The following is a 57,671-nucleotide window of genomic DNA, read 5'->3' on the forward strand; positions in this document are numbered from 1 at the left end:
CTTATTGATGGAGCGAATGAGTTTAACCAGCGGATTGTAAAACGTCGAAATCGTCGTGAACAAATCTGGCGGCGACGTCATTTTTCGTGGATCACGTGCATCCAAATCTTGCCCCGCGCAAAAGCCACGACCAGACCCTGTGAACAAAATGGCGCGAATTGCATTATCAGCTTTTGCGTCATTGAGCGCCACTTGCAGCGCACCGTGCATTTCATCATTAAACGCATTCAACCGATCCGGTCTATTCAGCGTAATTTCTACCCAACCATCGGTTTTGGTGACAATAATCGTGTCGCTCACCTGGTTCTCCCTGAAATATCTCGAGTAATTTTCGAGACTTACTTCCCATGTGAATTTTAGCTTTACATAAACCGACTGGTTGGTCAATATATGATGAGAATTTGATGTTTCGACTTTTGGGGGAATGATATTGTCGAGTGTTGTTAGTGTTGAATTGCGGGGCGATATTGCCCTAGTGGAAATCAACAACCCACCCGTAAATGCAACTGGCATTGCTGTGCGCAAGGGATTGCTGGACGCCGTTGCAATGGCAGAATCAGCAAATGCGAAGGCTGCGATTGTTTATTGCGCGGGCCGCACGTTCGTTGCGGGTGGGGACATATCCGAGTTCGGCAAACCACCGCAAAAACCAGACTTGCCTGATGTCTATCAGATCATTGAGGATAGCTCTGTTCCTTGGATCGCCGCGACCCATGGCACCACGCTCGGTGGCGGCTTTGAATTGGCGATGGCTTGTGATTTCCGCTTGGCGCAAAAGGGCACATTGTTTGGATTACCTGAAGTCAATCTTGGCCTCGTTCCGGGTGCTGGCGGCTCACAACGCTTGCCGCGCCTCATTGGCGTTGAAGCTGCGGTTGAGCTGGCCACAACAGGACAGTTGATTGACGCGCAAAAGCTGTATGAGCTTGGCGGTCTTGATTTGGTTTTCGAAGGCAATCCTGTTGAGGCCGCATTGGCGTTTGCCCAAAACCTGCCAACACCGCTTGCTGGTCTGAGCAAAAGAACACCCGCTGCCGTTGCTGAAGATTTCTTTGCTACAAAGCGTCAAGAAATCACCAAACGTGCCAAAGGCCAAACTTCACCTATCGACAATTTAAACGCAACTGAATGGGCCGCGACGTTGCCTTTCATTGAAGGACAACAAAAAGAACGCGCGCTGCATCTTGAATTACGCGACAGTGCACAATCCAAAGCGCTGCGGCATGCCTTTTTCTCTGAACGGGCTGTGAGCAAACCCAAAGCCATAAAGGGCGGCACCCCGCTTGAGATCAAAAACATCGCCGTTGTGGGCGGTGGCTTGATGGGCGCAGGCATTGCCTTTGCATGTTTAATGGCCGGATATGATGTGACCCTGATCGAGCGCGACCAAGATGCCACTGATGCAGGACGCGACCGGGTTGAAGACCTGATTACCGGCGGTGTGAAGCGCGGGAAAATCTCGGACGACAAGGCGGTCAAACTTAGAAACGCTCTGGTTGCGTCTGCCGATTACGCTGCGTCCGCAAATGCTGATTTGGCGATTGAAGCGGTATTTGAAGATTTGGGCGTGAAACAGCAAGTCTTCCAATCGCTTGCCGCCAATATGAGCGAAAATGCGATTTTGGCGACCAACACCTCCTACATCGATCCAACGCAGATTTTTAAGGGCATAGCCAATCCATCTCGGTTCATCGGTCTGCATTTCTTTTCCCCAGCACACATCATGAAGCTCTTGGAAATTGTACAGCTCCCAAGCACGTCAAAAGACGTGTTGGCCACTGGTTTTGATTTGGGCAAACGCTTGCGCAAGGTTGGTGTTTTATCGGGTATTTGCGACGGGTTCATCGGCAATCGCATCCTCTCCGCCTATCGCCGCCAAGCCGACTATTTGCTGATGGATGGCTGCACGCCAAAACAGATTGATGAGGCGATGCGCGGCTTTGGCATGCCAATGGGCCCCTATGAACTGCAAGACCTCACGGGCTTGCAAATTTCTTGGGCCAACCGCAAGCGCCAAGCCCCAACCCGCGCGCCAGATGAGCGCTATGTGCGGATTGGCGATTTGCTGTGCGAGGCTGAGCGTTTTGGCCAGCGCAGCCAAAAAGGTTGGTACGCCTATGTTGAAGGCGACCGCAAACCGCACGAAGATGCATTCGTCACTGACTTAATCACGCAACAATCCAAAGATGCTGGCATTGAACGCCGGTCGTTTACCGATCAAGAAATCGTGGACCGATTGCTCGCAGTGATGATCAATGAAGGGGCGCTGATTGTTGAGGAAGGCATCGCCGAACGTGATCTCGACGTCGACTTGGTCAAAATTCACGGCTACGGCTTCCCGCGCTGGCGCGGCGGGCCGATGCACTATGCTACTGAAATCGGCATGGATCGCGTAAAGATAATCATGGCTGATGTTGCCACACAAAGCCCGAACAGCTGGCGTTTGGCAGAGCGGTTGAAATGAGCGAACTTGAGCGCAAAATGATTGAAGGGTTCGACCTCACAAATCCTCCAGCAGGATTTGTTGAGGACCCGTTTCCTTATTACCAAGCGCTGTTAAAACATGCGCCGGTTTGTTCGCAACCAGATGGCTCCTTCATTCTGACACGATATGCGGACTTGGACCGAATTTACCGCGACACGACCCTATATTCTTCGGACAAAAAACAAGCATTTTTGCCAAAATTTGGTGACGATGCACCGCTTTACGAACATCACACCACCTCGCTTGTGTTTAACGATCCGCCATTGCACACGCGGGTGCGCAAGATCATGGTTGGCGCGCTGAATGCACGTGCAATTGCCAACATGGAACCGGGGCTGGTCGATACTATCGACATCCTCTTGGAAGATATGGCGGACAAATCTGAGGTCGACTTGATTGAAGATTTTGCCAGCAAAATTCCCATTCAAATTATCGGCAATATGTTTGATATGCCGATGGCCGATCGGGAACCATTGCGTGATTGGTCGCTGGCGATTTTGGGGGCATTGGAACCGACGTTGACGCCTGAACAATTGGCAGTTGGCAACAAGGCAGTGGTGGATTTCAAAGCCTATTTGAAAGACCTCGCGGATCACCGTCGCAAGCATCCGGGCAATCCCGAAACTGATGTTTTGACCCGCCTGATCGAGAGTGAAGAAGGTGAACTGTCCGAAACCGAATTGTTGCAAAACTGCATTTTCATTCTCAACGCTGGACACGAAACCACCACAAATTTGATCGGCAATTCGTTGGCCGCGTTGCATGAGTTTCCGGGCCAAAAGTACGCGCTCAAGTCCAATCCAGACATCATCAAAACTGGGGTCGATGAGTTTTTGCGCTATTTGTCGCCCAACCAATTGGGCAATCGCGAAACAACTGCTGACATTGAAATTGATGGCATCAAGATTCCAAAAGGCAGCAATTTGCATTTGGTGATAGGCGCTGCAAACCGAGACCCAGCGCAGTTTGAAGATCCGGACGAATTAAAACTCATGCGCAAACCCAATCGACATTTGGCTTTTGCGGGCGGCCCACATTTGTGCGTCGGGTTTTCGCTTGCCCGCATGGAGGGTCGCATTGCGGTCAACAGCTTCCTCAAACGATATCCAAATTACAAATTGATCGGCAAGGCAGAAATCGGCGGGCGTTTGCGCTTCCGTGGATATGCAAAATTGCCGGCGACACTAGACTAGGGGTTTATAACAATGACATTGATGCAACTGGAAAGCTTTACTGCTGGCCAATGGGTGGGACCATCTGGCAAGACACGCAAAATCTGTTCTGCCGTAACCGGCGAAGAAATTGCAGTGGCCGGATCAGACGGTTTGGACTTTCAAGCAATGGTCGACTACGCCAAGCAAAAAGGTGGCCCTGTACTGCGGGCTATGACGTTCCACGATCGGGCGCGGATGCTTAAGGCGGTGGCGACATATCTGAACGAACGCCGTGAACCGCTATACGAACTTTCTTATAAAACAGGCGCTACCTTAGCCGACAGCAAAGTCGACATTGATGGTGGCATCGGTACCATGTTCGTTTACGCTTCCAAAGGGCGTCGTGAAATGCCGGATGGGCATATTTATCCTGACGGTGACCTTGAAGTTTTGTCGCGCAACGGCACCTTTTTGGGTCAGCATTATTGCACGCCTTTGCTTGGCGTGGCGGTGCACATTAATGCGTTCAACTTTCCCATGTGGGGTATGTTGGAAAAACTCGCGCCGACTTTGCTTGCGGGTGTTCCGGCCATCGTGAAACCCGCAACTTCCACATCATACCTCACCGAGGCATGTGTGAAATTGATGGTGGAAAGCGGCATTTTGCCGGACGGCGCAATTCAACTGATCATGGGCGGCACGGGCGATTTATTGGATCGGCTCGAGTGCCAAGACGTCGTGAGCTTTACCGGCTCCGCCAAAACGGCGTCTTATCTGAAATCTAATGACAATATTTTGAAAAACGGCGTGCGTTTTGTCGCTGAACAAGACAGCCTTAACGCCTCAGTGCTTGGCCCGGACGCGTCACCTGATACACCAGAGTTTGATCTGTTTATCAAAGAAGCGTCGCGCGAAATCACCGCCAAAGCGGGGCAAAAATGCACCGCCATTCGTCGGATGATGGTGCCGAATGAGCGGGTGAAAGACGTGATTGCCGCCATGAGTGCGCGGTTCGACAAAACTGTTATTGGTGACCCTGCGGCTGAAGGTACCCGCATGGGCGCCCTCGCCTCGCTGGATCAAAAACGGGACGTGCTGGAAAAGGCAGCTGAAATTGCCACCGAGTGCGAACTTGCCTATGGCGACCAAGATGCCGTGCAACTAAATGGCGAAGGTTTGGCCAATGGCGCATTTGTTTCACCGATGTTGTTCCATTGCAAGAACCCAGATACCGCAACTATCGTGCATTCAACAGAGGCCTTTGGTCCCGTTGCGACCGTGATGGGTTATCGTGACCTGAGCCACGCAATTGAGTTGATGAACAAAGGCGGCGGTTCGCTTGTGGCATCGGTGATCACTTATGACCCAAGCGTTGCGCAACAACTGACCATGGGCGCTGCCGCGTTTCATGGGCGGCTGTATTTCAACAACCGCGACAGCATGAAAGAATCTACGGGCCACGGCTCACCGCTGCCCCACATGGTGCATGGTGGCCCAGGTCGCGCAGGTGGCGGCGAAGAACTCGGTGGCGTGCGCGGCGTAACGCATTATATGCAACGTACTGCAATCCAAGGCAGCCCGGATTTGCTCACCGCAATTGGTGGTACATATGTGAAAGGCGCGAAATTTATCGAACCGCCAGCGCATCCGTTCACCCGCACATTCAACGAGTTGCAAATTGGTGAAACGGTGCACACCGCTTCGCGTAAGGTGACGTTGGAAGACATTGAGCATTTCGCCCATTTCACTGGCGACACCTTTTATGCGCACATGGATGAAGAAGCGGCGGCGGCCAACCCGTTCTTTCCGGGTCGCGTGGCCCACGGTTATTTGCTCTTGAGCTTTGCAGCGGGTCTATTTGTTGAGCCAAATCCGGGCCCAGTTTTGGCCAATACGGGCCTTAACGATCTGAGCTTTCAAAAACCGGTTAGTGCAGGTGATGAAGTGCGGGTAAGCCTGACCGTCAAACGCAAAACCATCCGAACAGACGAGTATGGCGAAGTGCGTTGGCACGTGAATATGTTCAACCAAGATGATGAACAAGTTGCCGAATACGAGCTTTTGACGATGGTGGCTTTTGAGCGTACATAGGAGTTTATGAACGCATCAAATACCCTTATTCAACCATTGATCGACCATCTGCATTCAGATGGTCGATTGCGCGTTTGGTCGGTGGTAATCACGATATTTGGCGACACGATACAACCGCATGGCGGCACCGTCGCCATGTCGGACTTGCAGACCATTCTGAGCGCAATGAATGTCGAAAACGGCGCACTGCGCACTGCAATGTCACGCCTGGCGAAAGAAGGCTGGGTCACCCGCGACAAGCAGGGTCGGCACAGCTTTTACAAACTTTCAAAAGCTGGGCTGAAGAGCTTTATCCCGGCAACGGAAAAAATCTACCGTGCCACCTATTCTCCTGATCCTAAGTCTCTGGTGATCGCGGTGGGACCGGATGTGATTGGGCATGCCCGCGAAGCCCAAAACGCATTGCTGGGTGCATTTGGTGGGTTGCAACTGCGCAACGGCGTCGGCTTTTTTGCCGACCCCAGCGCAAAAGTATTGAAGCAAATTGAAGATGCCGAGTTGCTGACAATTGAGAGCGATATCCAGAAACTACCCGATTGGGTGATTGATCGATTTGAACTGCATGAGCTGGCCGCAGACTATTTGGCGCTTATGGACCGCTTTGCAAAACTGGCAGCGGCAGGCAGTTCGTTGCAAACCCTGTCGCCGTTGGAAGCTTTGGCGGCACGCACCCTGTTGATCCACGAATGGCGGCGGCTCATTCTCAAACAACCGCCTTTACCAAAGCATCTATTGCCCAAGAACTGGCCTGGCGCTGAATGCCACAAAGTCGTCAGCGAAACCTATTTGGCGTTGTTGGCGCGCTCCGAAGATTGGTGGGAAGCCGAGCCCAAAAAAGCGGCACAAACCGAGTTGACGCGCCGCTTTCGCGCTTAGGCCAAAACCACGCACTCCCATTTTGTTCACAAGGATTCCGCAGGTTCACACTGAGCGGTGCTGCCGTTTGGTGATTTCACAAAGCTAGAGACGTTGGTCGGGTTTGGGCCCCACCCCACCCTTAATCCCTCCCCATCAAGGGGAGGGAAATTGAGCCTGGATTAGCGTTCTAGCATTTAACATGGTGATGTTTTTGGTTGGTTCACGATGGTGGCCCCACCACATACTCATCTCCAATAATAAACTGACCGAGCTGGCCAAACAAGTTTCCCTCCCCTTGATGGGGAGGGATTAAGGGTGGGGTGGGCGTCACACTCGGCGCCAAAAAACCATCAGTCTTCGATGTAGGCAAAAACGCCGGAAGAAGACGTCGCGACCTTCTCGCTGCCCTCCGCAAAAATGTCCACGCGAGTTGTTGCCATGCGCTTGCCGTTTGAGAGCACGCTGACTTTGTAAACAACATTGCCTTCGGGCAAAGGCCGCATAAAATTGGTGGCCATATTAACGGTCACACAGTTGCGAAAACGCCCGTTCAAATAGCTAAGCGCCAAAAAGCTTACTGTGTCAGATCCTGCCATCAACGCCTGCCCGCTGACCAAACCGCCATCCGGGCCACGGTGCCGCAAGATTTTCTCAGTCGCTGGCATGATGAATTGCGTTGTCGCTTCATCTAGCGCCAACACTTTGATTCCCAACTCCTGCACCCAAGGGGCGCAGATCTCGACAATCAAATCCTCCAGCTGAGCCGCATTCAAGCGATTTTCCATCCCCAAAACTCCGATATGTTACAAAATTTACTTGATATGTGAATTTTCGTCACTTATTGTTAGCAGCAAGAGAGGGGAATGCCAATATGTATTCACAAGGATTGATCGGCGCAGATGGCGCCACAGCGGAAACTGAAGAGTTTCTGGCAGCCTTTCAGGCGCGCATAGATCGGGAAGAAAAAATCGAACCGAACGATCCGATGCCTGAGGGTTATCGCAAAACGTTGGTTCGCCAGATCGGCCAACATGCGCATTCTGAAATTGTCGGCATGTTACCTGAGGGTAACTGGATTACCCGCGCCCCATCATTGCGCCGCAAGGCTGCATTGCTGGCAAAAGTGCAAGATGAAGGTGGTCACGGATTGTACCTCTACTCCGCTGCTGAAACGCTTGGCGTTACGCGGGAACAAATGACTGAGGAACTGCTTTCCGGCAAAGCCAAATACTCGTCGATCTTCAATTATCCGACCCCAACTTGGGCGGATATGGGCACCATCGGGTGGTTGGTCGATGGCGCAGCCATTATGAACCAAATTCCCTTGTGTCGTTGTTCTTACGGCCCTTATGCACGGGCGATGATCCGCGTATGCAAAGAAGAGAGTTTCCACCAACGTCAAGGCTATGAGCTTTTGATTTCCTTGTGCAATGGCACCAAGGAGCAAAAAGACATGGCACAAGATTCGATCAACCGCTGGTGGTGGCCATCCTTAATGATGTTTGGCCCGCACGACGCAGAATCTAGCCATTCTGAGCAATCGATGAAATGGAAAATCAAACGGTTCTCCAACGATGAGCTGCGCCAGAAATTCATCGATGCGACCATTCCGCAGGCAAAATACCTTGGCCTGACGGTGCCGGATCCTGACCTTAAATGGAACCCAGAGAAAAACGGCGGCAAAGGCGGCTATGACCACGGCGAAATCAACTGGGATGAGTTTTGGCATGTTGTAAAAGGCCACGGCCAAATGAACCGCGATCGCATTAAAGCGCGCAAAAAAGCATGGGACGACGGGGAATGGGTGCGCGACGCAGCGCTTGCCCACGCCGAAAAACGTGCCGCACGCAAAACCCAACAAGCCGCTGAATAGGGAGAATTTTAATGTCAAAAGAAACACCACTTTGGGAAGTCTTCGTTCGCCCCCGCAACGGTTTGTCCCACAAACATTGTGGTTCGCTACACGCGGCCGATGAAGTAATGGCGTTACAAGCTGCTCGCGATACATATACGCGGCGCGGCGAAGGTCTATCTATTTGGGTTGTGCCGTCAAAATCCATTTTTGCGTCTGACCCTGATCAGACCGCTGAAAACTTTGACCCAAGCGTTGATAAAGTCTATCGCCACCCGACATTTTACGACATTCCTGACGAAGTGGGGCACATGTAATGTCACAGGCTTTGTTCAATGCCCTGCTCGAACTTGGGGATGATCACTTGATCCTTGGGCATCGGGTTTCTGAGTGGTGTGGCCATGCGCCATTGCTCGAGGAAGATTTGGCGATGCCCAATATGGCGCTCGACAATATCGGCGCGTCACGCAACCTTTACACCTATGCTGGTGTTGTTGAAGGCAAAGGGCGTGATGAAGATCAGATCGCCTATTTGCGCCTCGACCGTGAATACAAGAACTGCTTGTTGGTGGAACGTCCAAACGAGGATTTTGCGCACACCATGCTCAAGCAGCTATTTTTCGCAGCCTTCATGGAGCCCTATTGGCAAGCAGCACTCTCATCGAGCGATGAAACAGTTCGCGGCATCGCGGGCAAGGCCGTCAAAGAGATGGCTTATCATATTCGCCACGCTGGCGAGTGGGTGATTCGGCTTGGCGACGGGACTGACGAAAGTGCTGAGCGCATGCGCGCGGCTGTTGAAGAAATGACGCCTTACGTGGAAGAGCTTTTCACCATGTCAGAGGATGCCCAAGCCTGTGCCGAGAATGGCATATTGCCAGATCGCAAAGCAATTCGCCTGCATTGGAACCAAACGATTTCCAACATCTTTGATCAAGCGTTGCTTGAATTGCCAGAGGTGAAATTTCCACAGTTGGGTGGTCGCACAGGACATCACGGTGAAGAAATGGGTTTCCTCTTGTCGCAGCTGCAATACGTGCAACGCGCCTATCCGGGCATGAGCTGGTAGATAATGGAGCAACTTCATCCCTCTGACTTGAAACGTGATCCAGAATCTCAAAAGGCGTGGGACGCTGCATCAGTTGTGCCTGACCCTGAATTGCCATGTGTCAATGTGGCCGAGTTGGGGATATTGCGCGATGTGCAAATGATCGCCGGGCAGGCAGTGGCTTATGTCACCCCCACATATACGGGATGCCCAGCGGTTTTGGCCATTGAGTTGGAGATTGAAGTTGCCTTACGCAATGCAGGATTTGATCCCAAAATTGAGCGGGTGATTTCGCCCGCTTGGACAACCGACTGGATCAGCGATGTGGGCCGCGAAAAACTGCGCACCTATGGCATTGCCCCGCCGGTCAATGGATCAAATTCTAAACTCGCTCTGTTCGGCGAGACCATTGTTGCTTGTCCACAATGCGGCAGTGAAAACACCGAAAAACTATCCGAATTTGGGTCGACAGCCTGCAAAGCACAATATCGCTGCAAAGACTGTCTTGAACCCTTTGATTATTTCAAATGTATCTAAGGTCGAAAAAAGCATGGCACCCAAATTTCACGAACTTGCGATTTGCAAAATTGAAGCGCTGACTGATGACGCCAAAACGATCAGCTTTCAAATCCCCAAAGGTTTGAAAAGTGATTATGCGTTCACGCCCGGCCAATATTTGACTTTGCGGGCAGATGTTGATGGCAAAGATGTGCGCCGGTCCTATTCCATTTCCTCGCCACTCGGGGGGCGCGAACTAACCGTCGGCATTAGAAAAGTCGACGACGGAGTGTTCTCTAGCTTTGCGACCAACAGTTTGCAAGTTGGGCAGTCATTACAGGTGATGACACCTGAAGGTCGTTTCACCGCCAAAGTTGGTGCAAGCAAACAAGCATTGTTGATTGCCGCCGGATCGGGCATCACACCTATGATGTCGATCGCCCAATCCTTGCTGGAAGGCGACGACGAAGCGAATGTGACTTTGGTTTATGGCAACCGCGAAACCAAATCGATCATGTTCCGCGAACAGCTTGAGTTCTTGAAAGATCGGTTCATGGACCGCTTCACGATCATCCATATCCTGAGCCGTGAAGACCAAGACATTCCGATTTTGAACGGCCGTATTGATGGCAACAAGATCAAAGCGCTTAACAATGCGTCGGCAATCGACTTGGCCGCAGCAGATGGCATCTACATTTGCGGACCCGGCGAAATGATAGAAGCGATCCGCGCCACCTGCGAAGAAATGGGCGTTGCAAAGTCCAACGTTCACTTTGAACTGTTCACCCCCGCTGATGGACAAGAACCACGCAAAGCACCGACCAAGGAAATGCTGGAAGCCGCAGAGCAAGGCGTCTCGGTTGAAATCATATTGGATGGGTCTAGGCGCAGCTTCAAACTCACCGACGCGAATGAAACCGTGTTGGAAGCAGCCAACAGACACGGGCTTGAACTGCCATTCTCATGCAAGGGCGGCATGTGCTGCACTTGCCGTTGCAAAGTGGCAAACGGTAGCGCCGAGATGGCGGTCAATTATTCGCTAGAGCCTTGGGAAATTGAAGCCGGATTTACGCTCGCCTGTCAGGCACGACCAACCAGTGACAATCTCACTTTGGATTTTGACGAGCTTTAAACTCGGGCTAGTTTTGGCTGTTCCACATGGCGCATAACGGTTAATTTCTCGTTATGTTGCCCACCCCTCCCCGGCCCTCCCCATCAAGGGGAGGGAGAAGGTAGTGCACCAAGAATGAGCTAGCCTGGCAAGCATGCCCGCCATACTCTGCCGAATGGGGACACCAGCAAAACCCACAAATTGCGTCGCCAAATTCTGCTTCGTTTCCCGCCCCTTGATGGGGAGGGAGAAGGTAGTGCACCAAGAATGAGCTAGCCTGGCAAGCATGCCCGCCATACTCTGCCGAATGGGGACACCGGCAAAACCCACAAATTGCATCGCCAAATTCTGCTTCGTTTCCCTCCCCTTGATGGGGAGGGATTAAGGGTGGGGTGCTTTAGCCAAAACTTACGCCTCAAGCCGCTTCTGCGAGCGCCTTCTTGTACTTTTCAAGCGCTGCTTCTTTCACCAGACCATACCCCTTGACCATATCAACCAGCGCAGCTTTTTCCAGCGCAGCAGCATGGTTGTCAGCGTTTAAATTGTCAGCCAGCATGGTGACAAGATGAATGTAGTCGTTGCGCAATTGGCGTTCATCGCGACGATCTTTCGCCCAACCAAACACATCCAGTGCAGATCCCCGCAAGGGGCGCATGGCGTTGAGCATTTTCAATGTCGGCAAGGCAATAGCGCCCGGAATTGCAAACTTCTTTGGGCGACCGTTTGGCTCTTTGACCCAGTTGAGCATCGGTGGGGCCATATGAAAAGTCAGCTTGCCGCCTTGTTTGAAACGGGTTTGAGCTTTGCTCAGGTGCGTTGTTTCAAGGTGCAAGCGGGCAACCTCATACTCGTCCTTATACGCCATCACGCGCGACAGTTGATGCGCGACCACCTCGCTAAGGCCAACTTTGCCGATCGCATGCTCCGCTTCCATCACCTGCGCCATGACCGCTTGATACTGGCGTGCATAATCAGTGTTCTGGTATGCTGTCAAAAAGGCGGAGCGTTCTGCGATCAATTCTTCAAGCGTTTGTTCCAACTCAGCTGTGAAATCCTGCGCAAACAATTCTGGCTGGTCCGCAATTAGTCGGCCCAATTCGAATGCTTGCAAATTGGCTGCAATCGCTTTGCCATTCAGATGTACCGCGCGGCGGATGGCTTCCCCATCAAGCGGTATCCGACCCTTTTGCCAAGCCATACCGGTGAGCATCATGTTGGAAAACACGCTGTCACCGAACAATTGTACTGATAAGTCTGTGACATCAAACGCATCAATTTTTGCCGCATATTCTTTAAGCTTTTTAAGCCGAATCTCTTCTTGGAAATCTGCAAGTCCGCGCAACACAAAGTCAGCAGTTGGCAGAATCTTTGTGTTGGCGATGACGTGGGTTTTTTCAGTGGTCAACGTCGCCATCGGCTCAGCCATATTAGCGACCACCAGATCACAAGCGATCAGTGTATCCGCACACGCTTCATCGATCCGCACGGGTGTTTCGAGACCTGGCTTTTCCAGAATTTTGAGGTGTGAGATCACCGCGCCGCCTTTTTGCGCGAAACCCATAAAATCAAGAACCGAAGCGCCTTTGCCTTGCAAATGCGCGGCCATCGCCAACACGGCGCCAACGGTGACAACGCCAGTCCCGCCAATTCCGGTGATCAATATCTCGCCGGTTTTACCAAATTTTGGCTCTGGCAATGACGTGACATGTGACAATAAATGGTTGCGACGGTTCGTATCGCCTGTTGCTTTTTCTTCTTCACCTTCAATGGTGACAAAGCTTGGGCAAAACCCTTCAACACAAGAAAAGTCTTTGTTGCAAGACGACTGATCGATTGTCCGTTTGACGCCCCATTTGGTCTTTACCGGGCTAACTGAAATACAATTAGATTGTACCGAGCAATCACCACAGCCTTCGCAAACAGAGGGGTTGATGAACACCCGTTTTTTCGGATCCTCAATAAGTCCGCGTTTGCGTTTGCGGCGTTTTTCCGTGGCACAGCCTTGGTCAAACACCAGCGCTGTTACGCCTTTGATGCCCTTCAATTCTTCTTGCACGGCATCAAGGTTTTTACGGTGATCAATGCTCAAACCTTCGCCGCGCATCAAATCCCAGTGGAAGCGTTTGGGATCATCACTAACCAGCGCGATGCGTTTTATGCCTTCGGCACGGATTTGTGCGATGAGTGTTTCAACGCTGAGCTCACCATCCACATCCTGCCCGCCAGTCATAGCCACCGCATGGTTGTATAGAATTTTGTAAGTGACATTTGTTTGCGCGGCAATTGATTGGCGTATGGCCAACAGCCCAGAGTGGAAATAGGTGCCATCACCCAAATTCTGAAAGATGTGCTCGCGGCCCGTATAGGGCGACATGCCGATCCAATTGACCCCTTCACCGCCCATTTGCACAATGCCATTTGTCTCGCGCCCCATCCATGACGCCATGAAATGACAGCCGATGCCGGGCAGCGCTTTGCTGCCCTCGGGCAGCTTGGTTGAGCGGTTGTGTGGGCAACCTGAGCAAAAATAGGGTGTGCGGCGTGCCACGTCTAAGTCTTCAAGGTTTGCTGCAGGCAGGGCGGTAGGAGGTGTGCCCTTTAGGCCCAAAAATCTAAGGACGACCTGCACCAAAATCGAAGGTCGAAGCTCCCCAGCTTCGGGCAACAAAGGCGCACCATCAAGATCGCGCTTGCCGATGATCGAGAAGCGCTTGGCGTTCTGTTTGTTGAAGAAAAGTTCTTTGAGTTGGGTTTCAACGACCGAGCGTTTTTCCTCAACCACCAACAGCTTATCGGCGTCTTGTAGGAACGTCTCATACCCCGTTGGCTCAATCGGCCAAACAAGACCGACCTTATAAACGCCAATCCCTGCACGCTTGGCAGCGGCTTCGGTCAGACCAAGTCTTTTCAACGTTTCGATTAGATCGGCATAAGCTTTTCCCACCGCGACAATTGCAGTTTTTGGCTTTTTCGCACCAAACGCCGCTTTGTCGATGGGGTTGGCTTTTGCGAAAGCGCGCATCGCATCGAGCCGTGCGAGCAGTTTTTGCTCGAGCACCGGGCCAAAGCTGGTGGCTGGATCATGGTTCAAATCAAATGGTGGCGTATAGTCTTTTGGTTTTTTGAATGCACGTGGCGCAGGTACTTCAATCGCTGCACTAGCTTCAAGCACTTCGGAGACTGTTTTGAAGCCAATCCATGCGCCAGTGAAACGGGACGCCGCAAAACCATAAAGCCCAAATGGGATATAGTCCGCCACCCCTGCAGGGTGCAAAACTGGCATCATGAAATGCTCGGCCGCTTGGTCGGACTGGTGTGGCATGGATGAGGAAACGCAACCATGATCATCACCCAAGAACGCGATCACGCCGCCATGCTTTGACGTGCCCAGCGCATTGCCGTGCTTTAGCGCATCGCCAGATCGGTCGACTCCGGGGCCTTTACCGTACCAAATGCCAAACACACCATCCACGTTCACATCTGGGTCACTGGCGACCTCTTGGGTGCCTATGATTGCGGTTGCGGCCAAGTCTTCATTGATCGCAGGTTTGACCGTGATCTTATAATCGTCCAGCGCAGTTTTGGCTTTAAACATTGCTTGGTCGTAAGCGCCAAGCGGGGAACCGCGATAACCAGAAACAAACCCCGCTGTGTTCAACCCTGCGGCCAAATCGACCTTTGCTTGCTCAATGGGGATACGCACCAATACATCAGTGCCCGACAGAAAAACCCGCTGATTGGTTAAGCCATCGCGCAACTCATAATCTGGATATGCGAACACATTCGCATTCACCGGTGAAATATCCATAATATTCCCCTATTCCTTGGAGACCATTATCGCTCATTTTTCTTGACATATCTGATCAGATTGAGGCCATATGAACTTCAATAACGGTAAATTCGTTCACAACAGGCAGATAATTTGGTAGAACAGTTCAAGATTGATCAAATTGACGGCAAAATCTTAGATTTGCTGCAACAAAACAGCAGAATCTCCAACCAAGAGATTGCCAACCAAGTCGGCGCATCGGTCTCCTCTGTTTGGCGGCGCATAAATGCGCTTGAGGAAGCCAAGGTTATTCAGGGTTATGGGCTCACCGTTTCGCCCGAAAAAATGGGGTATAGCGAAACTATTTTGCTGCAGGTCAGCCTTGAGCAACACAATGACACGTACTTGGAAGAGTTCACGGAAATGGTGAACACGATCCCTGAAATATTGGAGTGTTACGCAACAACAGGTGAATATGATTATGTCATGAAAGTTCTGGCGACCGACATGCGGTCCTATCATCGGTTTTTGCGCAACAGTTTGATGAGTATGCCGTTTATTTCAAAGACTTTTTCGCAAGTTGTGATGGACAAAATCAAGTTTCAAAAAGTGATCCCGACAACAGCAGCGCAGAAGAAATAGATCAGCTAGTCTTTTGGCGGCGGGTCAATCGGCGCGCCAGCTTTACGCCAAGCGCCAAACCCGCCCTCGATATGCGCAACATTGTCAAAGCCCATATCTTTTGCAGTTTTTGTCGAGAGGGCTGATCGCCAACCCGCAGCACAAAAGAACAACAGTTTTTTGTCGGTTGCCAGTTCGGGCTTGTGATAGGGGCTTTGTGGATCAATCCAAAACTCGAGCATGCCGCGCGGCACATGAACTGCGCCGTGGATTTTGCCTTCGCGCTTACACTCACGCACATCACGCAGATCGACCAACAAAACATCGCCTGCTGCCACAACTTGCTGGGCCTGAGCCACCGTCAAAGTCTCTATGTCCGCCATTGCGGTTTCAACCAACTGCATTGCTGTTTTCATCAATAAATTTCCTATGCTGCTAGCACATCTGCCCACTCTTTGTGGCGCTTGAACTGAACCACAACATAGGGGCAAACCGGCCGAATTTTGCGCCCAATCTCGCGGGCAAACTCCACGCCGGCAACCACCAATTTTGCGGCGATGCCGCGCCCTTCAAAAGGTTTAGGCACGCCGGTGTGGTCGACAACCATAATGTCACCATGGCGAATGAAAGTCATTTCCGCTTGTTGCCCATCACCAAGGTCGGCGAAAAATCGTCCACGTTGATCATTTTCTTCAAATTGGATGTTAAGTTCTGGCGTCATTCTTTTTGTTTCCAAAGTGTATTCTTCGATCCATCTTAATATGGGATTGTGAGAGGCGACTATGGATAATTTGTGAAGTTCACTGATTGAAACAAAACGCAGTTCGAGGGATTCTTCGGAGATGCGCAGCTGCGGTTCATGATCAAGTTGCGCTGTGAACAATGAAAAATGGGTTTGCACCACATTGCCATCATCATATGCGCCAATGCTGCCCGGATTATCGAACAGTTTTACAAACTTGAGGTCCAACCCAATAAGACCGGTTTCCTCCTCCAACTCCCGCGCTGCGCACTCGAGCGGCGTTTCGCCATCGTCGGCCTTGCCACCGAGAAACGACCATTGGCCATTGTCACTGCGCCGCTCCAGTAAAACATGGTCTTTCAGAAAAACAGCGCACACAGAGCCAAGCGCTAGCGGCTGATTAATTGGCGGCGCATCTTCTAGCCGTTCAAAGAATTCCGCCATCTGTACCCCTAAAACTCTATTCCAACTTGCGCCTTTACGCCCGAACGGAACGGATGTTTAATTTGGGTCATATCGGTGACCAAATCCGCGAATTCTACCAACTCGTCTTTGGCGTTACGGCCGGTGATGATCACGTGCTTCATTTCTGGCTTTTGCTCCAATACTTCGAGAATTTCTTCAATCGGTAAATAATCGTAACGCAAAACGATGTTCAATTCGTCGCACAAAACCATGTCGTGCTTGTCATCAAGGATAAACTCTTTGGCTTGCTCCCATGCTGCGCGGGCAGCATCGATGTCGCGTTGGCGGTCTTGAGTTTCCCAGGTGAAGCCTTCGCCCATGGTGGCGAGCGTGACTTGATCTGGAAACTTATCGAGCACATTGCGCTCGCCAGTACCCCATTTGCCTTTTACGAACTGCACCACGGCAACCTTCATGCCATTGCCCAGAGCGCGAAATGCCATGCCGAAGGCGGCGGTGGATTTGCCCTTTCCTTTGCCCGTATGCACAATGGTCAGGCCCTTTTCGATGGTTTTGGTGGCGATGATTTTGTCGCGGGCCACCTTTTTCTTTTTCATCTTATCAGCGTGCCGGGCGTTGAGTTCTTCTTCACTCATATTGTCGGTTATCTTGCTCATATCTGATCATCGCTTTCATCTGAAAAGGCAAAGGTTGCATCTAAAAAGGCATAGGTTGAATTGCGTTTCGGCGTCCAAAAACCACGTTCGCGCGCTTCATTGAATTTCTCTATGAGTTCATCATAACCGTATTTATTATTTTGTTGAATAAACTCGCGCACGTCATCGTTCAGCACAAATGCATCGAACGCAATGTCAAAATGGTGCGACTTAACCGCGCCTGTGGTTGCGGCGAAGGCAAACATATAGTCGGTGGTGGCGATAATCTCGAACGCGCCTTTATAGCCGTGCCGCATCACCCCAGCAATCCATTTGGGGTTGACCACCCGCGAGCGCATCACCTTGGCGATTTCTTCTTCCAACGTTTTGATCACGGGCCGTTCTGGTCGCGAATGATCATTGTGATAATTGATCGGCTGATGACCCGATAGCGAGGTTGCTGTGGCGGTTAGACCGCCCTCAAATTGATAATAGTCGTCACTGTCCAAGAGATCATGTTCACGATTATCTTGGTTGTGCACAATCGCTTCAACAGACTTCAGACGCGATATCAATTGATCCCGCGCTTTGGTGCCTTGGGATTTAGCGCCGTAAGCATATTGTCCCCAATTCAGGAACGCGGTGGCAATGTCGTCGATATCTTGCCAGTCACCACTGTCCATGATGCCCTGCAGGCCTGCGCCATATGCGCCGGGCTTTGAACCAAAAATTCGGTAGCCCGCCTGCATACCCGCATCGTCTTCGGACACACCATTGTTTATCAGGGCCAATGCATCTGTGCGCATGCGTTCAGCGATCGGGTTCTCGCTTGAAGGTTCATCCAGTGATCCGATGGCGCGAATGGCTTTATCGAACAGTTCGATTTGAGCGGGAAATGCATCGCGGAAAAAGCCGGAGATGCGCAAAGTCACGTCCACACGCGGGCGGCCCAGTTTGGCTAAGGGGATAATCTCATATCCCGATACGCGGTGCGATCCCACATCCCATTTCGGCTTCACGCCAATTAGGGCCATAGCTTGGGCAATATCGTCGCCCCCAGTGCGCATGTTCGATGTGCCCCAGACCGATAAAGCAATGGCAGAAAGGTAGGTTCCATGATCTTGAAAATGTCGGGTAATCAGGTTTTCAGCGGACTTTTTACCCAACTCCCAAGCTGTTGGGGTTGGCACCGCGCGATTGTCGAGTGAATAAAAATTGCGCCCCGTAGGCAAAACATCCAAGCGCCCGCGCGTTGGGGCACCAGAAGAGCCGGGTTCAACAAATTTACCGCTAAGGCCTTTGAGCAAGTTTGCGCGTTCGAGTTGGCCGGATCGTTCGAGTTTAGGGCCAATTATATTTTCAATTTCCGATAGCACAGAAATTGTTGCAGTCCAATCGACATCAGGCTCAACCTTGCCCGCTACAAGCTTCGCCGCGAGCAGCTCAATGCGTTCAATCGTGTGCCCGATATGCCGCCATGCATCGCTGGAAAGTTCCAACAAGATGCCAGGCTTCGGGCCATCCCAAGTTTCGCCCATTGGAGCGGAAAGCGGATCAAACCCCAGCGCCAAATCATCGGCCAAAGCGCGGATAAGCGATTTGTCTTCTGCGCGATCCTCGCCCCGCGGCACACGGGCAAGGGCAACCATCAAGTCGGTCTTTAATTCGCCTTGCGGCGCTTGACCAAATATGTGCAAACCATCGCGGATTTGCGCTTCTTTGAGTTCACACAGGAACGTGTCGATGGTCACGAGTGCGTCATTATTGGGCTTATCCGCAAGCCCCATATCTTTATCCAGGCCCGTATCGCGGCACAGGTCAAGAATGCGGGTCTTGAGGTCCTTCAGCCGACGTTGATCAAGGCCAGACGCGTTGTAATATTCATCTGCCAAAGCCTCGAGATCTTTAAGTGGGCCATATGTTTCAGCACGAGTGAGTGGCGGCGTTAAATGATCAATGATCACGGCACCCGTGCGGCGTTTGGCTTGTGTGCCCTCACCCGGATCATTGACGATAAATGGATAGAAATGGGGCAAGTTGCCCCACAGCATTTGCGGATAACATTGCGGGCTGAGTGAGTTGGCTTTACCGGGCAACCATTCCAGATTTCCGTGCTTGCCATTATGAATAATCGCCTGTGCACCAAACTGATGTCGCAGCCAAAGATAGGCTGCAAGATAGGCATGTGGCGGCACCAAGTCCGGATCGTGATAGCTCGCTTCTGTATCCAAATGGTAACCGCGTGCGGGTTGCAACATTACAACGGCATTGCCGAAATCTAAGACAGGCAGATGGAAAATTCCATCGCGCACAAATGGATCATTCGCAGGGTCGCCCCAACGTTCGCTAACTTCATTTCGCGAGGCTTCAGGCAATGCGCCGAACAGTTTTTGATAGTCGTTCAAACTCAATTGCGCGGGGCTGGTGCCACGGGTCGGGTGTGCGTTTGTTGGCCCCGCTTGCAAAGCTTCAACCAACGCATTGCCGTTTTCAGGCAGGTTCGACAGCGCATAATCTGCTTCGTCCAAATAACGCAAAATCTCGACAGTGGATTGGGGCGCATCATAGCCAACACCGTTGGCAATGCGGCCATCACGGATCGGATAATTGGCCAGCACTATGCCGACCTTGCGCTCACTCGGTGCGGCATTGCGCAATGTAACCCAATTGCTGGCCAGTTCTGCGGCGGCAACAATACCATCTATATGCGGCTGGTTAGCAGACAAAGGGCATTGCGTGCGTTCATGCCAAATATCTTGTTCTTTATGGGCGATCAGAATATCGCCGATCCGCCCATCCAACTCAGGCAAGACCACTTGCATGGCTAAATCTTTGGCGCTTAGTCCCTGAATGTCTTTTGCCCACACTTCGCTTGGTCGCCCTGCTTGCACCAATTGAACAATCGGCGCATCGGTGTTGGCGAAGGGATTTTGATTGGCAGCAAGGTCATTTATGCCAAGTGCAAACCCAGTCGCGTTAAGAATGATGCTTGGCGAAAATTTCTCAAATGCTTGTTGTGTGAATTCAACACAAAACTGCTCTTTGAGCGAAGCGACAACCAACGGCAAAGGCGCTAGACTGTGTGCTTTCAGCGCATCGATCAGCGTGTTGATCGGGGCCATGTTGCCGCCGTCTAAAAGCGCCCGATAAAAGATGATCGGCGCAACCGCCGTGCTCGATTCCAGTACAACCTGATCAAGGGTCAGCACACCTCGTACTGGATCATAAATCCCAGCGCGAGGTGTTGGCTTTGGTGCAGGCAGTGAAGTTTCACCCTCAACCACTGCGCGCATAGCGGTCAGAAGAGCAGCCATATTATCGGCTCCACCCGACACAAACAATGCGTGCAGCGCATCATAGGCTTCAGCATCGATGGTGGAGCGCTTTTGCAGATCAGGATCGGGGTTCGCATCGCCGGGCAACAGCGCCAGTTTGATCCCATTGTCCGCACACAGGGCGGTGAGTTGATCCACCCCATAGGTCCAATAGGCGCGACCGCCGAGCAGCCGCACAACGATCAATTTTGCGTGCATCGCTGTTTGCTCGAGCCACAGGTCGACCGAAAAATTGTGGCTGATGCGCATGGTGTTGGCCAAACGCAACTGATCAAAATGTTGCGCATCTGCGGCATTGGCCAGCGCGGCCAATTCTGTGTCAGCAGCAGACAGAAACAAAATCTCGGCGGGTGACTGACCAAGGTCAATCGCTTCGCCATCTTGTTGTATCTCGCCGGCCTGTGCGGTGAGAAGGTGCATTAGCTCAGCGCCGCTTGCAATTCTAAAGTAATTTGATCGCGATCTAGTGGCGCTTGCCCGATCACCACAAGTGCAGTGCCGCGTTCAACTTCATTTACCCATTGCCGATCAAAATAGGTATCAATGCGCGGGCCAACCGCTTGCAAAGACAACCGCGCATGCGCATCTTTGATCGCCACAAATCCTTTAAGCCGCAAAATATCGTGCTTGCGAATAACAGCTTCAACCGCGTCGGTTAGCTGCTTTTTGTTTGGCACTTCGGGCAGGTGAATTGAAAAGCTGTCAAAATCATCATGCTCGTGATTGTGGTGATGATGCCCGTCGCCCTCAGATGCGTGGTGACGTTCATGGTGGGACATGCGCCCTTCCATATCCATCTCAGATTCGCTTTGAATACCAAGCAAAGCGGCCATGTCGATCTCGCCCTTTTGGGTGCGCACAAGCTTTACGCCCTCGCGCAAATGTTTGCGCAACTCGGCTTCGATTTCGACAAGTTTTGTTTCTTCAACAAGATCAGTTTTGTTCAGCAGGATCAGATCAGCACACACCAGTTGATCTTCAAACAATTCACCCATCGGCGTATCGTGGTCGAGCATCTCGTCAGATTTACGCTGCGCATCAATTGCTTTTTCGTCGGACGCAAAGCGACCTGCTGCCAACGCGGATGCATCGGCAACAGTCACTACACCATCAACAGTCACGTCGGCCTTAATCTCTGGCCAGTTGAACGCGCGCACCAAAGGCTGGGGCAGCGCCAAACCAGACGTCTCAATCACAATATGATCGGGACGCGGATCAAGTGCCAAAAGCTTAGTGATGGTGGGGATGAATTCTTCTGCCACGGTGCAGCAAATACAGCCATTGGCCAATTCAATCATATCCGTTTCGTCACATGCTTGATCGCCGCAGCCTTTAAGCACGTCACGGTCCACACCCACATCACCAAATTCGTTGATGATGAGAGCGATGCGCTTGCCTTTGGCATTGTTTAAGACGTGGCGCACAAGGGTGGTTTTACCCGCACCTAAAAAACCTGTGATCACTGTTGCCGGAATTTTGATATTCATATGTTTGTCCTTTACTCAAGTGGGCGGCACTGTATACGTGTCGCCCACTATTGAGTGGAATTGTGCTATTGAGCGCGCTTCGTTAGCCACTCATGGCTTAGTGCATATAGCGGTGCGACGCTAAACCAGAACGTTGCGGCCATGAAGTGGGCGGCTGAAACGTAAGTGGACGCCAAGTGCGCAGGTACAATACTTTCAGCATCATTAGCGGGTTGGGGTGCGCCTAAAATGTGGGGCACCAACAATGCAACTATACTGCCAAAGATCACAATCGGCTGCGGGTATTTTACCACCGCAATCAACGCGGCGGCAGTCACCGCAATCGTTGCCCACCACCACATTTGGCGGGCGGCCAAATCACCTGCAGGCATGCCCGGTAGTTCTGGAGATAACCCCAGCGAGGGGGCGATGGAAAAGGTGATAAAGCCAGCCAAACCCCACAAAATTGAGGTGTTGAGGTTAAGCGGGATCGCAAATAAAACGGACAACGCGCCGAGCATGAGCGCAAAGCCAACGCCGATCAACAAGTTGGTTGCAACTGTGTACGCATTTCGTTCAAACCCATCGACTGGCGCCCAAACTTGCTCCGTTTCGGCGGCTTCGTCGCTTTCGCTGTCGTCAACCACATGCGCTTCACCAACGTCAACGTTTTCATATAGCTCGGCTTCAATGATCAGCGGTACGACTTTCCACATGGAAAAGCCAGACATGACAAGACTGGCGGCGAGGCCCGAAAAGACCGCCGCAAACAGGATATTTTTAAACATTTTTTCTCTCCGAAGCGAAGCCTAGTGGCAGGGGAAGCCTGTGGCGTGGCGCGAATCGTGTGCACCATTGTGCATGAGCTGATCACCAGCAAAGCCGGCACCCACAACCAAAAAAGTACCAAGGAAAAGCGCCAGCGAGCCTGCGATAATTCGCTGAGAGACAGAAAGAGAAATTGTAGTCGTTTGAGTAGTCATATCAAAACACCCTCCGTGTGTGCATAATTGCATTGGTTGGAACAGTTCCAACCCTTAAGTGTGGCAGGTCTCCTGGCTCGCGATTCAATCAACGCTCCTCCGCCTTCCCAGATTTCTCCAGTGGCATTTGGCGAACGTCTCGTCGCTTACAGTTGCGGGGGCAGCCATGGTTTTGGTCCCTTTTGGGTACGCCTCACCATGTTCCCTTTTCATTTCGCTCGACATAACTGCCGGGCAAAAACCACATTCAAGGTTTGACATTAAAAGGTATGTTGCGTCAATCGTCAGTTTGCAGAACGCCGCGCGTCATCTGGTTCTTGCCAGCATGTCCCGGGCATTTTTTAACTTCAAAACCTGCGGCCGCCAAATTTCGCCGCACCCACCCTGCGACTGTGTAAGTAGCAAACGTGCCTTCCTGTCTGGTTTTTCCAGCAAGAACTTGCATGAGGTCTTGTTCCCACATTTGGGGATTTTTGGACGGCGCAAAACCATCGAGAAACCAAGCGTCTGCTCTGTTGGCCCAGCGCGGCAATTGCTCGCGTACATCGCCGACCAGAAGTTGAAAGCTTGTTTGCGCATCCAGGGCAATCACATTGCCAAGCAGAGCTTGCGGCCACAAAGATAGCAGCTGTTCGCATAGTCCGTGCAACATCGGCCAGCGGGCAATGGCGCGCGAAATCTCATTTGCGTCCATTGGATAAAGCTCAAACGACGTGAACATGAGCCGCTGACCCGGCTGGCGCAACTCAATCCATTGCCGCCAAGTCTCGAGTAAGTTCAAGCCCGTGCCAAAACCCAATTCGCCAATGGCGAAATCAGCGCCGGTCTGCCAACGGTTCTGCACAGCATTGCCTTTTAAGAACACGTGATCGCATTCAAGGCGTCCATCAGCACGTGAATAGAAGTGGTCGTCGAACGCGCGCGAGAATGGCATGTCATTTTCGTGCCAATCCAAATTGTTGCCGTCGGTGCTCATAATCTTCCTAAGGATATTTTCGATGCGAGTGGAATGGCTAAGTTTATGCTTGTCAAGAAAAGCCATAACGTGTTGTTGGGCGGATATGACAGTTTTCGGCAACAAAAATTATGATTTGGCGATAATTGGTGGCGGGGTTGTTGGGCTTTGGTGCGCCTACTTTGCTGCAAAAGCTGGCCTTAAAATCGCGCTGTTTGAAGCAAACACAATTGCTTCGGGGCCGAGTGGCGGAATTTTGGGCGCATTAATGCCGCATATGCCGACCCAATGGTATGAGAAAAAGCAGTTTCAGTTCGAAGCTTTGATTGATCTTGAAACGCTGAGCGCGCAGTTGGATGCTGAGAGTGGCCTAGATTGCGGTTACGCCCGTGTTGGTCGGGTGTTGCCGCTTAGTTTGCCGGAACATGAAATTGAAGCCAAACAAAAGTGCGATGCGGCGGCCATACAATGGGCGCGGCCAAACCGTTCCTATAAGATGCAGGTGGTCGCCAAACCAACGCACAAAAACTGGCCCCATGCCAGCATCATGCCGCACGGCGCGACGATTGATAATTTCTCCGCTCGCATCAACCCGCGTGGTGTCACTGGTGCATTGATGGAATGCATTTCTGGCAAAGTTGATATTTTTGAAAACACCCCTGTTGGACTAGCTGACGATAGAACGCCGACGCTACCCAACGGCACGCATGTGGCGGCTAAAGACATTATTGTCACCGCAGGCTTGAACTCATTCAATCTGCTTGAGCCATTTGTCCCTTCTTTGTCCGGTCGCCCGATCAAAGGCCAAGCGGCGATGCTAGACACCAAGCTCGATCCCAACCTGCCCGTTGTGCATCAAGCCGGGGTTTACCTGATCGTCCACAATGATGGCCGCACGGCGGTTGGCAGCACGTCCGAACGCGAATTCAGCGATGGGAACTCGACAGATCAGTTGCTTGAGGACGTTATCGAGAAAGCGCGAAAAATTTGCCCGCTAGTTGGCGACGCTGAGGTGGTTGAACGTTGGGCAAACTTGCGCATGCAACCTTACGGACGCGACCCCTTGGTTGGGCCGGTGCCAGATCAATCTGGATTACACATTTGCACGGGTGGGTTCAAGATCACCTTCGGCATTGCACACCGTATGGCTCAGGCTGTTTTGGCGCCAATTGTTGGGAACCCAGCGCTGATCATCCCGCCAAGTTTTCAAGTTGAAAACAGGGTTAATCATATCTTTCCAATGGCTTAGACGATATAAACCATAAAAATATACTGAACTCATTAACCTTCATAGCAAGAACAACCCGCCAAAATTTGGAGTTGCGCTATCCTTTAACTGGTCATTTACGGCTTCGACCCCTTTATCAACCCACACGAGAAAGACGGGAAAACCCGCGCTCGAAAGTTATTCAGGGTAAGGCCGACTTTAAGGAGATAAAGATGGGACGTTGGACACAAGTTGCAGAAGGTGGTGCGGACAATTTTGGCAAGGGCCAAGTCAGCATTCAACACAAGCTCAACGATAGTGGATTTTTCACAGACGAAGCTTTGGCTGAGTTGATCGACAAATATCCGCGCGAATATTACATGCTCAACACCATGACCAAGGTCGGTGAAGAGAAGGTATGGCGCAGCGGTGACAAAGGCGACCTAACCGGCGCTCAAATTGTAAAAGCCATTCACGATGGTCAAGTTTGGATGTGCCTGCGTCGGTTCGACGTAGTAGCCCCAGAATATCACCAGCTGATCGATGATTCATTTGAAGAGCTTGAAGAAGGCAACCCAAAGCTTAAAACCTTTAAGCGCGAGTCTAGCCTGCTGATTTCTTCGCCAACGGCACGGGTTTTCTATCACACCGACATTCCATTTATTTGCCTGTGGCACCTGCGCGGCAAAAAACGCGTTTGGCTTTATGATGCAGATAGCAAAACCCACTTGCCTGATAAAACACTTGAAGGCGTTATTCTTCGCGAGACCGAAGAAGAAGTGGCATACGATGCGAATTGGGACAATGAAGCGCAAAGTGTTCTACTTGAGCCCGGTCAAGCCCTATCTTGGGAATTGAACGCCCCGCACCGTGTGGACAATGTTGAAGGTCTCAATGTTTCCATTACAACAGAGTTTTTCACCCCTGAAGCGCAGCGCAAATATGGTGTTTTTTACACCAACGGCTATATGCGCCGCCACATGGGCATTGAGCCAAAATCAACCAAAACAGACGGTCTTGGCGCTTATGCGAAGTGTGCCGTGGCTCTTGGTATCAAAAAGCTTGGCCTTTTGAAGGGCAAGGAGCGCAAAATGATGTGCTCTTTCACCATCGACAAAGACGATCTGACAAAGATCGTCGATATCCCCGCCAATGAGCAGTGGGAAATCAAGCAGGCTTAACTACTTGCCACCATGTTGAATGTTCAAGGGGTCGGCCAATGGTCGGCCTTTTTTTGCAATTACACAATTACGGTGCAGTTACGAAATAAGTAAACTGTCACCGTAATTCTAAACTGTCACCGTAATTCGGCATTTATTTCTTGATGTATGGATCGGATACAACAGTTACCAGCGCCATTGTGATTTACTGTATTCCGATGAGCATATCACTTGTAATTCAGTTATCTGATTTGATCCGACAAAGCTGAGGTGTCATTGGAAAGTTGGCTCTCTTATCTGCCTCAATCCAAGACGTAGTTCAAATCCGGTCTCTTTCAAACTTTACTGGAATTACGGTGACAGTTTACTAAACTGCGCAATATCCTGCGAATGGACAAAAGCATTCTAAATACAACTCCAATATCCAACGACACAAATCAAATTAACAAATGCAATATTCGTTGTTCGAACCTAAACAACAATGCGTACGGTTATCAACCTATTTTGACGAGTTTTTCGTCAGGCCATATAGGTTGGGCTCGTGTGTATCGCAGTAACTGAACGATATTTCGGCAAGCAGGAAAATCGCTTTGCATTTGGCCGATCTAACAAATTGTATGGGATCAATTTGCGCTGAGCGCTACTCTGTACCAATTCGACTATTTGGCTCTGCGTTGACAAATGGGCATGCATTATGGGTTTTGAGCATTTCGACAATCACATGATTACCCTCTTGCCATATTGATTGCTGGCACGATTGAACGAAATGTGATTGCCTGTTCAATAAATTAAATGATGCGCGCAGGAGTCTGGTGTGAAGATCACAATTGTTGGCGCTGGATATGTTGGGTTGGTCAGCGGCGCATGCTTTGCCGATTTTGGCCACGATGTCACTTGCGTCGACAAGGACGATGCAAAAATATCAGCGCTTTCGGATGGCATAATGCCGATTTACGAACCGGGGCTCGATGCGTTGGTGGCGAAAAATGCGGGTGCCGATCGGTTAAACTTCTCAACAGATCTTGTGACTGCCGTTGCCGCGGCAGACGTGGTTTTTATCGCTGTTGGCACACCAAGCCGACGCGGCGATGGGCATGCGGATTTGAGTTATGTCTATGCTGCATCTAGCGAAATCGCGGATGCTTTAACTGGTTTCACGGTGATGGCGACAAAATCTACAGTTCCTGTTGGCACCGGTGATGAAATTGAACGCATCATCAAAGAGCGCAACCCAAAGGCGGATTGTGTCGTGGCGTCCAACCCGGAGTTTTTACGAGAAGGTGCCGCGATTGAGGATTTTAAGCATCCGGATCGGATCGTTGTGGGCATTGAGGATGAACGTGCGCGCGGCCCAATGACTGAGCTGTATCGACCAATATATCTCAACCAAGGCCCACTTGTGTTTACCTCGCGCCGCACGGCTGAACTCATCAAATATGCGTCCAACAGCTTCTTGGCGATGAAGATCACCTTCATCAATGAAATGGCTGACCTGAGTGAAGCCATTGGCGCGAATGTGCAAGATGTAGCGCGGGTGATCGGGTTAGATAAACGCATCGGGTCCAAATTCTTGAATAGCGGCCCCGGATTTGGCGGATCGTGTTTTCCAAAAGACGCTGTTGCTTTGGTAAAGACAGCAAATGATTATGACCGTCCGCTCAAACTAGTCGAAACAACAATTGCGGTGAACGAACGCCGCAAGCGCAACATGGCATCCAAGATCATAGATGCAATGGGCGGCGAAGTGCGCGGCAAACGAATTGGCTTGCTGGGGCTAACGTTTAAACCGAACACCGACGACATGCGCGATGCGCCCTCCATTGCCATTGCACAGACGCTAAACGGTGAAGGCGCGCAAATTTCAGCTTTTGACCCCGAAGGCATGGCGCAAGCTGAACTTGAACTACCTTTTTTGAACTATTGCAACAGTGCCTATAGTGCGGCGCAGGATGCAGATGCTTTGGTTATTGTGACTGAATGGGACCAGTTTCGCGCTTTAGATTTCACGCGCCTGAAAACCCTTATGAAGACGCCACTGTTGATCGACTTGCGAAATATCTATCGGCGTTCCGAAATCGAACCGTTCGGTTTCAAATATCGATGCGTTGGGCGGCCCGGTGAGGAAATTGCCTAACTGCACAACCCATGCTCTTAGGCGCGGTTGTGCTTTATCTTTGTTGACCAGACCTATATGTTGATCCGAATGCCCTTTTGGATTTTCTATGAATCTGAGATCAGGCAGACGGTTTCTTTAGACAGCTTTGTGCGGCAACATGACCAATTCCTCTGCAACTTTTCATCACCATGGCGAACCGTCTAATCGCCGTGTGGATGTGGACAAGCCAGACGCCCCACGGGACGCATTATTTGTTGGGTCAGTTGAAAAAGCATTGCGTGTTTTGCAGGCGTTCAGTGGCGACAAGTCAGCGCTTAGCTTAACCGAAATTTCCGAACGGACAGGTTTGGGGAAAAGCGCGGCGCAACGGTTTTGCCATACGCTGGTCACACTTGGTTATTTGCTCCGCGATGAGCGAAGTCGCCAGTTGCGACCTTCTGCCAAGCTGTTGGAGTTTTCTTTTACGTTTCTTGCATCAGACCCGATTTCTTCAATTGCTGCGCCATATTTGGTGCAAGCGCGTGAAGTATCTGGCGAAGCTGTAAACTTAGCACTGCCACACGGTTTGGACGTAATTTACATCACACGCTTGCCCAGTCTGAATTCTCAATTGGTGAACCCACCGATTGGCGGCCGTGCGCCGATGTTTTGCACGTCTAGTGGTCGCGCCTATTTGTCAGCCTTGCCTGAAGGTCTTGCCGAACAGTTTGTTGACCAATCAAATTTGCGAAAAATAACAGCCCATACGATCACAAACAAAGATCAAATCTTGGCGCTGATTGGGCAAGCGCGTAAAGACGGATTTGCGTCGGCTTCTCAAGAATGCATCAATGGTGAACTAACCGTTGGTGCACCCATATTCGGGCGGCAAGGCAAAGTGGTCGCATCAATGAACATTTGCGTGCACGGCAGAGCCTGGAGCCCTGAAGAAGTAGTCGAAAAATTTTCCCCCATCGTGATGAAAACCGCCACAGAGATATCTCAGGCGCTCGCGACTTCCCCTAATAGCTGAACATATAATATGATCAACCTGCCGGAGCGGATTGTGCAGGGATCACGAAAACTGATGGGGTGTAACTGGCGAGCAGCCTGTTGTGCTGCGCGCCAATTTTTATGCAGAGTTAGCCGCGTCCACGATAAGTTGGAACATCTTGGGCGGGGATCCATACTGACTTTGGTGCATCCCCTGTCTGCCAAAACACATCAATTGGAATGCCACCGCGTGGATACCAATAACCGCCAATGCGCAGCCATTGTGGGTCCAATAGGTCAACAAGCCGGCGAGCAATGGAGATGGTGCAGTCTTCATGGAAAGCGCCGTGATTGCGGAATGCGCCAAGGAATAATTTTAGGGACTTGCTCTCCACCAACCAATCGCGGGGAACGTAGTCGATAACCAAGTGCGCAAAATCAGGCTGCCCGGTCATCGGGCAGAGCGAGGTAAATTCGGGCGCTGTGAAGCGCACGCAATACTGCAGGTCTGCTTGTGGGTTTGGCACTTTTTCGAGCACTGCATCATCAGGGTTGCTGGGCAAAACCGTGTCGCTACCCAATTGGGTGAGATTGGCGTAAATGTCATTTTTGTCAGTCATGATTTTGTTTCTCGTACTTTTAGATGCCAAAAATCAGGATCAACATAAACTGTCGGGTCAGCGACGCCAGCCAAATGAAAAGCTTCGCGACGCTCAACGCAGGTTCCACAGCGGCCGCAATGATTGGTGCCGCCTTTATAACATGACCAAGTTTGAGCGAACGGCACATTAAATTTTGCGCCATCGGTTACAATGTCTGCTTTCGAACCAAGGACGTAGGGTGTCAGTAATTGAATAGAGGCGTAGCCGTCCAGAGCCCGGTCCTGCATATTCTGGAATGCATCGATGAAATCAGGTCGGCAGTCTGGATAGATAAAGTGGTCGCCGCCATGCACCGCTGCTGCAACAGCATCGGCACCATTTGCTGTGGCAATACCAAAGGCAATCGCTAGCATGATGGCGTTGCGGTTTGGCACAACGGTGACACGCATGGTTTCTTCTTCATAGTGCCCGTCTGGCACATCAACATCATCGGTTAGCGCAGAACCCGACAGGCTTTTGCCGACATTCTGAATGTCAATTATTTGATGGGGCACACCAAGTTGCACAGCGCAAAATGCAGCGCTGTCCAGTTCCTTTTTGTGGCGCTGGCCATAGTCAAAAGACAACAGTCCCACGAGATCGTGCTGCGCGGCAACGCGATGTGCAAGCGTGACGGAATCCAATCCGCCAGAGCAGATTACAATCGTTTTCAATCTAATCGTCCTTGTTTTATCCGGGTAGGCTGCGACCGGGTCGGCGCTGTTTCTAGCAGTGATACCGAACAAACGAAACTACAAATTAAGATTGTAAATTCGTTTTGCATTTTCGTTGAATATTTTTGCTTGGTTGACCTCTGGCTCACCTGCAAAAATGTTCCGTGTAATTTCAATCCAGTCGGGCAAGCCCTTGGCCATATTGACGACGGGCCAGTCACCGCCCCAAACGCAACGATCTGCGCCAAATTTCTCGACAACAAATTCAATATATGGTCGAACCGCTGTTTCTCGATCCTGATCCGGACCACAGTAGGCGACGACACCGGAGATTTTGCAGGCGACGTGGTCCATCTTCGCGAGTTCCGCGATTCCCGCTTTCCACGCACTCATGTCACTAGCGGCGATGTTTGGCACGCCGCAATGATTGAGAATGAGCTGAGTATTGTCGCATGCTTTTGCCAATTCAATTGCAACGTCCAATTGGCTTTCCAAAAAACACATGTCAAACGTCTTGCCGCTCGCGCCGATCTTGCGAACATTTTTACGGAAGGAGAGATCTTGCGACACGGCGTTGTCGACCACATGCAAGATCCGTCGATAGCCAACGATGAGCGGATCGCTCGCCGTACTTTCTAACCAAGCGTCAAACTCTTCGTCGTGCTCGGGGTAGGCGGCTGCAATCACCCCAGCCATGTGATTGCCGGGATTGGCCGCAAGGTCGAGCGCAAACTCAAGTTCAGCCCGATAAAGATGCTCATCAACGCCGGTTTCCATGAAAATGCTAGCGGCAACATTGTCGCCAGCCAGGCTTTGGTAAGCGCCAATGTCATACCGTTTTGCGTGCAACACAGGTATGTCGTTCGCCCAACTATATGCAAGTTGGTCGGGATACATCAAATGTTGATGTGTATCGATAAACGGTATCATTGCCATTTCTCCTCAGCCTTGTTTTACGACCTGTTTCTGGTCTCCCATGCCATCTATGCCCAACTCCATCACGTCACCGGGTTGCAAATAGGTTGGAGGTTTCATACCCAGACCAACCCCGGGAGGCGTCCCTGTGGAAATAATGTCGCCGGGTTGCAAACTCATAAATTGAGACACATAGGCAACAAGATGGGCAACGCCATAGACCATAGTCTTTGTGCCGCCGTTTTGCCGACGAATGCCATTTACATCGAGATACATGGATAGGTTTTGTGGGTCAGCGATTTCATCCCGCGTTACAAGATACGGTCCAATCGGTCCAAACGTATCGGCGGACTTGCCTTTCACCCACTGTCCCTGACGTTCGATCTGGAATTCGCGTTCTGACAGATCATTGATCACGCAATAACCGGCTACATAGTCCATGGCGTCGGCTTCGTTCACATATTTGGCGTCCTTGCCAATCACCACACCGAGCTCAACTTCCCAATCGGTTTTTTGCGAATTGCGCGGGATTTCGACGTCGTCGTTTGGTCCAACGATTGCCGACGTTGCCTTCATAAACAATACTGGTTCAGATGGAACATCTAGCCCGGATTCCGCCGCATGATCTGCATAGTTGAGGCCAATGCAAATGAACTTTCCTACGCCGTTTACACAAGGTCCAATGCGCAGGCCATTGTCCAGCGGTGGCAAGGAATTGTGGTCCAATGCGCGCAATCGTTCGAGCGTTGCATCATCAATTGTACTGCCGGAAATGTCAGCAACGTGCGCTGACAAATCGCGGTAGGAACCATCTGCAGCGACAACTGCTGGCACTTCTTGCCCTTTCGGGCCAACACGTAATAGTTTCATTTTTGTTCGGTCCTTTTAGATCGTCCAGCCGCCATCAATGACGTGGGTTTGTCCGGTTGTATAGGCTGCGAGATCGCTCGCCAAATAAACAACGAGTGCGGCAATTTCTTCTGGCTCACCAATGCGGCCCATCGGTTGTCTGGCAATGAACTGGGCCTTAGCCTTTTCGTAGTTGCCTTGCGCAGACAAGCGCTGTTCCAAAGATGGGGAATGAACCGTGCCCGGGCAGATTGCATTGCATCGTATGCCTTGGGTCACGTAATCAGCCGCCACTGATTTTGTTAGTCCAATGACCGCTGCTTTGGATGCGCCATATGCGAAACGATTTGGTACACCAGTAATACTGGAGGCCACTGAAGCCATATTGATGATTGAACCGCCGCCATTTTCGAGCATTTTTGGCAAAAACGCTTTGATCATTTTGTACATCGCGTTGACGTTCAAAGAGAACGAAAAATCCCAATCTTTTTCCGCACAATCAAGCAATGAGCCATTGGCAACAAATCCTGCACAATTGAACAAAACATCAAGTGGTCCAATTTCGTGCGCCAATTGGTTGATCGCATCCCCATCGAGCACATTGAGCGTGCGAACTTCGCAGCCGGTTTCTTTAGCCAGTGTTTGCAGACCCGCCTCATCGATATCAGTGGCAATCACATTTGCCCCTTGCGCGACCATGTGCACAACGCTCGCGCGGCCAATTCCCTGCGCAGCGGCTGTGACAAGGCAAAGTTTTCCATCTAGTGATTTCATTTTAACTCTCTTCATTCAGGCACGCGGCAAACAAGCCGGGCCAATGGGTTCAAAACTTTTGTATGTCAGAATGAATTCGGTATGGCCCAGTTCTTCGGAGCATGTCATTTGCCCATGGCCAACTTTGCGCACAAGTTCAAAAATCTCATCACCAACCTCATCAAGCGTTGCTTCGCCGTCCAAAATGCGGCCCGCATTGATGTCCATATCTTCTGACAAACGCGAATATGTAAGCGGATTGGCGCACACTTTTATGACAGGGGAAATGGCGGAACCAACGACAGAGCCGCGCCCCGTCGCAAAAAGAATAATGTGCGCACCACAAGCAATAAGCTCAACAATTTCGGCGTTGTCGACAATGTTGGGAAACCCAAATCGCACTTCACCATCTGGCACCACGTCCAAAAGATATAGCCCGCCGTGAGGCGGTATATCTCCCGGTTTGATAAGCCCCGATATTTTCGACTTGCCACTTTTGGCATAAGCGCCCATCGATTTTTCTTCTATGGTCGACAGACCGCCATCTGCATTGCCGGGTGCAAAACTGGGGTAGCCCAGCACTTCATAATAGTGCGCAGCTTTTTCAACTGCATTTACCAATTCTAGGCCTAATTCAGGCGTCATCGCCCGTTGTGCCATATGGGTTTCACACCCAATGAGTTCGCCGGTTTCTTCAAAAATGCAGGCCGCACCTTGATCCACCAATTTATCAAACCCGCGGCCTATTGCCGGATTTGCTGTTAGTCCGCTGGTGCCGTCTGAACCGCCACAAATGGTGCCCACGACAAGCTCGGACATACTCATATGCACCATTGGCGCATTTTCCAATTCCGCTTGAACGCCTGTTACCCATTCAACGCCTTTTTCGACCGTTGTGCGCGTTCCACCCTCGCCCTGAATGGTCAAAACGTTCACCGGACGCCCGCTTTGGGCCACCACATCCTTAAGTTTTAGCTTGTTAAACCCTTCGCAACCGAGCGAAACCAAAAGAACTGCGCCAACATTTGGATGGGTACAAAGACGTTCCATAATTGCCTGCGCATAATCATTTGGATAACAGCCGGGGAACCCAACCACCTGCACATTTTGCGGCGCGAACCGCTGCGCCACCTGACGTGCCACATGGTGCGCGCATTCCACCAAATACACAATGAGCGTGACATTTCGAATGCCCTTGCGTCCGTCAGATCGAAGATAGCCATTCATGAGTTTAAATCTCCAATGGTACCTGTGACTAATGTGTTGGCCATATAGTTACTCTGGGTATTGTGCACATGCACAAGCTGCCCCATACCAATGTCTGCACTGGCAACACCGATCACTGCCCCATATTTTTTGATGCTGTCACCCTTCCTGATCGCTATTCTAGCCACCTTAAAACCAATGCCAGCGGGACGATCCAAACGCACATATTGCCCCTCAATCGGAAAAGCTTCCCCAGCGCGGATCGACCGCGCAACGCCCAAAACATTATCGTTAGGATCAAGCAGCAATAGCCGATTGTCTGTTTTGGGTGACTGATTTCCGGTTTCACTCTGGCTCATCAGATTAAAACTTCCCATATTTGAGGTAAGCTGCTTGCGGATCAGTGCCGGCAAGGATTGCCGTGCGAACTTTGTTTTCGGTCTGCATTGCCTTGATGGATTTTTTCGTTATTTCTGCAATATGTGCTTTTGGTACGCGCACCAAACCATCAAGATCGCCCAGCAAAAAATCTCCGGGCTGGATCAACACATCGCCAATAATGATGTCCACATCGAAGCCGGTCGGCAACCATTGGCCAACAACATCACGTGGTGTGTGGAAACGTCGCCAAGCCTGGAAACCCTGTTTCTTCAAAAAATGCGTATCGCGAATACCGCCATCCACCACACAACCTAAAACGCCTTTGCTGATCAGCGTTTCGGACGATAATTCACCCATATGGGCAATTGTGCGGTCATGCGGCTGCGAGACCCAAACGTGACCTGACTTGGCTTTTGAAAGTAAGCCCGTCCATTCGAGCAAAGTCTGATGCCCGTCAGCGGTTTCATCAACTCTACCTTCAATTGTAAACACTGGGCCGCATAGAATCTGATCCGGCAACAAAGGCGTAATGTCGCTCGGTAATGTAAAGTTGCGAAAGCCCTCTTTGCGCAAAATGTCATGCACAACGCCAGTGTAGCATTTGCCCAATTCGTCGGTGAGTGATTGCAGCTCAACCATGATAGAATACCTCTTCCATCATCGCCCACCATTCACCCTCAGCGCGGGTTTCGAGCGCCTTTTGGCAAGGAATGCAGACATCCCACCATTCTTGGGTGATCGGCATATCAGCCATGTACTTCATGTCTGCCGCAAAATCGTCACCCACATATTCCCAGTAGCCAAATAGAAGGTTTTCAGGTTCGCGCAAAAATATCGAGTAGTTGGTGACATTGCACTCGCTGAGGCTCTGTAAGATTTCAGGCCAAACATCCGCGTGGAGCGCTTTATATTTTTCGATGAATTCTGGTCGAATACCGATGACCATTCCCATTCTCTGCATAACGGCCTCCCTAAATTATGGCCAAATTTGAGCCCTCAAAGCTCAGTTTTTCAATTGCCGATAAATCCCAATCGATCCCCAAACCAGGCTCATCAGATGGCACGCCAAATCCGTCTTCAATCTTCATCGACGTGTTGATTAAGCTGTCCAATTGCGGGATATATTCCAGCCAGCGGGAATTGGGCACTGCGCAACAAAGCGAAACGTGTAACTCCATCAAAAAGTGCGGACATACCGAAACATTGAATGCTTCAGCCATGTGCGCAACTTTGAGCCAAGGGGTAATGCCGCCAATTCTGGCCACGTCCACTTGCACGATTGAGGCTGCGTCGCGGCGCAAATATTCGTTGAATTGTGAAAGTGAATACATGCTTTCGCCCACAGCAATCGGCACGGTAGTTAACCGGGCCAAATGTTGATGTCCACCCACATCGTCGGCTGGCAATGGCTCTTCAAACCAAGCGATATCGAATTGTTCCAATACACGCGCGCGTCGTCGCGCCTCAGATAGTGAAAAGCTTTGGTTTGCGTCGGTCATGATTTCAAAATGTTTGCCGACCGCATTGCGAACCGCACCTAAACGAGCCGCATCATCCGCCGCTAGCTCGTGGCCGATCTTTATTTTTACACCTTTAAATCCATCAGCCTGACGCGCAAGCGCGTCATCCACCAACTCTTCTGGCGATAAATGCAACCAGCCGCCCTCGGTTGAATAAAGCGGGATCCGATCCTTTGCGCCGCCAGCCAGTTTGTGCAAGGGCTGGCCAAGTTTTTTGCATTTCAAATCCCACAGAGCGGTGTCGATTGCAGCGAGTGCCAACGAGGTAATCACGCCGACGCTTGTGGCGTGAGTTGCAAACAGCATATCGTGCCAAATCTGCTCGATTTGCATTGGGTCACGCCCGATCAAACGCGGCAACAATGTGCGTTCAAGCAAAGACATGATGGCCGGGCCGCCTGTGCCAATCGTGTAGCTGTAGCCAACCCCGACGACGCCATCACTGTCCGTAATTTTGACAATTGGGGTTTCCTGGCTTTCAAAACTTTGAATAGCGTCCGTGCGCCTCACCTTGGGCGCCAGATCGACCATCGAAATTTCGATCCGTTCGATCTTAGCCATTTTGATCACCAAGCACATTCATGCCGCTCTCTGCGTCAAACAAGTGCACACGATCCAAAGACAGATTGAAGGTAAAACGCTCGTCGCCCTCAATTGGTCTAGGGTTTAGCATTTTGCCTTGGACTTCTTTTGCGCCAATTGAAGAGAACAAAATTGTCTCCGTCCCCAATGGCTCCGAGATCGAAACTGTTAAGTCAAAGCTCACCGTTTCACCGGCGTCCATCATGCCGTGGCCAACGGGCGTCAGATCATCAGGTCGGATGCCAACAATGATGGCTTGGCCTTTTGTGACAGATTTTTGAGCGCGTGTTGGCACTGGGATCTGAATATTGTCAGCCAAGGCAATTTGTAGTCCCGATTTTTCATCGCCCACAACCTTGCCATCGAGTTGGTTCATAGGCGGGCTTCCAATAAATGAAGCGACGAAGATATTCGCCGGATTGTCAAAGACGTCGAGCGGAGTGCCCACTTGTTCGATATGCCCGTCACGCATGATCACAATACGATCTGCTAAGGTCATGGCCTCGACTTGGTCGTGGGTCACGTAAACGATAGTATTGTTGACCCGCTTGTGGAGTTTTTTGATCTCGGTACGCATCTGTCCACGTAGTTTCGCATCCAAATTCGACAAAGGCTCGTCGAACAAGAACACATCGGGTTTGCGCACAATCGCCCGGCCCATCGCCACCCGTTGGCGCTGACCGCCAGACAAGGCCGCGGGCAAACGGTCCATGTACAAACCAAGCCCCAAAATCTCCGCAGCCTCGTCAACACGGCGCCCAATTTCAGATTCAGGGAGTTTGGCGATTTTCAAACCAAACCCGAGATTATCCCGCACCGTCATATGCGGATAAAGCGCATAGTTTTGGAAAACCATTGAGATATTTCTATCACGTGGTGGAAGATCATTGACGATCCTATCGCCAATTTTGATCGTGCCACCGGAGATTTCTTCAAGCCCCGCGATCATCCGAAGAGTTGTGGATTTACCACAACCCGAAGGACCGACTAAAACGACAAATTCACTGTCTTTGATTTCAAGATCAATTGAATGAACAACTTCAAGCTGGCCATAATTTTTTACAACTTGCTGGAGTGATACTTCGGTCATAATTATCCCTTTACGCCGCCGAATGTCAGGCCGGCAATGAGGTGTTTTTGTACGAGGAACGTGAGGATCAGCGCTGGCACGATAATGATAAACGCCATGGCACTCATCCCAGCCCAATCTGTTGTGAACTGTGCGATGAAATCTGTCAGGCCAACCGGCAGCGTCTTACTGTTGGTTGAACGCGTCAGATTGCTCGCGAGCGCAAATTCGTTCCAGCTTGTGAGGAAGGCAAAAATTCCCGCTGATGCAATTCCGGATTTGGCGAGTGGGAATTCAATTTTCCAAAACGCCTGCCAGCGTGTGCATCCGTCAACCTCTGCGGCTTCCCCAAGCTCTTTGGGTATCTGTCTGAAGAACCCATCGATCAGCCAAATGGTAAACGGTACATTCAGCGCGACATAGACCAGTATCAAGCCAAAATGCGTATCGATCCAGCCAAGGCGTGCCCATAGAATGAACACTGGCAAACTCAAAGCGATGCCGGGCACGGTGCGGGAAAGCATCAGGCCGAGGAACAAAGTATCTTTGAACTTGAAACGATAACGCGCAAAGGCATAGCCGCCTGAAATACCGACAATAATTGCAATGGCCGTACTGGTGACAGACACAATAATTGAATTGCGAAAGTAGGCTAGAACCGGAATACCAATTTGGTTGTCGCCGAGCCCAAAAATATTCATAAAATTGTCTAGGGTGAGGCGCTCCGGAATCCAGATTGCAGGCTTCGCTAGGATCTCTTGTAATGGGCGAAATCCTGACAGGATTACCCAAAGTCCGGGGAGCGTTATGATCAGCATAACGATAAAGGTGACAATCCAACTGATAATGGCTTTTGTTTGCGTACTCATTATTGCGCGCCCCCCATATAACGTCGGGCTGCGACGAGTTTTGAAAAGAAATAGTAGGTGAATGCGATCGACAGCAGGATCGAGACATAGGCCATGGCGTTGGCCATACCCATATTCGCGCTGTCATATCCCGTGCGCGCAATAAGTGTCCAAAGAAGCTCTGTCCGGGCCGCCGGTCCACCGCCGGTCATTGTGTCCACCACATCATATGCTCTTGCGACATCCAAAGAACGAATTGTCATGGCGATATATGCGAACGGCATTAGAAACGGCAACGTGATGTGCCTGAAAGTTTGCCAAGCATTACATCCATCCACTTGGGCGGCTTCTAGCGGGTCTTTTGGCATCGCAAATAGGCCCGCGAGAAGCAGAATGGCAAAAATACTTGTGCTCATCCAAATCTCTGCAAAGGCAATCGCGCCCATCGCAAGCCAGCCATCAACCAGCCACGGAATGGCTTGCTCTGTGATACCTAAGCCTTGCAAAGCGTTGTTCAAAATACCGACATTATCGTTGAAAATGAACTTGAATTGAAACCCGACCAAGATGGGTGAAAACATCATGGGGAACATCATAATGGTGCGCATAGTGCGCTGCCCCCAAGTGATCTTGTTGATCAGCAGGGCAATGCCCAAACCCAACATAAATTCCAGATTGATGACGACGGCGAGGAAGAAAACTGTTCGACCAAAGGCGACCCAGAAATCCCAATCAGAGAAAATGCGTTGGTAATTTCTTAGGCCAACAAATTTCCAAATCGTATCCGGCCTTGTCAACTTGTAGGGCGTAAAGCTTGTCCATAGTGAGAACAGTAGTGGCACCAACACAACAATCAAAATCATGATCACTGCGGGGAGCAACAACATGTAGGGCGTTGCCTGTTCCGAGAACATCTTTCTCTTGAGATTTGTCAAAACTGACATATTAACTCCAACGAATGCTTGCTCATTTTAAGCAAGTGAGTGGGGTCGTAACCCCACTCGGTTTTTACGTTTAAACCTCGAAGCTTAACCTTCGTCTTCGATCAATTGATTGGCAGCAGCGGCTGCGTCATCCAACGCCTGCTGAGGTGTTTTCTCGCCAACGATTGCAGCTTGAAGTTGCGGGAACAACTCGTTTGAAATTGGAATCCAAAGAGGTGTGGAAGGAACCGCAAATGCGTCTTCAGCCATTGATGCCCCGAAAACCTCAAACACATGAACCAACCAGTCGTTTCCGGCGGCTTTAGATTCTTCGATAACTGCCGCAATCGCATCTGGGCGTGTCGGCAACAAACCTGTGCGTGCTTCGAGCAATTGGCTGTCGAAATCTGTCAAGAATGATATGAACGACGCTGCAGCCTGTTTGTTGTCACATGCTTCTGTAATCGAGAAAGAGTGAGAACCAGACCAACCTGTGCGTTTGCCACTTGAACCTTTTGGTGCGCGGATCAAGCCAACATCACCTTGGATTTTGCTATCAGCGCTGTTGAAGAATGTTGCCCAACCGCCCCAATCTAAGTTCAAGGCCACAGTACCTGAAGCAAACCCTAAACCGGTTTCATCCCAAAGATAGTTTGGAACACCCGCAGGCACAGCTTTGGCTTCGTACAAGTCAACGAACCACTCAAGTGCGCGAACGCCTTCTGGTGAGTTAAACGCAACTTTGCCGTCATTTCCAAAGAAGCTGCCACCTTCGGCAACTAGCATTTCATAGAAACGTCCAGAAATACCTTCATCTTTACCCACATATTGGGTGCCGTAGAAGTTTGGCGGATCAGCAAAGAAGATCGCTTGATCTTTTACCTGCGCCCAAGTGTCAGGCGGCGTTAGATCGTAGCCATACTCAGCCTTAAAGTCGGCTTTGTTGGCTTCGTCTTCGTACAACGACTTAATGTAGTACAAGTTCGATACATCTGAGTGACGCGCGAGTTGCACCAGGCGACCGTCGACCATGCTCGCTTTGATGACATTTGGTGAAATGGCACCAATAACATCATCTGCCAATACAACGCTTAGGTCGATATAAAGGTCACCATATTGCGGCGCAAAGCTGGTGTGGTTCGAACCAACGCACCAGTTGATCGAGCCAGAAGCGATGTCTTGCTTGATCTCTTTGTCGAGTTCGAAATGGTTCTTGCTTGAAACAATTTCGACTTTCGCGCCGGTTGCAGCTTCCCACTCAGGAATGCGCGTATAAAGTGGCTCATATTGAGCGCCACCAATAAGCTTTACTTTTAGCGTATAGCCGTCGAATTCCCCGGCGCTTGCAGCGCCCGCGAACATTGAAACCGCTGTGGCACCTGCCAGCAGTACGGTTGATAGTCTACTTAACAATCTCATCAAATCCTCCCTTGGTGATAGATTGGTCTTCAATTGTCGTGAGGTCAAACTCACGGTCTATTTCAGCATTGTGTTCACCAATGGCGGGGGCCGGACGCGCGCTGTTTAAAACGTCGCCATCCACCCGAATTGGGGAACGCATTGCCTGCATGGAATTGCCCTGACCAAGATCTAATTCTTGGAAAAAATGCAGGGCCTTAAAACTGGTTGATTGGAATAGGTCTGGCCATTGCAGCACTTCTGAGGCCCAAATGTCTTTCGCTACAAAGAGCTTCATCCAGTGTTGTGTGGTGTCCGATTTCAAGTGATCCGCAAGCCGTTGTTTGATTTCATCGCGGTGTTCAAACCACTGCTTTTCATCGGCATAGGCAGCAAGCGCTTCGCTGCCCACTATTTCGCCAAGCTTATCTACCGGGGTCATCGCAATGGCCACATAACCATCGCTCGTGGGGTAAACACCATAGGGCGCGGACAGGTAGGCGTGTGCGTTGTTAAATGCACTGCGCTTTGGCAGACGGTTTTCAGCGTCATTGATGTGGGTTGTTAAAACTTCGAACTGGAAGTCAACAAGCGCCTCTAGCAGGCTGGTTTGAATATGTGCGCCCTGCCCTGATCTGCCACGACGGATGAGGGCAGCCAATATGCCTTGCACCACAATATTTCCAGCAAGTTGGTCGGCGACAGCCAGCCCCATTGCGGTCGGCGCGTCTCCGTGATCGCCAGAAAGCCACAATAGCCCGGATCGAGCTTGGGCAAGAAGGTCTTGACCGGGGAGATCTTTCCAATCCCCGTCTTCACCATAACCAGAGACCGACGCGTAAACCACACCAGGATTGATCTGTTTGATCTGATCAAAGCTTAGGCCAAGTTTTTCCATAATGCCGGGGCGGAAGTTTTGGATGACCACATCCGCCTTGGCGCAGAGCTTTAGGACTTTTTCCAAGTCCAATTTGTCTTTGAGGTTCGCTGAATAGCTCTGCTTGTTGCGGTTGATGGCGTGGAACAGTGTGTTCGCGCCGTGCACTTCAACATCGGACAAATAGAGGTAACGGCACAAATCGCCGATTTCTGGCCGTTCAATTTTGACAACACGTGCGCCAAAATCAGCAAGCTTGAGGCCTGCCAACGGCCCAGCCAAAAACTGGGAGAAGTCAACCACGAGCAAACCGTCGAGCAAACCATTGTCATGAGTATCGATTGGCGGGGTCATCTTGCACCCCGTTGGTAAAGTGCATTGATGTCGCTCGCCGCCTGCTTCTCTGACAAATCGCCTAAAAGACAATTACGAACGATATCGCCTGCAGCGTCTTGGAAAGCCATATAGCCATGATGGCGCGGGCGCAGATATGATTGTTCGAGCGTCGGCAAAGTCTCAGAGAAGAAATCGGCGCTCAACGCGTTGCATCTTTGGTCAACCCAGGCTTCAACATTGGCCGGTTGCCCGCCGGCATCAAAAAACAGACCTTTTTGACATTCAGCTGACGCAATCCAAAACGCATACTCGAACGCGATGTCTTTGTGCTGGCACTGCTTGGAAATGGCTATGCCTGTCCCACCGATTGGCGAGCCAACAGGCCCATTGTCGGCATGAGTTGGAATGTTTGCGACACGCACTTTGTGTGGCCGAAAGCCCTCTCGGGAGTAGTTTGTGTAGCCGTAAAGATAGGGGCAATAGGAGTGCGCGGAACGGCAGGCGAGCCATTCATAAGCTGCAATGGGGTCCATAAAGAAACAGGCCGGGGGAACGTGATCAGACACGCGCTTCATTTGTTCAAGCGCGTGGACACCGATCGCATCGTCGACGCCAATTTCGGATTGCCCAAAATCATGGCCTAAGTTCGAAAGAACGTTGAAATAACTCATCAATGCGTTAATGGGGATCAGCGGCCAAACAACTTGTTTGTCCTGAGCAAGTGCAACAACATCGTCCCAAGTTCTCGGGGTGTCCTGTAGAGTGTCTGGCCGAAACGCCGACACAGGCGTCGCCGCATCAATTGCCAGCGCCCATTGGCGTCCCCCAAAATTATAGGAGGGGTGGGAAACGCCAGTGGACTGCAGGGAAAGCAGTTCTAATTCTTTTTCAAATCCCTGATCGTCGAATGAAGCCAAAATTCCAGATGAGGCGATGTCGCCAACATGCGGGTGATCTATGACCATCAGGTCGTATTCGTTGGCCATGTGTTCAATGGGCCGATCTGCAAACGCCTGCAACGAACGTTTTTCCCAAACGATCCTCAAATCAGGATATCGCTCATCGCAAAAAACTTCGGACGTCACAACCATCGGATCGAAGCCGCGGGCGTGGTCCCATGTCATGCCTTTGAGTGTGATCTGGGTCTCAGTCATTGCCGGCAATTCCAGCTTGTCGGTTGGCATCGCTTTTTTGGGTCTGGCTGTTTTGGTATTTGACGGTCATGAGGTGCTCACAATAAAGCACCAGAACTCCGTCCTCTTTGAAAACGCTGTAGCTCACACGCACGAGGCCCATATCGTCGTACTTTGGCTCTTTTGAGAGGTTTTCACGAATTGTGTAGATTGTATCGCCAATGAACGTTGGTTTGATAAAACGAAGCCGATCATAGCCATACGAAAACGAATTCAGGCAGTTGGTTGCAGCAAGACCCAGCCCGTATGAAAAGACCTGTGCACCCGAAACAAGACGCCGCCCAAACACACCTTCGTTTTTGGCAAAGTGCTCGTCAGCGACATAGGGGTGAAGGTCCATCACCATCATGTTGAACTGCATGGCCTCGCCCTCAGAAATGGTGCGGCGCAGGCTACGGATTTGATCGCCGACTGCAAAATCTTCATAAAACCAGTTCTCAGCATTCCACACAGGAATGGCACCATGGTCCTCCGGCATATCCGAAGGCGGTCTCACATGTGTGCCAATTTCAATCGCCATTGATCAGTTCACTCCCTATTTGTATCCAATATAGACTTGACTATTTTATATGTCAAATCTATTTTCATATACAAAAGAACTATGGGGAGGGAAAAATGCAGCACGAGGCACGCTACTTTGAGAGTTTTGAGTTGGGACAAGAACGAAAGACCCTAGGGCGCACAATTACAGAAACCGATTTTGTGGTTCATGCAGGACACAGCGGAGATTTTTTCCCCCACCACATGGACGACGAATTTTGTAAAACGCAACCGTTTGGCCAGCGCATTGCGCATGGCACAATGACATTTGCAATTGGGGTTGGGCTAACGGCGACAGTAATCAACCCACACGCGATGACCTATGGATACGAGCGGTTGCGTTTTCCAAAGCCCGTATTTATAGGCGACACAATCCACACAGAGATTGAAATCACCAAAGTAACGGATGACCTTAAACGACCGGGTTTTGGACAGGTGGTGGAAAGCTGTAGCGTGAAAAACCAAAACAACGAGACAGTTTTGTTTTGTGAACATATCCTGTTGGTGAAAAAGCAAGGAACGCAATGATGACGTTGAAGCAAAAGTGGGCCAAGCCCAGCAAAGTCACTCCAATCATTATCATTGGTGCAGGCGGTATTGTGACGGACGCACATTTACCTGCCTATAAACAATCCGGTTTCCCTGTTCACGGCATTTTCGATTTAGATCAAGAACGCGCCCGATCTGTTGCGAATGAGTGGGGCATCGAAAATAGTTTCAAGAGTTTGGATGAGGCGGTGGCGAGTGGGGGCCAATACATTTACGATGTCGCGTTGCCCCCGGCGGCAATTTCGAGCGTGTTAGAAAAAATACCGGTTGGGGCAACAGTTCTCATTCAAAAACCAATGGGGGCCAATTTTGCGCAAGCGTCGCATATTCTCGCAATATCGAGGGAACGAAAGCTAAATGCCGCGATCAATTTCCAGTTGCGCTTTAGTCCGCAAATGTTGGCTGTTCGGGACGCTATTGAACAAAACCTATTGGGCGATTTGTTAGAGATCGAAGTCCATTTGAACGTCAACACGCCTTGGCACCTGTTTCCGTTTCTCAAGTCGATGGAACGTGTCGAAATCGCTGTCCACTCCATCCATTATCTCGATCTCATTCGCTCTTTGGTTGGGGCGCCAAAGGGCGTTTTTGCACGAACGATGGGAGATCCGCGATCTGAGGACATGGCGCAGACCCGCACGACAGCAATGCTCGACTATGGCGACAAATTGCGGTGCGTTCTGTCGATTAACCACAACCATAATTTCGGATCAAAATTTCAGGACTGCAAGTTTCGATTTGAAGGCACTAGGGGCGCAATGGTCACGCAAATTGGCGTCAACTTGAATTACCCGGAAGGCGAGCCAGACGAATTGTGGTTTGCGGAGTTAGGTGGCCCGTGGGAGGAAGTTACATTGCAGGGCTCTTGGTTCGTCGACGCTTTTATTGGCGTGATGAGCAATGTGCAAAGGTTTCACAATGGTGAGGACAAAGCGCTTGTCACGTCGGTTGAGGATTGCATTGAGACAATGGCTTTGGTTGAGGCATGTTTTGAGGCGAACCATGTGCCATCGCATAAATTGCCGAAAATTCCGACCATATAAACTATTTGGCAGCTCTAGCGGGGCCACCCAATTGCACAGAAATTGCTTCGGCAGCAACGAGAAGAAGCTCACGGCAATCTTCAATCGGCACGCCGCCATGATGCCGACCGATATAGGGAATAGTCAACGCAGCAGCTGCGAATCCGTCAAACCCTAAAATAGGTGCACTGATATTCTCAACCCCTTTGACGACGAAGCTTTCCATTTGTTCGTAACCAAGGCTGGCACTTTCTGCCAATTCCTTACGCAGCTGATCAACGCCAATTCCATCCGGATGGGGGATAGTGGCAAAAGCTTTGTCAATTTCAGCAGGATCGCTATTGGCCAAGATCACCCGGCCTGAAGACGTGCGCCACAATTCGATCCGCGCGCCCATGCGCACGCTTAACACGTTGTTACCCGGATTATCGACTTGCCCTACGATCACAACGCTATCTTGTGAGCGGGCGGCTAAATGACACGATTGATTACAGTCCTTTGCCAATTGACGCATCACCGGCGCGGCGGCAACCGTTAGTCGCTTCACAATTGGAATGCGATTAGCCAATTCAAAAAGATGTGTCGTGAGGTAATATCTATCGCTTTGTTCATCAAGGGCAATTAACCCTCTTTTGCGCAACACCACCAACATACGGAATATTTCGCTTACGGACCGCTCAAGACGATTCGCAATCTCGCCTTGGGTCAAGCTGGCACCCTCAGATGCCAGAATCTCTATGATATCCAATCCCTTATCGAGCGCGGGTGCCTTGTATTTTTCAGTATTATCCAAGTTCTACTTCCATAATGTTGGCTTAAGTCCATAATATGGGGCGAAGACGTATCGGATGCAATCGGTGCGAATTATCATTGCCCAATCACGGCAGGATAGTGACCGCGCCACACGGGCGGTACCATTTGCGACACACAAAACAAATTTTATTTCTGGAAATATTATTGCCGTCTTTTTTGAGTTTTTGTGGGACAGGAGTTGAAAGAAATCGATACTGAGCCTACGCTCGCGCAACAACCAGCAGACAGCGCCCGCTCAACAATCCCAGTACAAGCGCTGGCGGTTGGCAAGGGCACGAATTTGCAATGGCGAAAGAGCCAGGTATGTTTTGTTAGAAAGGCCGCACAAATTTAGAAACAGTGCGGCCATAAAGACGAAGAATTATGCAGCAACAGAAGACGGGTAACCCGCTTCATCAAGTGCGGCCAATATTGCCTCGGACCCAGCAGTGGAGGCTACTTCAATTTTGTTTGCCGCCAAGTCAGCTTTTACAGTAGCTGATTGGTCAACACCTTGAATAGCTTTTGTAACTGTTGCTTCGCAGTGACCACATGTCATATCTGGTACGTTAAACATTGTCATATTGAATTCCTTCGATGTTGAACTGGATCAATAGATAAGACTTCCAGTTGCTGTAAGGTCAAGAAAAAACACTGTTGAACTTTGTGTTTTTCACCTGTTGACCTTCCATTGACTAGAAGGTTTAGGTTGCGGCTTAATCGAATGAAATTGGAGCTAACACATGAACATGCGCCCTGAGTTTAATGGTCAAATCAACACGACAAAATTGCCTATTGAGGGAATGACATGTGCGTCTTGCGTCAAACGGGTTGAAACGGCCATTAGCAAGATTGAAGGTGTCCGTGCTGTCTCTGTTAATTTGGCCACAGAAATGGCGACTTTTGAAGTCACCGATAAAGGCCAAGTCGACGAAGTCGCCAGAACAATAGAAAAAATTGGCTATGCGGTACCAACATTTGATGTCCAACTCGACATTGAGGGCATGACGTGTGCGTCTTGTGTGAAGCGTGTGGAAGATGCCCTGAGCAAGTTGTCAGGCGTTGTTAGTGCCAATGTGAACTTAGCAACAGAGAGCGCAAACATCATCGCCTTTCACGGTGTGGAAATCGCCTCACTTATTGGTGCCGTCAAAAAGGTAGGATACACCGCGAAACGACGTGCGTCTGACACATCATCTGACGATGAACGTAGAGCGAGCAAAGAAGCCCATTATGTGTCCTTGAAGCGGAACTTCATCACAGCGGCAATTCTAACGGCACCGGTGTTTTTCTTGGAGATGGCTTCTCATTTCATTCCGGGCGTTCGAGAGAGTTTACTGAATTTAGTCGGCAAACAAAACCTATATCTGTTCTATTTTGTGCTCGCTACCATCGTGCAATTTGGCCCCGGCATGGTATTTTACAAAAAAGGAATACCAGCCTTGTTGCGCCTTGCCCCGGAAATGAATTCGCTGGTGGTGTTGGGTTCAACCGCAGCTTGGGCCTATTCCGTCGTGTCTACTTTTGCTGCTCAAATTTTACCCGCGGGCACGGCAAATGTTTATTTTGAAGCAAGCACTGTTATCGTGACACTCATTCTGCTTGGTCGCGTTCTTGAAGCCCGCGCCAAGGGTCGCACAAGTGAAGCCATTACGAAATTGATGAACTTACAGGCAAAGTCGGCTCGCGTTCTGCGCAATGAAATCTTCGTTGATATACCGCTTGATGAAGTGCTCTCAGGTGACATCGTTCAAGTCCGCCCTGGCGACAAAGTGCCCGTAGATGGCGAAGTGACCAAAGGCTCATCCTTTGTTGATGAATCCATGATCTCAGGCGAGCCTATACCTGTTGAAAAAACCGCCGGTAGCGACGTTATTGGCGGCACGATCAACAAAACCGGTAGTTTTGAATTTCAGGCCACAAAAATTGGTGCCGACAGCGCGCTAGCGCAAATCATCAAAATGGTCGAAAACGCTCAAGGCTCAAAACTGCCTATTCAAGCATTGGTCGACAAAGTCACCGCCATTTTCGTGCCTATAGTAATGCTCATCGCGCTAATTACGGTTGTCGTTTGGATGGTTTTTGGACCAGACCCAGCGCTATCATTCGCTCTCGTAAACGGCGTCGCGGTGCTTATTATCGCCTGCCCCTGCGCCATGGGCCTGGCCACACCAACTTCGATTATGGTTGGCACGGGACGCGCTGCCGAAATGGGGGTGTTGTTCAGAAATGGTGAAGCGCTTCAAGATTTGAAAAACACAGAAATTGTTGCTGTCGACAAAACTGGAACCTTAACGCTTGGTCGCCCGGTTTTAACCGATTTCAAGCTGTTTAACGGTTTTGAGGAAAACAACACGCTAAGCTTAATTGCAGCGGCGGAATCAAATTCAGAACACCCGATCGCAGAGGCTATTGTTCAAGCGGCAAAAGAACGTAATATCTTAGTACCCACAACAGATACCTTCAATTCTCAAACGGGATATGGAATTGAAGCTGAAGCTGATGGGCACACCGTTCAGGTTGGTGCTGATCGCTATATGATCAGTCTTGGGCACGATTTATCTGCTTATAAAGAGATCACGATGGCGTTGGGGAACGAAGCCAAAACGCCGCTATATGCAGCAATAGATGGCAAGCTCGCGGCGATAATCGCTGTGGCTGATCCGATCAAAGAAACAACAGCAGCTGGAATTGCTGCACTACATAAATTGGGTCTAAAGGTCGCCATGATTACCGGCGACAACCAGCAAACCGCGAACGCAATTGCCAAGAAACTGAATATTGATACCGTGATTGCGGAAGTATTACCTGCGGGCAAAGTCGATGCAATCAAGCAATTGCAAGCTGGAAATACCCATGTCAGCTTTGTTGGTGACGGTATTAATGATGCACCGGCTCTTGCACAAAGCAATGTTGGACTTGCGATCGGAACAGGGACAGACATTGCAATTGAGAGCGCTGACGTCGTTTTGATGTCTGGCGATATGCGCGGCGTGGCAAATGCAATAGCACTCTCAAAAGCCACCATCACGAACATTCATCAAAATCTATTTTGGGCATTTGCGTATAATGTCAGCTTGATCCCGGTGGCAACCGGTATTCTTTATCCGATCACCGGCACATTGTTATCCCCAATGTTGGCAGCGGGTGCAATGGCCGTTTCAAGCGTATTCGTTTTAACAAATGCGCTACGTTTAAAACGTTTCCGCGCAACACACTAGAAAACTACAAGCAGGCGACATTTGTTTGTCGCCTGCCCTTCGTTTTCTTAGTGTTCGTGAGTCTCGTTTACTGCCAGCCATTTCCCGGTATAAAACCGTTCAAAGACAAACACGATCAGGAATGTGACAGCGGCAATTAACACAATTGCGGGGTCAGATTGCAGCTTCATGGACGTAAACGCGATGAGCACAATGGCGTCTGCCAAAAGTGCCGCAATCAAAATCCACGATGATGCCCCAATGTCTTTTCTGCGATATCGCAGCACGCCCCAATGAACGAGCATGTCCATAACAAGATAGAAAAATGCACCCAAAGATGCGATCCGACCGAGATCAAAAAACACTGCCAAAACAGAAGCGATAACAACAGTATACACAAGCGTGTGCCGCTGAATTGGTCCCGACATACCAAAATGACTATGTGGGATCATCTTCATATTCGTGAGCATGGCAAGCATACGAGAAACTGCAAACACGCTGGCCAATACCCCTGATGCGGTCGCTACAGCAGCGAGAACAACCGTTAAATAGAATCCAAGCTGGCCAAGTGCTGGTGCTGCAGCTTCCGCCAATGAATAATCCCGGGCGGCAATAATTTGCTCAATGGTCAAACTGGACCCCACGCCAAAGGCGACCAACAAATAAACAACAACACACAGTGCGATGGAAATCATGATGGCGCGACCAACGTTTTTGTGCGGATCCGTTACCTCACCACCGCTGTTGGTGATTGTGGTAAACCCTTTAAATGCGAGAATTGCAAACGCCACTGAGGCCACAAAACCCATTGCGGTGAATGTTTGCACCCCATCGGAAGCCGAAAACTGAAATCCGCTGGACCATAAAGCTGCGATACCAAAAAGTGCGATGCCGCCAATTTTAATGGCTGCCATTATGAGCGAAAAAAGCCCGACAGATCGGTTTCCGGCGATATTGACAACAAATGCAAACAAAATCACTGCGACGGCCAATATAGGCACCAACGGGCCACTCGTAATTTCAAAAGGTCGCAACACATATGTGGCAAATGTACGGGCCACCAAACTTTCAGCAATAACCATGCTTAGCGCCATTAGAAGTGCTGCGGCCGCAGCAATGCCGCCGGGGCCATAGCATTTCTGCAAAATCATAGCGATGCCGCCAGATGAGGGCCAGGCGTTTGACATTTTGATATAACTATAAGCACTAAGACTGGTCACGATTGCACCAATGATAAATGCAAGTGGAAAAAGCGGGCCTGCGAGTTGAGCAACTTGGCCCGTCAGCGCAAAAATTCCGGCGCCGATCATGACGCCAGTGCCCATGGCAACGGCGCCTCCGAGTGAAATACTCCCGGCTTTATAGTCCTCGGCTTTATGGTCGTGCTGCATTGTTGGCTCCATTTGTTGAGTCGTTGCAAACGATGCCAGCGTAAATCGAAATTTTAGCTGATCACGATCTGCATCTGAAATTCAGCCTGACCTGGTTTGAATAGTCGACACCACCCATTTCACCAACCAAAAACAAACCTACATGTCGTGCTGCGCCGTCGCGACGCCATTGGCCACCTGGAGTTCACGTATGTAGGTGACAATCGCTGCGACGTGCAACTGAGTTAGCCCCTCGCGTGGTGGCATATTGCCGAACTTCCAATGGTGCTGTGGCACGCCATTTTGGACCGCATTAAGAAATGCTGCATCGCCATGATGGCCTGGGTTGTAAATATCGTGAATTAGTGGCGGGGCACCGTCGCCACCGCTGGCGTTATCCCCATGACAAGCTGAACAGTTCTCGTCAAATATTTCTTTGCCTTTTTCTGCCAACGGAGAAAGCTCAACAAGCCGAACGTCAACTTTGCCGGACAAATTTGCGGTGTCTGGAAAATCCGGCTTATTGAAGTAGTTCCATGCTACTATGGTCAATCCAACAGCAAAAAAGCCCAACACGATATACTTCATTTCAATTCCTGACTGTAAATTCGACGCTCAACTGAACGCGAGAACTGCAACATCCCCCAACTGGAAGGTCAATCTAAATATAGCAGATGCGACAATTGGGCAAGCGGCACACAAATCACCAGTTGACATTTCCCCAACTGGAACCTGCATGTAACGCCCAAATCGCACTTTTCAAAAACTGCCCCATTTTAAACAACTTGGCCCGTCAGAAGTGAATTATGTCTAAGAACCTCAACTATCTAATTTTGGTAATTATACTTGTTGGTGGCACCGTTTGGTACCTTAAGGGGAGCAAGCCAGAAGCGACAGGCGAACCAATGGCAGAAGTCTTGGTGCCGCAATTAACAAGCGAGGAACAGGAGGGAAAGGCTTTGTTTGCTGAAAACTGCTCTTCGTGCCACGGCGATAATGCGGAGGGTCGACAGGGCTTTGCCCCATCGCTGGTTCATACATATTACAAACCATCTCACCACGCTGATATCGCTTTCCAACTTGCCGCTAAAAACGGCGTTCGGCAGCATCACTGGACGTTTGGTGACATGCCGCGTGTTGAAGGCGTTGATGAGAGTGATCTAACTTTAATCATCTCCTACATTCGTAAATTGCAGGTAACAAACGGAATTGAATAATTTCTCGCGTGCACAACAAGGGGCAGTAATCAGCATGACGCGCCGCCTGCCCCATTTTGGGGTTTGATCGGTGCGTAGCACAACACCAAAACTGAATTTGTATTAAATAATCAGAGCAAATGGCTGTTTTGCTGACATATGAAAGAACACGCAGCGTTTGGCAGGAACGCTTGGTTCATGGTTTGGGAGTAAACTTGTTATCACAATTACCTCATCATGGTAGAAATGGATTTTCCGACGGTGTATGATTCGCTATGCGCATCCTATTGACGATTATTGTTGCAAGTTTTCTTTTGTTCGCACAATCAATGCTGGCGAATGCTAATTCGCGCCTAGATTCCACGCCAGCAATTGCCAGCCTGGTTATCGAGCAATCAGTTGGTGGTGAATGCTGCAGCTCTGAAAAGACGGCCCACGCCAAAACAAATTGTGTTAGCGATTGTACGGTAGGCATATCTGGTTTAGTCGCAGCTTTTTGCGGGCAATTTAACCTGGCGGCTGAATGTCACAACGGCGAACTGCTTCGTGCGATTGTCTTGTCACTCAATGCCCCCCCGCCGATCACTGTGTCCTCATAACAAATTTCAACATCTTAAACCAAAATGTTGCGTAGAACTTAAGCGCAACCACAAAAATTATGTGGCAGAATTTATGACGATTAGCATCCCAACCCCATCGCGCCGGCAATTTATTCAGACAGGTTCAGCACTTGCATTGACCGGACTGCTCGGTGCCTGTGCCTCTGGTGTCAGTGCCGAGAAAAGTGCAACAGAGTTGACCAGCGCAGCCGCCTCTATGTATGGGCCCCTGCCAAACGAGCAGTTCCCGATACCGGCAATTGACCCGAAAAAAATCGACCCGCAATACTATCGACAAGAAGTTCGGTACAAGACTGATGAGCAGCCCGGTACTGTGGTCGTCGATACGACGAAGTTCTTCCTCTATTTGGTGCAGCCAGATGGCCGCGCCCTCCGGTATGGTGTTGGCTTAGGACGTGCAGGCTTTGCCTGGTCCGGCAGAGCGCTCATCCAATGGAAGCGAAAATGGCCAACATGGACTCCGCCTGCAGATATGATCGCGCGCCAGCCAGAACTAGAGAAATATAGCTACGAAAACGGTGGCATGCAGCCAGGTCTAAATAACCCACTTGGTGCACGGGCGCTTTATATCTTCAAAGACGGCAAAGACACGCTTTATCGATTGCATGGTACGCCGGAATATTGGAGTATCGGCAAAGCGGTCTCGAGTGGATGTGTTCGGTTATTCAATCATGACATCATCGATTTGTATCAAAGAGTGCCGAACAAAACCCCAATCCTTGTGATCTGAGGATGCTGTGAAGACTAAACCAGTGATCTTTGGCGGCATCGCAGTTTCGGTTTTGATTGTAATGTCATGGGCAAATATTGGCATCTCTCAAATCGGACTGCCTGCCGGTTCATTGCTGCCTTATAAGGATCCAGTCGTTGTGGCCAAAGGGGAAGTGATCTACAGTGAAAACTGTGCGTCATGTCACGGCGACAATTTGAAAGGTGAGCCAGACTGGCAAACGCCTAAAGAATCAGGTCGTATGCCAGCACCTCCACATGATGAAACCGGTCATACTTGGCATCATAGAGATGAACTGCTCATGACGATTACCAAACTTGGCCTCGCCAAACTCATAAACAAGCCAGATTACCAAACCGACATGCCCATCTATGATGGCATTTTGGAAGACCATGAAATTATCGCCGCGCTCGCCTACATAAAATCCAGATGGCCTGGCGAAATTCAAACCCGCCATGACGAAATGAACAGCCAGCCTAAGTAGAAAACAATGATGATGATTAAACAAGTCTTTGCCGTACTGGTTGTTGCTCTATTGACGACCTTTTCCACTGTCGCTGTCGCAGACGAACACGACGCTTCGCGTATCAAGCAACTCGCTTTAGACGCCATTCTGGAAAATCCAGAAATTATCGCACAGGCGATTACAATTCTTCGCGCCCAAGACGAGCAACGTCAACTGGAAAACGTCAAGCTAACGCTAGAGCTTTATCGTGAGGAATTAGAGAACGACCCGAACGCGCCTGTTTTGGGCAACCCCGATGGCACAATAGCTGTTGTTGAGTTCTTTGATTACAATTGCCCATACTGCAAGCGCGTCGCACCAGACGTGTTAGAACTCATCAACACCGATAGTGAGATTAAATTGGTTTATCGCGAATGGCCAATTTTGGGCGAAAACTCGGTTTTTGCTGCCCGCGCCGCATTGGCAGCGAGAGAACAAGGCAAATATGAGGAAATGCATTGGGCCCTCATGAGCCTTCGGCAGGCAAACCCTGAAACTGTATTGGCCGCAGCCGCCGATTTGGGGCTAGATCTGCAAAAACTACAAACTGATATGCAGAGCGAAAAAATTGACCAGCATATAGGCATGTCCATGCAACTCGCGGATGCACTTGGTTTCTCTGGTACGCCATCGTTTGTTATTGGCGATCAAACTGCACCTGGCGCGATACCTTTGTCCGAAATGCGAGAAATGGTTAAAAACTCGAAGGAAGCCAACGAGTAATTCTTTGGGTGGATTTCATCCCATTCGAAAACGTCTCTTGGGGGTTTTCAAATGGGGTGGTGCTTTCTTGCGCTAGGCATTTTCACTAAGCCTTGTGTTGCGCCTCAATACGCATCAACAAGAACGCTTGAAGAAGCGCAGCAATCATTGAGATGGCAAAAACAAATGTCAACCCGAAGAAGGTAGCCACAATCCCCGCCAGCAATGGGAGCACAAAGGCAGGCGCTGTAATCGCGTTGAAATAACCACTATATGCGGGCCGAAGGTTGTCAGGCGATATCTCCATCAAGAAGCCGATGACAGCGATTGTCAGGCCATTGGCAAGAGCGCCGAGAATGAAAAATACCCCTATAAACACATAAAACATCTGGTCAACATCAAGCTTTCCGTTGAAGATAAGAAACAGGATCACCGCAGGTGGAAATATTCTTGCAACTGCAATGCTTTTCAAGAGGCTAGCTTTGCCGAGATGGTCGCCCCACCAGCCCCACAAGACGTTCGAGATCAGTGCTCCTGCAGTTTGCGCTGCCAACAATAGCGTTACGTCGCCAAGATCAATCCCGTTTGCATCTGCCTGCACGATGTAAAAGGGCATTGCCATGAGAACAGCGCCACCACACCATTGCGCATAGACGAATTTTCTGAACTTAAAGTCGGTTTGAAACACGACCACGCCATCTTTAAGGTATTGAAAGAAAGTCGGTTTTTGTGGTGTCACTGAGCTTGTTTCTGGCTCTCCCATAGCCGCAAAAACCACAGATGATAAATACATCAATACAGACGCCATCGCGATGATTGCTGCGTAGGAAAGCGGAAAAGCAAGCATGCTGGTCAAGCGCTCGGCAATGGCCACGACGCCCAAAGCAAGAACGCCGCCACCAAAAAATCTAGTGGCCAGTAACCGACTTCGAAGTTCTGATGGAACGGAACGCGCAACAATATCATTGTAGGGAACGGCGACAATGCCGCTGATAAAAGAGTAGGCTGTCCAAATTGCCAGTACCAGAATTGATAATGTCTGAGTGGGTATGCCCGATCCGAACAAGAGAAGAAGCGCCAGCAAAGCCATGCAGCTTGCACGGCCAAATGCACCAACAACATAGTAGCGCATGCTGGAGCCGCCACGTTGAGCGAGGAAGCCAACAATCAATTGTGGGAACAACCACCCGAACCGTAAGATCGCAGTGACAGCCCCAACGGCTATCGGGTTGCCAGTTAGCTGATAAACCAACGAGGATATAATGGTTGCAGAATCAATGGCCGTCGAGCCTGCCTGAAAAGCAATTCCGGCGGTTGCTACACTTTTGAAACGGCTTTTTGTACTCACAGTCCCGACCAGTTTATGGGGTCAACATAAAGCCCAAACCAAATTGACCAGAGCCCGAGCACAACAAAAACAACACCGATGAGCCATCGCATCCGCTTCATTTTTGTTCCCAATGTTTCGAGCCATGAGGCAAGCCTGGGGACTGCGGCAAATAACGCGAGTGGTGACGATAAAAACAAACCAAAAAGGAACATCATCAAAAAACCGGTAGTCACCGTTCCAGTGGTTGCAGCAAGTCCCAACAGCCCGAAAACAATTGGCGCAGCACATGCCGGGATGTTTAGACCGAATGCCAACCCGAGAACAATGGGGTTCCGAGCGCGCTTCCATGCGGCAGGTGCCAGGCTGATTCTGTGCTTAATGAGACCCGACCGGCCAATCAAGAACGCAATTCCAATGGCAGAATATATCACCCCGAATACCAGCCAAAAGCTGGTCTGTATGCCGATGATCGCTTGACCTAGAAATGCGATTACCGCCCCAAACAGTCCTGACACGAGCGCCCGAGTAGCAACGAAAGTCAGAACGGCGTTTAGTTTTTCACGGCGGGATCGATCAGCCTGAGTTTCAAGAAACAACAGATGCCCGCCGATCGTGCATGGCTCAATGAAACCTAAAAGGCCCAAACCAATTGGTAGAAGAATAAATTCAAGCGTTGTAAATTCCATGTACTCCGTCGCCTTGATTTAACGCTAACCTATCCTGTGAGGGGAAGGTCAAGTTGCCAGAAAATCGTCGCTTTGGATATTAACGATAACAGATACATGCTGGTCTAGCCCGCACAACACGACAGCATTTTCACATCCATGTCGAATGTTTGCGCTGCAAGTTTGAGCCCTTCGACGGTTGTCAGATATGGAAAAATCATGTCGGCAAGTTCTTGGTAGGTCATGTTGCATTTAATGGCCAATGCTGCCGTTTGGATGCTGTCTGCGCCTTCAGGTGCAAGTATATGTGCGCCGAGCAAAATACCATTTTCCTTGTTGGCAATCAGTTTAATCAGCCCTCGTGTATCCCGCGCAGCAAGCGCTCTTGGCACATTGTCTAGCGTCAAAACAGACGTTTTAACCGAGAAGCCTTTTGCAATTGCTTGTGCCTCAGTATAGCCAACGCTTGCCACTTGCGGATCTGAAAAAACAACTGCTGGCATTACCATGTTGTCGTATGCAAGTTTGGCGTCGATGATCGCGTTTTTGGCCGCAATTTTTGCGCCATAAGCGGCCATATAGACAAATTGGTCAGTGCCGGTGACATCGCCAGCCGCATAGACATTATTTTTTGTCGAAAGCATATGCGCATCAACTTTGATGCCACCATGTTCGTTAAGGTCAATGCCCGCTGCGCTTAGGTTCAAGTTTTCAACGTTTGGCGTGCGGCCAGTTGCTATCATCACCTGCTCTGCTTTGATTGTACGCGGGTTTGCACCATCAAAAACAATTAGACTAATA

56 protein-coding genes and 1 riboswitch (2 of these 57 cut by a window edge) are annotated in these 57,671 nt (G+C 50.3%); of the genes, 21 read left to right on the top strand and 35 right to left on the bottom strand.

What is annotated here, in order from left to right; translation table 11 throughout:
• Nucleotides 1-300: the 5' end (the start) of a 2-(1,2-epoxy-1,2-dihydrophenyl)acetyl-CoA isomerase PaaG gene (gene paaG / locus ACJAZW_RS00290; RefSeq protein ID WP_415154796.1), read on the bottom strand. Its footprint begins 492 nt before the window's first position; the window shows 300 of its 792 coding nt (coding positions 1-300); it begins with the start codon at nt 298-300; its stop codon lies beyond the left edge, outside the window.
• Between the two features lie 130 nt (nt 301-430).
• Between paaG and ACJAZW_RS00295 the strand changes: the two genes are divergently transcribed.
• Genes ACJAZW_RS00295 through ACJAZW_RS00310 form a run of 4 tightly spaced genes read left to right on the top strand, consistent with a single transcriptional unit; the run spans nt 431 to nt 6,606 of the window.
• On the top strand, nt 431-2,464 hold the full coding sequence (locus ACJAZW_RS00295; RefSeq protein WP_415154798.1) for an FAD-dependent oxidoreductase: 2,034 nt from the start codon (nt 431-433) through the stop codon (nt 2,462-2,464).
• Nucleotides 2,461-3,678 carry a cytochrome P450 gene (locus ACJAZW_RS00300; protein WP_415154800.1) on the top strand — a complete coding sequence of 406 codons (1,218 nt, stop codon included), beginning with the start codon at nt 2,461-2,463 and terminating at the stop codon, nt 3,676-3,678. Before ACJAZW_RS00295 ends, ACJAZW_RS00300 begins: the two co-directional genes overlap by 4 nt.
• A gap of 12 nt (nt 3,679-3,690) precedes the next feature.
• Nucleotides 3,691-5,730, top strand: coding sequence for a phenylacetic acid degradation bifunctional protein PaaZ (gene paaZ, locus ACJAZW_RS00305; RefSeq protein ID WP_415154802.1), 2,040 nt, complete (start codon nt 3,691-3,693; stop codon nt 5,728-5,730).
• Between the two features lie 6 nt (nt 5,731-5,736).
• A complete protein-coding gene (locus tag ACJAZW_RS00310; RefSeq protein WP_415154804.1) occupies nt 5,737-6,606 on the top strand; it encodes a PaaX family transcriptional regulator C-terminal domain-containing protein in 870 nt (289 codons plus the stop codon).
• Nucleotides 6,607-6,938: 332 nt separating this feature from the next.
• Here ACJAZW_RS00310 and ACJAZW_RS00315 read toward each other — a convergent pair whose 3' ends face one another.
• Nucleotides 6,939-7,373, bottom strand: coding sequence for a PaaI family thioesterase (locus ACJAZW_RS00315; protein ID WP_415154806.1), 435 nt, complete (start codon nt 7,371-7,373; stop codon nt 6,939-6,941).
• Between the two features lie 86 nt (nt 7,374-7,459).
• Here ACJAZW_RS00315 and paaA point away from each other — a divergent pair, with 86 nt between their 5' ends.
• Genes paaA through ACJAZW_RS00340 form a run of 5 tightly spaced genes read left to right on the top strand, consistent with a single transcriptional unit; the run spans nt 7,460 to nt 11,118 of the window.
• Nucleotides 7,460-8,461, top strand: coding sequence for a 1,2-phenylacetyl-CoA epoxidase subunit PaaA (gene paaA, locus ACJAZW_RS00320; protein WP_415154808.1), 1,002 nt, complete (start codon nt 7,460-7,462; stop codon nt 8,459-8,461).
• A gap of 11 nt (nt 8,462-8,472) precedes the next feature.
• Nucleotides 8,473-8,757 (top strand): 1,2-phenylacetyl-CoA epoxidase subunit PaaB, encoded by a 285-nt coding sequence (paaB, locus tag ACJAZW_RS00325; RefSeq protein ID WP_269392953.1) that lies wholly within the window; start codon nt 8,473-8,475, stop codon nt 8,755-8,757.
• Nucleotides 8,757-9,509, top strand: coding sequence for a 1,2-phenylacetyl-CoA epoxidase subunit PaaC (paaC, locus tag ACJAZW_RS00330; RefSeq protein WP_415154811.1), 753 nt, complete (start codon nt 8,757-8,759; stop codon nt 9,507-9,509). Before paaB ends, paaC begins: the two co-directional genes overlap by 1 nt.
• Before the next feature lie 3 nt (nt 9,510-9,512).
• Complete coding sequence (gene paaD, locus ACJAZW_RS00335; RefSeq protein ID WP_415154813.1) at nt 9,513-10,025, top strand: 1,2-phenylacetyl-CoA epoxidase subunit PaaD; 513 nt, start codon at nt 9,513-9,515, stop codon at nt 10,023-10,025.
• 13 nt (nt 10,026-10,038) lie between these two features.
• Nucleotides 10,039-11,118, top strand: a complete 1,080-nt coding sequence (locus ACJAZW_RS00340; RefSeq protein WP_415154815.1) for a 2Fe-2S iron-sulfur cluster-binding protein — start codon at nt 10,039-10,041, stop codon at nt 11,116-11,118.
• Nucleotides 11,119-11,512: 394 nt separating this feature from the next.
• Here ACJAZW_RS00340 and ACJAZW_RS00345 read toward each other — a convergent pair whose 3' ends face one another.
• The gene (locus ACJAZW_RS00345; protein WP_415154817.1) at nt 11,513-14,905 is read right to left on the bottom strand and encodes an indolepyruvate ferredoxin oxidoreductase family protein; all 3,393 of its coding nucleotides are present in this window, start codon (nt 14,903-14,905) and stop codon (nt 11,513-11,515) included.
• Nucleotides 14,906-15,019: 114 nt separating this feature from the next.
• Between ACJAZW_RS00345 and ACJAZW_RS00350 the strand changes: the two genes are divergently transcribed.
• Nucleotides 15,020-15,508 (top strand): Lrp/AsnC family transcriptional regulator, encoded by a 489-nt coding sequence (locus tag ACJAZW_RS00350; protein ID WP_415154819.1) that lies wholly within the window; start codon nt 15,020-15,022, stop codon nt 15,506-15,508.
• Nucleotides 15,509-15,513: 5 nt separating this feature from the next.
• On the opposite strand, the gene ACJAZW_RS00355 is transcribed toward ACJAZW_RS00350, so the two are convergent.
• The 8 genes from ACJAZW_RS00355 to mnmD all read right to left on the bottom strand — a co-directional run bounded on the left by ACJAZW_RS00355 (nt 15,514) and on the right by mnmD (nt 24,050).
• Complete coding sequence (locus ACJAZW_RS00355; RefSeq protein WP_415154821.1) at nt 15,514-15,903, bottom strand: rhodanese-like domain-containing protein; 390 nt, start codon at nt 15,901-15,903, stop codon at nt 15,514-15,516.
• Between the two features lie 11 nt (nt 15,904-15,914).
• Nucleotides 15,915-16,673, bottom strand: a complete 759-nt coding sequence (locus ACJAZW_RS00360) for an N-acetyltransferase (protein ID WP_415154823.1) — start codon at nt 16,671-16,673, stop codon at nt 15,915-15,917.
• Between the two features lie 8 nt (nt 16,674-16,681).
• Entirely contained in the window at nt 16,682-17,311 is a 630-nt protein-coding gene (gene cobO, locus ACJAZW_RS00365) for a cob(I)yrinic acid a,c-diamide adenosyltransferase (RefSeq protein WP_415154825.1), read from the bottom strand.
• Nucleotides 17,308-21,045 carry a cobaltochelatase subunit CobN gene (cobN, locus tag ACJAZW_RS00370; RefSeq protein WP_415154827.1) on the bottom strand — a complete coding sequence of 1,246 codons (3,738 nt, stop codon included), beginning with the start codon at nt 21,043-21,045 and terminating at the stop codon, nt 17,308-17,310. Before cobN ends, cobO begins: the two co-directional genes overlap by 4 nt.
• On the bottom strand, nt 21,045-22,112 hold the full coding sequence (cobW, locus tag ACJAZW_RS00375) for a cobalamin biosynthesis protein CobW (RefSeq protein WP_415154829.1): 1,068 nt from the start codon (nt 22,110-22,112) through the stop codon (nt 21,045-21,047). Before cobW ends, cobN begins: the two co-directional genes overlap by 1 nt.
• 65 nt (nt 22,113-22,177) lie before the next feature.
• Nucleotides 22,178-22,879 (bottom strand): CbtA family protein, encoded by a 702-nt coding sequence (locus ACJAZW_RS00380; protein WP_415154831.1) that lies wholly within the window; start codon nt 22,877-22,879, stop codon nt 22,178-22,180.
• A 21-nt stretch (nt 22,880-22,900) separates the two neighbouring features.
• Nucleotides 22,901-23,074 carry a CbtB domain-containing protein gene (locus ACJAZW_RS00385; protein ID WP_415154833.1) on the bottom strand — a complete coding sequence of 58 codons (174 nt, stop codon included), beginning with the start codon at nt 23,072-23,074 and terminating at the stop codon, nt 22,901-22,903.
• Between the two features lie 44 nt (nt 23,075-23,118).
• Nucleotides 23,119-23,335, bottom strand: a riboswitch (cobalamin riboswitch).
• A 16-nt stretch (nt 23,336-23,351) separates the two neighbouring features.
• Nucleotides 23,352-24,050 carry a tRNA (5-methylaminomethyl-2-thiouridine)(34)-methyltransferase MnmD gene (mnmD, locus tag ACJAZW_RS00390; protein WP_415154835.1) on the bottom strand — a complete coding sequence of 233 codons (699 nt, stop codon included), beginning with the start codon at nt 24,048-24,050 and terminating at the stop codon, nt 23,352-23,354.
• A gap of 85 nt (nt 24,051-24,135) precedes the next feature.
• Between mnmD and ACJAZW_RS00395 the strand changes: the two genes are divergently transcribed.
• The 4 genes from ACJAZW_RS00395 (at nt 24,136) to ACJAZW_RS00410 (ending at nt 29,524) form a co-directional block, all read left to right on the top strand.
• Nucleotides 24,136-25,278 carry an NAD(P)/FAD-dependent oxidoreductase gene (locus ACJAZW_RS00395; protein WP_415154837.1) on the top strand — a complete coding sequence of 381 codons (1,143 nt, stop codon included), beginning with the start codon at nt 24,136-24,138 and terminating at the stop codon, nt 25,276-25,278.
• A 191-nt stretch (nt 25,279-25,469) separates the two neighbouring features.
• The gene (locus ACJAZW_RS00400; protein ID WP_415154839.1) at nt 25,470-26,417 is read left to right on the top strand and encodes a hypothetical protein; all 948 of its coding nucleotides are present in this window, start codon (nt 25,470-25,472) and stop codon (nt 26,415-26,417) included.
• Nucleotides 26,418-27,210: 793 nt separating this feature from the next.
• Complete coding sequence (locus ACJAZW_RS00405; RefSeq protein ID WP_415154841.1) at nt 27,211-28,530, top strand: UDP-glucose dehydrogenase family protein; 1,320 nt, start codon at nt 27,211-27,213, stop codon at nt 28,528-28,530.
• A 139-nt stretch (nt 28,531-28,669) separates the two neighbouring features.
• Nucleotides 28,670-29,524, top strand: a complete 855-nt coding sequence (locus ACJAZW_RS00410) for an IclR family transcriptional regulator (RefSeq protein ID WP_415154843.1) — start codon at nt 28,670-28,672, stop codon at nt 29,522-29,524.
• 109 nt (nt 29,525-29,633) lie between these two features.
• On the opposite strand, the gene queF is transcribed toward ACJAZW_RS00410, so the two are convergent.
• From queF to ACJAZW_RS00495, 17 genes are all read right to left on the bottom strand, one after another.
• Nucleotides 29,634-30,104 carry a preQ(1) synthase gene (gene queF, locus ACJAZW_RS00415; protein ID WP_415154845.1) on the bottom strand — a complete coding sequence of 157 codons (471 nt, stop codon included), beginning with the start codon at nt 30,102-30,104 and terminating at the stop codon, nt 29,634-29,636.
• The gene (gene queC, locus ACJAZW_RS00420; protein ID WP_415154847.1) at nt 30,101-30,799 is read right to left on the bottom strand and encodes a 7-cyano-7-deazaguanine synthase QueC; all 699 of its coding nucleotides are present in this window, start codon (nt 30,797-30,799) and stop codon (nt 30,101-30,103) included. Before queC ends, queF begins: the two co-directional genes overlap by 4 nt.
• Nucleotides 30,800-30,877: 78 nt before the next feature.
• A complete protein-coding gene (locus ACJAZW_RS00425) occupies nt 30,878-31,729 on the bottom strand; it encodes an amidohydrolase family protein (protein WP_415154849.1) in 852 nt (283 codons plus the stop codon).
• Between the two features lie 12 nt (nt 31,730-31,741).
• Nucleotides 31,742-32,584 (bottom strand): fumarylacetoacetate hydrolase family protein, encoded by an 843-nt coding sequence (locus tag ACJAZW_RS00430; protein WP_415154851.1) that lies wholly within the window; start codon nt 32,582-32,584, stop codon nt 31,742-31,744.
• A gap of 15 nt (nt 32,585-32,599) precedes the next feature.
• A complete protein-coding gene (locus ACJAZW_RS00435) occupies nt 32,600-33,337 on the bottom strand; it encodes an SDR family oxidoreductase (RefSeq protein ID WP_415154853.1) in 738 nt (245 codons plus the stop codon).
• A 15-nt stretch (nt 33,338-33,352) separates the two neighbouring features.
• On the bottom strand, nt 33,353-34,543 hold the full coding sequence (locus ACJAZW_RS00440; RefSeq protein ID WP_415154855.1) for a UxaA family hydrolase: 1,191 nt from the start codon (nt 34,541-34,543) through the stop codon (nt 33,353-33,355).
• Nucleotides 34,540-34,881 (bottom strand): UxaA family hydrolase, encoded by a 342-nt coding sequence (locus ACJAZW_RS00445; RefSeq protein WP_415154857.1) that lies wholly within the window; start codon nt 34,879-34,881, stop codon nt 34,540-34,542. The genes ACJAZW_RS00440 and ACJAZW_RS00445 overlap by 4 nt, the downstream gene beginning before the upstream one ends.
• Before the next feature lie 4 nt (nt 34,882-34,885).
• Nucleotides 34,886-35,542, bottom strand: a complete 657-nt coding sequence (locus ACJAZW_RS00450; RefSeq protein ID WP_415154859.1) for an RraA family protein — start codon at nt 35,540-35,542, stop codon at nt 34,886-34,888.
• Nucleotides 35,535-35,864, bottom strand: coding sequence for an L-rhamnose mutarotase (locus tag ACJAZW_RS00455; protein ID WP_415154861.1), 330 nt, complete (start codon nt 35,862-35,864; stop codon nt 35,535-35,537). The genes ACJAZW_RS00450 and ACJAZW_RS00455 overlap by 8 nt, the downstream gene beginning before the upstream one ends.
• A gap of 10 nt (nt 35,865-35,874) precedes the next feature.
• Nucleotides 35,875-36,984, bottom strand: a complete 1,110-nt coding sequence (locus tag ACJAZW_RS00460; protein WP_415154863.1) for a mandelate racemase/muconate lactonizing enzyme family protein — start codon at nt 36,982-36,984, stop codon at nt 35,875-35,877.
• Nucleotides 36,977-38,095 (bottom strand): ABC transporter ATP-binding protein, encoded by a 1,119-nt coding sequence (locus tag ACJAZW_RS00465; RefSeq protein WP_415154865.1) that lies wholly within the window; start codon nt 38,093-38,095, stop codon nt 36,977-36,979. Before ACJAZW_RS00465 ends, ACJAZW_RS00460 begins: the two co-directional genes overlap by 8 nt.
• Nucleotides 38,096-38,097: 2 nt before the next feature.
• The gene (locus ACJAZW_RS00470; protein WP_415154867.1) at nt 38,098-38,943 is read right to left on the bottom strand and encodes a carbohydrate ABC transporter permease; all 846 of its coding nucleotides are present in this window, start codon (nt 38,941-38,943) and stop codon (nt 38,098-38,100) included.
• Nucleotides 38,943-39,836: a carbohydrate ABC transporter permease gene (locus ACJAZW_RS00475; protein WP_415154970.1), complete on the bottom strand. Its 894-nt coding sequence runs from the start codon at nt 39,834-39,836 to the stop codon at nt 38,943-38,945. Before ACJAZW_RS00475 ends, ACJAZW_RS00470 begins: the two co-directional genes overlap by 1 nt.
• A 114-nt stretch (nt 39,837-39,950) precedes the next feature.
• On the bottom strand, nt 39,951-41,264 hold the full coding sequence (locus ACJAZW_RS00480) for an extracellular solute-binding protein (RefSeq protein ID WP_415154869.1): 1,314 nt from the start codon (nt 41,262-41,264) through the stop codon (nt 39,951-39,953).
• The gene (locus tag ACJAZW_RS00485) at nt 41,248-42,474 is read right to left on the bottom strand and encodes a CaiB/BaiF CoA transferase family protein (protein ID WP_415154871.1); all 1,227 of its coding nucleotides are present in this window, start codon (nt 42,472-42,474) and stop codon (nt 41,248-41,250) included. The genes ACJAZW_RS00480 and ACJAZW_RS00485 overlap by 17 nt, the downstream gene beginning before the upstream one ends.
• A complete protein-coding gene (locus tag ACJAZW_RS00490; protein ID WP_415154873.1) occupies nt 42,471-43,610 on the bottom strand; it encodes a hypothetical protein in 1,140 nt (379 codons plus the stop codon). The genes ACJAZW_RS00485 and ACJAZW_RS00490 overlap by 4 nt, the downstream gene beginning before the upstream one ends.
• Nucleotides 43,603-44,169, bottom strand: coding sequence for a MaoC family dehydratase (locus ACJAZW_RS00495; protein ID WP_415154875.1), 567 nt, complete (start codon nt 44,167-44,169; stop codon nt 43,603-43,605). Before ACJAZW_RS00495 ends, ACJAZW_RS00490 begins: the two co-directional genes overlap by 8 nt.
• Nucleotides 44,170-44,264: 95 nt before the next feature.
• On the opposite strand from ACJAZW_RS00495, the gene ACJAZW_RS00500 reads away from it, so the two are divergent.
• Together ACJAZW_RS00500 and ACJAZW_RS00505 are read left to right on the top strand one after the other, a co-directional pair.
• Nucleotides 44,265-44,717 carry a MaoC family dehydratase gene (locus tag ACJAZW_RS00500; RefSeq protein WP_415154877.1) on the top strand — a complete coding sequence of 151 codons (453 nt, stop codon included), beginning with the start codon at nt 44,265-44,267 and terminating at the stop codon, nt 44,715-44,717.
• On the top strand, nt 44,714-45,781 hold the full coding sequence (locus tag ACJAZW_RS00505) for a Gfo/Idh/MocA family protein (protein WP_415154879.1): 1,068 nt from the start codon (nt 44,714-44,716) through the stop codon (nt 45,779-45,781). The genes ACJAZW_RS00500 and ACJAZW_RS00505 overlap by 4 nt, the downstream gene beginning before the upstream one ends.
• A gap of 1 nt (nt 45,782) precedes the next feature.
• Here ACJAZW_RS00505 and ACJAZW_RS00510 read toward each other — a convergent pair whose 3' ends face one another.
• Nucleotides 45,783-46,553 (bottom strand): IclR family transcriptional regulator, encoded by a 771-nt coding sequence (locus ACJAZW_RS00510; protein WP_415154881.1) that lies wholly within the window; start codon nt 46,551-46,553, stop codon nt 45,783-45,785.
• Nucleotides 46,554-46,934: 381 nt separating this feature from the next.
• A complete protein-coding gene (locus ACJAZW_RS00515) occupies nt 46,935-47,135 on the bottom strand; it encodes a heavy-metal-associated domain-containing protein (protein WP_415154883.1) in 201 nt (66 codons plus the stop codon).
• Between the two features lie 166 nt (nt 47,136-47,301).
• On the opposite strand from ACJAZW_RS00515, the gene ACJAZW_RS00520 reads away from it, so the two are divergent.
• Nucleotides 47,302-49,773 (top strand): heavy metal translocating P-type ATPase, encoded by a 2,472-nt coding sequence (locus ACJAZW_RS00520; RefSeq protein WP_415154971.1) that lies wholly within the window; start codon nt 47,302-47,304, stop codon nt 49,771-49,773.
• A gap of 47 nt (nt 49,774-49,820) precedes the next feature.
• Here ACJAZW_RS00520 and ACJAZW_RS00525 read toward each other — a convergent pair whose 3' ends face one another.
• Together ACJAZW_RS00525 and ACJAZW_RS00530 are read right to left on the bottom strand one after the other, a co-directional pair.
• Nucleotides 49,821-51,143, bottom strand: a complete 1,323-nt coding sequence (locus ACJAZW_RS00525; RefSeq protein ID WP_415154885.1) for an APC family permease — start codon at nt 51,141-51,143, stop codon at nt 49,821-49,823.
• A gap of 138 nt (nt 51,144-51,281) precedes the next feature.
• Nucleotides 51,282-51,710, bottom strand: a complete 429-nt coding sequence (locus ACJAZW_RS00530; protein ID WP_415154887.1) for a c-type cytochrome — start codon at nt 51,708-51,710, stop codon at nt 51,282-51,284.
• 218 nt (nt 51,711-51,928) lie between these two features.
• On the opposite strand from ACJAZW_RS00530, the gene ACJAZW_RS00535 reads away from it, so the two are divergent.
• The 4 genes from ACJAZW_RS00535 to ACJAZW_RS00550 all read left to right on the top strand — a co-directional run bounded on the left by ACJAZW_RS00535 (nt 51,929) and on the right by ACJAZW_RS00550 (nt 54,896).
• Nucleotides 51,929-52,339, top strand: coding sequence for a c-type cytochrome (locus ACJAZW_RS00535; protein WP_415154889.1), 411 nt, complete (start codon nt 51,929-51,931; stop codon nt 52,337-52,339).
• 657 nt (nt 52,340-52,996) lie between these two features.
• Nucleotides 52,997-53,668, top strand: coding sequence for a L,D-transpeptidase family protein (locus ACJAZW_RS00540; protein ID WP_415154972.1), 672 nt, complete (start codon nt 52,997-52,999; stop codon nt 53,666-53,668).
• 7 nt (nt 53,669-53,675) lie between these two features.
• Entirely contained in the window at nt 53,676-54,152 is a 477-nt protein-coding gene (locus tag ACJAZW_RS00545) for a c-type cytochrome (RefSeq protein WP_415154891.1), read from the top strand.
• A 6-nt stretch (nt 54,153-54,158) separates the two neighbouring features.
• The gene (locus ACJAZW_RS00550; RefSeq protein ID WP_415154893.1) at nt 54,159-54,896 is read left to right on the top strand and encodes a DsbA family protein; all 738 of its coding nucleotides are present in this window, start codon (nt 54,159-54,161) and stop codon (nt 54,894-54,896) included.
• A gap of 85 nt (nt 54,897-54,981) precedes the next feature.
• Here the strand turns inward: ACJAZW_RS00550 and ACJAZW_RS00555 are convergent, their stop codons facing one another.
• The 3 genes from ACJAZW_RS00555 to merA all read right to left on the bottom strand — a co-directional run.
• Nucleotides 54,982-56,223, bottom strand: coding sequence for an MFS transporter (locus ACJAZW_RS00555; RefSeq protein ID WP_415154895.1), 1,242 nt, complete (start codon nt 56,221-56,223; stop codon nt 54,982-54,984).
• A complete protein-coding gene (locus ACJAZW_RS00560) occupies nt 56,220-56,891 on the bottom strand; it encodes a cytochrome c biogenesis protein CcdA (protein WP_415154897.1) in 672 nt (223 codons plus the stop codon). Before ACJAZW_RS00560 ends, ACJAZW_RS00555 begins: the two co-directional genes overlap by 4 nt.
• Nucleotides 56,892-56,995: 104 nt before the next feature.
• Nucleotides 56,996-57,671: the end of a mercury(II) reductase gene (gene merA, locus ACJAZW_RS00565; protein WP_415154899.1), read on the bottom strand. Its footprint extends 749 nt past the window's final position; 676 of the gene's 1,425 nt are visible here — the last part of the coding sequence; its start codon lies beyond the right edge, outside the window; it ends in the stop codon at nt 56,996-56,998.

It is taken from the genome of Maritalea sp. (assembly GCF_047634455.1).
Classification (GTDB): Bacteria; Pseudomonadota; Alphaproteobacteria; order Rhizobiales; family Devosiaceae; genus Maritalea.

Coding starts and splice junctions, on each gene's coding strand:
- ACJAZW_RS00300 (WP_415154800.1), top strand. CDS start 2,461: ATGAGCGAACTTGAGCGCAAAATGATTGAAGGGTTCGACCTCACAAAT.
- paaZ (WP_415154802.1), top strand. CDS start 3,691: ATGACATTGATGCAACTGGAAAGCTTTACTGCTGGCCAATGGGTGGGA.
- ACJAZW_RS00310 (WP_415154804.1), top strand. CDS start 5,737: ATGAACGCATCAAATACCCTTATTCAACCATTGATCGACCATCTGCAT.
- ACJAZW_RS00315 (WP_415154806.1), bottom strand. CDS start 7,373: ATGGAAAATCGCTTGAATGCGGCTCAGCTGGAGGATTTGATTGTCGAG.
- paaA (WP_415154808.1), top strand. CDS start 7,460: ATGTATTCACAAGGATTGATCGGCGCAGATGGCGCCACAGCGGAAACT.
- paaB (WP_269392953.1), top strand. CDS start 8,473: ATGTCAAAAGAAACACCACTTTGGGAAGTCTTCGTTCGCCCCCGCAAC.
- paaC (WP_415154811.1), top strand. CDS start 8,757: ATGTCACAGGCTTTGTTCAATGCCCTGCTCGAACTTGGGGATGATCAC.
- paaD (WP_415154813.1), top strand. CDS start 9,513: ATGGAGCAACTTCATCCCTCTGACTTGAAACGTGATCCAGAATCTCAA.
- ACJAZW_RS00340 (WP_415154815.1), top strand. CDS start 10,039: ATGGCACCCAAATTTCACGAACTTGCGATTTGCAAAATTGAAGCGCTG.
- ACJAZW_RS00345 (WP_415154817.1), bottom strand. CDS start 14,905: ATGGATATTTCACCGGTGAATGCGAATGTGTTCGCATATCCAGATTAT.
- ACJAZW_RS00355 (WP_415154821.1), bottom strand. CDS start 15,903: ATGAAAACAGCAATGCAGTTGGTTGAAACCGCAATGGCGGACATAGAG.
- ACJAZW_RS00360 (WP_415154823.1), bottom strand. CDS start 16,673: ATGGCGGAATTCTTTGAACGGCTAGAAGATGCGCCGCCAATTAATCAG.
- cobO (WP_415154825.1), bottom strand. CDS start 17,311: ATGAGCAAGATAACCGACAATATGAGTGAAGAAGAACTCAACGCCCGG.
- cobN (WP_415154827.1), bottom strand. CDS start 21,045: ATGCACCTTCTCACCGCACAGGCCGGCGAGATACAACAAGATGGCGAA.
- cobW (WP_415154829.1), bottom strand. CDS start 22,112: ATGAATATCAAAATTCCGGCAACAGTGATCACAGGTTTTTTAGGTGCG.
- ACJAZW_RS00380 (WP_415154831.1), bottom strand. CDS start 22,879: ATGTTTAAAAATATCCTGTTTGCGGCGGTCTTTTCGGGCCTCGCCGCC.
- ACJAZW_RS00385 (WP_415154833.1), bottom strand. CDS start 23,074: ATGACTACTCAAACGACTACAATTTCTCTTTCTGTCTCTCAGCGAATT.
- mnmD (WP_415154835.1), bottom strand. CDS start 24,050: ATGAGCACCGACGGCAACAATTTGGATTGGCACGAAAATGACATGCCA.
- ACJAZW_RS00395 (WP_415154837.1), top strand. CDS start 24,136: ATGACAGTTTTCGGCAACAAAAATTATGATTTGGCGATAATTGGTGGC.
- ACJAZW_RS00400 (WP_415154839.1), top strand. CDS start 25,470: ATGGGACGTTGGACACAAGTTGCAGAAGGTGGTGCGGACAATTTTGGC.
- ACJAZW_RS00410 (WP_415154843.1), top strand. CDS start 28,670: ATGACCAATTCCTCTGCAACTTTTCATCACCATGGCGAACCGTCTAAT.
- queF (WP_415154845.1), bottom strand. CDS start 30,104: ATGACTGACAAAAATGACATTTACGCCAATCTCACCCAATTGGGTAGC.
- ACJAZW_RS00425 (WP_415154849.1), bottom strand. CDS start 31,729: ATGATACCGTTTATCGATACACATCAACATTTGATGTATCCCGACCAA.
- ACJAZW_RS00430 (WP_415154851.1), bottom strand. CDS start 32,584: ATGAAACTATTACGTGTTGGCCCGAAAGGGCAAGAAGTGCCAGCAGTT.
- ACJAZW_RS00435 (WP_415154853.1), bottom strand. CDS start 33,337: ATGAAATCACTAGATGGAAAACTTTGCCTTGTCACAGCCGCTGCGCAG.
- ACJAZW_RS00440 (WP_415154855.1), bottom strand. CDS start 34,543: ATGAATGGCTATCTTCGATCTGACGGACGCAAGGGCATTCGAAATGTC.
- ACJAZW_RS00445 (WP_415154857.1), bottom strand. CDS start 34,881: ATGAGCCAGAGTGAAACCGGAAATCAGTCACCCAAAACAGACAATCGG.
- ACJAZW_RS00450 (WP_415154859.1), bottom strand. CDS start 35,542: ATGGTTGAGCTGCAATCACTCACCGACGAATTGGGCAAATGCTACACT.
- ACJAZW_RS00455 (WP_415154861.1), bottom strand. CDS start 35,864: ATGCAGAGAATGGGAATGGTCATCGGTATTCGACCAGAATTCATCGAA.
- ACJAZW_RS00460 (WP_415154863.1), bottom strand. CDS start 36,984: ATGGCTAAGATCGAACGGATCGAAATTTCGATGGTCGATCTGGCGCCC.
- ACJAZW_RS00465 (WP_415154865.1), bottom strand. CDS start 38,095: ATGACCGAAGTATCACTCCAGCAAGTTGTAAAAAATTATGGCCAGCTT.
- ACJAZW_RS00470 (WP_415154867.1), bottom strand. CDS start 38,943: ATGAGTACGCAAACAAAAGCCATTATCAGTTGGATTGTCACCTTTATC.
- ACJAZW_RS00475 (WP_415154970.1), bottom strand. CDS start 39,836: ATGTTCTCGGAACAGGCAACGCCCTACATGTTGTTGCTCCCCGCAGTG.
- ACJAZW_RS00480 (WP_415154869.1), bottom strand. CDS start 41,264: ATGAGATTGTTAAGTAGACTATCAACCGTACTGCTGGCAGGTGCCACA.
- ACJAZW_RS00485 (WP_415154871.1), bottom strand. CDS start 42,474: ATGACCCCGCCAATCGATACTCATGACAATGGTTTGCTCGACGGTTTG.
- ACJAZW_RS00490 (WP_415154873.1), bottom strand. CDS start 43,610: ATGACTGAGACCCAGATCACACTCAAAGGCATGACATGGGACCACGCC.
- ACJAZW_RS00495 (WP_415154875.1), bottom strand. CDS start 44,169: ATGGCGATTGAAATTGGCACACATGTGAGACCGCCTTCGGATATGCCG.
- ACJAZW_RS00500 (WP_415154877.1), top strand. CDS start 44,265: ATGCAGCACGAGGCACGCTACTTTGAGAGTTTTGAGTTGGGACAAGAA.
- ACJAZW_RS00505 (WP_415154879.1), top strand. CDS start 44,714: ATGATGACGTTGAAGCAAAAGTGGGCCAAGCCCAGCAAAGTCACTCCA.
- ACJAZW_RS00515 (WP_415154883.1), bottom strand. CDS start 47,135: ATGACAATGTTTAACGTACCAGATATGACATGTGGTCACTGCGAAGCA.
- ACJAZW_RS00520 (WP_415154971.1), top strand. CDS start 47,302: ATGCGCCCTGAGTTTAATGGTCAAATCAACACGACAAAATTGCCTATT.
- ACJAZW_RS00525 (WP_415154885.1), bottom strand. CDS start 51,143: ATGCAGCACGACCATAAAGCCGAGGACTATAAAGCCGGGAGTATTTCA.
- ACJAZW_RS00530 (WP_415154887.1), bottom strand. CDS start 51,710: ATGAAGTATATCGTGTTGGGCTTTTTTGCTGTTGGATTGACCATAGTA.
- ACJAZW_RS00535 (WP_415154889.1), top strand. CDS start 51,929: ATGTCTAAGAACCTCAACTATCTAATTTTGGTAATTATACTTGTTGGT.
- ACJAZW_RS00550 (WP_415154893.1), top strand. CDS start 54,159: ATGATGATGATTAAACAAGTCTTTGCCGTACTGGTTGTTGCTCTATTG.
- ACJAZW_RS00560 (WP_415154897.1), bottom strand. CDS start 56,891: ATGGAATTTACAACGCTTGAATTTATTCTTCTACCAATTGGTTTGGGC.